The organism is Orenia metallireducens (genome assembly GCF_003001995.1).
Lineage (GTDB): Bacteria > Bacillota > Halanaerobiia > Halobacteroidales > Halobacteroidaceae > Orenia > Orenia metallireducens_B.
This window is the reverse complement of the sequence record NZ_PVNB01000033.1, coordinates 1-42,276: the sequence shown is the minus strand read 5'-3', so window position 1 is coordinate 42,276 and position 42,276 is coordinate 1. Positions and strand designations below refer to the sequence as shown.

Below are 42,276 nucleotides of genomic sequence, written 5' to 3'. Positions count from 1 at the left end.
GAGATAAAACCAGCATTAGAGGAAGCAATCAATAGTCCTCAACCTTACCTACTAGACTTTATTATAGAAGAGGAAGAGAATGTATTTCCGATGGTACCACCAGGTGGTAGCTTAGATAATATGGTCTTAAAGGAGGAGGTATAATGAAGCATACAGTTTCAGTGTTAGTAGCTAATGAGTCTGGAGTCTTAGCTAGAATAGCTAGTTTATTTAGTAGAAGAGGTTTTAATATTGAAAGCTTATCTGTTGGTAAGACAGATAATGATGAGATATCTAGGATAACTTTAGTTGTTGAAGGAAATGATAGGGTCTTAGAGCAGTTGACTAAACAATTAAATAAGTTGATTGTTGTCCATAAGATCAGTGATTTGACTAAAGAATCAGTTGTTAGTAGAGGATTGGCTTTAATTAAGGTCAAAGCTACTGCAACAACTCGATCTGAGATTATGCAGATTGTAGATATCTTTAGGGGAAAGATTGTAGATGTAGCTTCTAATTCAATTATGGTTGAAATCACTGGTAATGAAGATAAGATTACAGCAATTGAAGAGTTATTAAGACCTTTTGGAATTAAAGAGCTAGTTAGAACTGGTAAGATAGCAATGGCGAGAGGGAAAAAATAGAGTACAGTGTACAGTTGATGGTGGTTTACACGGAAAGTCTTGCTCTTTAGACTTGTAGAGACAGTTAAATTTCAAAGTCTTTAAAGATATATGGTGTTTAAATTTTAGCTGTTTACTGTATACTAAGAAATTTTAATTTAGCAATATATATTCATAATATAAAAATATATATAGGTTGTCAGTTTACTTTGTGTAGTTCTCTTATTGTTATAACTGTACACTGTACACTGTCAACTGTAAACTAAAAAATCGAGGAGATGAGTAAAATGGTAAAAATGTATTATAATGAAGATGCTGATTTAAAGGTTTTAGAAGGAAAGAAGATTGCGGTTGTAGGTTATGGTAGTCAAGGTCATGCACAAGCTCAAAATATGAGAGATGCAGGATTAGATGTTATCGTAGCTGAATTAGAAGGAACTTCAAATTATGAGCAAGCAGTTAAAGATGGTTTTGAGCCTAAGAGTGCTGCTGAAGCTGCTAAAGAAGCAGATGTAATCCAAATCTTACTTCCAGATGAAGTACAGAAGAAGGTATATTATAGTGATGTTGAACCAAATTTAGAAGCAGGTAATGCTTTAGTATTCTCACATGGATTTAATATTCATTATGGACAAATCGTTCCACCTGCTGATATAGATGTATATATGGTAGCTCCTAAAGGACCAGGACACTTAGTAAGAAGAGTTTATACTGAAGGTTTTGGTGTACCAGCATTGATTGCTATCTATCAAGATGCTACTGGTAATGCTAAGGACTTTGCATTGGCTCATGCTAAGGGTGTAGGTGGTACTAGAGCAGGTGTAATCGAAACTACTTTTAAAGAAGAGACTGAAACAGATTTATTCGGTGAGCAAGCAGTATTATGTGGTGGAACTACTGAGCTAGTTAGAGCTGGTTTTGAAACTCTAGTAGATGCTGGTTACCAACCAGAGATTGCTTACTTTGAATGTTTACATGAGCTTAAGCTAATCGTTGATTTAATGTATGAAGGTGGTATTGCTACAATGAGAGATTCTATCTCTGATACTGCTGAATATGGAGATTTAGTCGCTGGAAAGCAGGTTATCAATGATAAATCAAGAGAGGCTATGAAGAAATTACTTACTGATATTCAAGAGGGAGAATTTGCTAAGCAATGGCTACTTGAGAATCAAGTTGGTCGTCCAGGATATAATAGAAAGAAAGCTATCGATGAGGATCATTTAATTGAGAAGGTTGGAGCAGAGTTAAGATCTAAAATGAATTATCTTGACTAAGAGCAAATAATAGCTACTTGTTGCTAGCTATTAGCTATTGGCTAGAAATTGAACAGCCAGAAGCTAGTAGCTAGTAGCTATAAGCTAAAATAGTGAGGTGAGTTTTATGGCTATTAAAATCTTTGATACTACTTTGCGTGATGGTGAGCAGTCACCTGGAGTCAGTTTGAGTGTTAAGGAGAAGTTGGAGATTGCTAAGCAGCTTGCAAAGCTAGAAGTAGATGTGATTGAAGCTGGATTCCCTATTGCTTCAGAAGGAGACTTTAAGGGAGTTCAGAAGATAGCCCAAGAAGTTAAGGGTCCAGTAATTGCTGGGTTGGCTAGAGCTACTAAACAAGATATTGATAGGGCAGGGGAAGCACTTAAAGATGCAAAAAAACCAAGAATTCATACATTTATTGCTACTTCACCTGTTCATATGAAGTATAAATTGAAAAAATCACCCCAAGAGGTGTTAGAGAGTGCTGTTGAAGCTGTAAAGTATGCTAAGACTTATACTAATGATGTAGAGTTTTCAGCAGAGGATGCTTTTAGAAGTGATAAGGACTTTTTATGCGAAGTCTTTGAAGCAGTGATTGCTGCTGGAGCAACTACAATTAACGTTCCTGATACAGTAGGTTATGCTACTCCTTTAGAATTTGGTGGACTTATAAAATATATTAAAGATAATGTGCCTAATATTAATCAGGCTGTGATTAGTGTTCATTGCCATAATGATTTAGGTTTGGCAGTTGCTAACTCACTAGCAGCCATTGAGAATGGAGCTAAGCAGGTTGAATGTGCTGTAAATGGAATCGGTGAAAGAGCAGGTAATACTGCATTAGAAGAGATTGCTTTAGCACTGAATACTCGTTATGATTATTTTGCTAAACAGAGTAATTTAAACTTAAAAGAGATTGCTCGTACCAGTAGATTGGTCAGCCATTTAACTGGTATGGAGATTCAACCTAATAAAGCTATTGTTGGTAAGAATGCCTTTGCCCATGAGTCAGGTATTCACCAAGATGGTGTAATCAAAGAGAGAACCACTTATGAGATCATGGATGCAACAACTATTGGATTAGAGGAGAATAAAATTGTTCTTGGAAAGCATTCAGGGCGCCATGCCTTTCGACAGAAGTTAGAAGAATTGGGCTATGAATTGAGTCAGGAAGAATTAAATTCTGCCTTCAAAAGATTCAAAAATTTAGCAGATAAGAAGAAAGAGATTACTGGTTTTGATTTAGAAGCTATTATGGAAGATGAAATCAGCCAAGTTGATGAAGTATATCAGATAAACCTCTTACAGGTAACAAGTAGCCCAGGTTTAGCAACAGCTACTGTGCAGATGGAGAAGGATACAAAGAAGATCAATGAGAGTGCTTGTTCTGAAGGTGGACCTATCGATGCTATTTATGAGGCGATGAATCGAATAACAGGTCTAAAGTGTAAGCTGGCTGATTATCAGATAGATTCAGTAACTAGTGGCAAGGATGCTTTAGGTGAGGTAATTGTTAAGTTAGAGCATCAAGATAAGATTTATGTTGGTAGAGGTATTAGTACAGATATAATTGAAGCTAGTGCTAGAGCTTATAATAATGCGATGAATAGGATATTAAATACAGTAACGAGTGACAAGTGATGGGTAACGAGTAGTAAAAAAGTTAGGTTTTGAACTTAACTCGTTACTCATTACTCTTTACTAAAATTGAGGAGGCGAGAAGTTATGGGAATGACAATGGTAGAGAAGATATTAGCAGCTCATGCTGGTAAAGATAAAGTAAGACCAGGAGAATTGGTAAATGCAAAATTAGATTTGGTTTTAGGAAATGATGTAACTACTCCAGTAGCAGTAAAGGAGTTCAAGAAGATAGGTATCGAGAATGTTTTTGATAAAGAGAGAATAGCGATTGTACCGGATCATTTTGTTCCTAATAAAGATATCAATTCAGCAGAACAGGTTAAGATGATTAGAGAGTTTGCTGAGGAAAAAGAGATTAAGAACTTCTTTGAATTAGGAGAGATGGGAATTGAACACTGTTTATTACCTGAAAAAGGTTTAGTTGTTCCTGGAGATATTGTTATTGGTGCAGATTCACATACATGTACTTATGGTGCTTTAGGTGCTTTAGCTACAGGAATTGGAAGTACTGATATGGCAGCAGGTATGGCTACAGGTGAAGCATGGTTTAAGGTTCCAGAGACTATCAAGTTTGTTTATAAAGGTGAACTACAAAAGTGGGTTAGCGGTAAGGATTTGATTCTTTATACAATTGGTGATATTGGTGTAGATGGTGCTTTATATAAAGCTATGGAATTTACAGGGCCAGTAATTGAAAACTTGTCTATGGATAATAGATTTACTATGTCCAATATGGCTATCGAAGCTGGTGGAAAGTGTGGATTGATCGAAGCAGACGAGATTACTTTAGAGTATGTTAAAGGTAGAGCTCAACGTGAGTGGACAGTATATAAGAGTGATGAAGATGCAGAGTATTCTCAAGTCATCGAGTATGATGTTACAAATATTGAACCTCAAGTAGCATTCCCTCATTTGCCTGAGAATACAAGAGGAATCAGTGAAGTAGGAGATATTAAGATTGACCAGTCTGTTATCGGTTCTTGTACTAATGGAAGAATTGAAGATTTAAGAGTTGCTGCAGAGATCTTAAAAGGTAAGAAGAAGGCTAAACATGTAAGATTAATCATCTTCCCTGGTACTCAAGAGATTTATAAGCAAGCAATGAAAGAAGGGTTAATTGAAATCTTTATTGATGCTGGTGCAGCGGTAAGTACTCCGACTTGTGGACCTTGTCTAGGAGGACATATGGGTATCTTAGCTAAAGGTGAAAGATCAATTGCTACAACTAATCGTAACTTTGTTGGTCGTATGGGTCATCCAGAAAGTGAAGTTTACTTATCAAATCCAGCAGTAGCAGCAGCTTCTGCAATTGCAGGTAAGATTGTTAGTCCAGAAGAAGTTCTTTAAAAAGCAGTGAGTAGTGACGAGTGATGAGTAACGAGACACAGACACTCGCACTGACAAAATAAAAATTTATTGAAGTATCAGAGGAGGAAAGTAGAATTATGGAGATTAAAGGTAAAGTATGGAAGTATGGTAATGACGTAGATACAGATGTAATTATTCCAGCTAGATATTTAAATACATCAGATCCTAAGAAATTGGCTGAACATTGTATGGAGGATATTGATGATACTTTTGCTGCTAATGTAGAGCAAGGTGATATCATTGTAGCTGAGGATAATTTTGGTTGTGGAAGCTCCCGTGAGCATGCTCCAATCTCAATTAAAGCAGCAGGAGTATCAGCAGTAATTGCTAACTCTTTTGCTCGTATCTTCTTTAGAAATGCAATCAACATTGGTCTTCCTATCTTAGAATGTCCAGAAGCAGTGGTTGGAATTGATAAGGGAGATGAAGTAGAGATAGATGTGGATTCTGGAGTAATCAAGAATATAACTAAAGGAACTGAGTTTCAAGCTGAACCATTCCCAGCATTTATGCAAGAGATTATTGATGCAGGTGGATTAGTAAATTACGTAAAAGCAAAGGCAAATTAATAATTTGTAGGGGTTGGTCGCGACCAGCCCGTACATTTGTATTCAGATATAAGAAAGTTTAAAAAGTATAGAGAAGGAGAGCAGATAATGAGTAAAAAGAGGATAGCTGTAATCGGTGGAGATGGAATTGGACCAGAGGTAACTAAGCAGGGTGTTAAGGTGTTGGAAAAATTAAGTCAAATTACAGATTTAGATTTTGAGTTTGAAAATTTCAATATAGGTGCTGACCATTATTTAGAGACTGGTGAGTTAGTAACTGATGAGGTTAAGGCTGACTTAACAAGTTTTGATGCTATCTATTTAGGAGCTGTAGGAGACCCTAGAGTTAAGCCTGGTGTTTTAGAGCATGGAATCTTATTGGACTTACGTTTCTCTTTAGATCAATATATCAACCTTCGTCCAATTAAATTATTAGATTCTAAATTTACTCCATTAAAGGGTAAAGGACCTAAAGATATCGATATGATGATCGTTCGTGAGAACACAGAAGGTCTTTATGCTGGAGTAGGCGGCTTCTTTAAGAAAGGAACTAAGGACGAAGTAGCTACTCAAGAGATGATTAATACTTATAAAGGTGTAGAGCGAGTTATCCGTTATGCTTATGAGTATGCCCAAAAGCGCAATAAAGAGAATAAATTGACTTTATGTGATAAGAGTAATGTATTAACTTATTCTCACGACTTATGGCAGAGAGTATTCAAAGAGGTTGGAGAGAAATATCCTAAGGTAAATCAACACCATATGTTAGTTGATGCTATGACTATGAAGATGGTTAGAAATCCAGAAATCTTTGATGTAGTAGTTACTTGCAACATGTTTGGAGATATTATCACTGACTTAGGTGCAGAGATTCAAGGTGGAATGGGAATGGCTGTATCAGGTAATATCAATCCAGAGGGTGTATCTATGTTTGAGCCAGTTCACGGTTCTGCTCCAGATATTGCAGGTCAAAACAAGGCTAATCCATTAGCAGCATTATTAGCAGCAGCAATGATGGTTGAGGTTCTAGGAAATCCTAAAGAGGCTCAAATGATTCAAAAAGCAATCGACTTATCATTAGCAGAGAACCAAACTACTGTTGATATGGGTGGAAAATTAACTACTGACGGAGTAGGGGATTACATCTGTAGTGTTTTAGGATAGGAGGTGTATATTAATGGTAAAGATTTATGATACTACCTTGCGTGACGGAAGTCAAAGAGAGGGTATCTCCTATTCTACAGAAGATAAATTAAATATTACTAAGAAATTAGATGAATTAGGTATCGATTATATAGAAGGTGGTTGGCCTGGTTCCAACCCTAAAGATATTGAGTATTTCAATAAAGTACAGGAGTTAAAGCTTGAGAATGCTAAGATATCTGCTTTTGGTAGTACCCGCAGAGCCAATATTAAAGCAGAGGAAGATAAGAATTTAAATGCTATCTTGGCTTCTGGAGTCAAAGTTGCTACAATCTTTGGAAAGACATGGGACTTACATGTTACTCAAGCTCTGAAGACCACTTTAGAAGAGAATCTTAATATGATTGAGAGCTCTGTGGCTTATTTGAAGAGTAAAGGTTTAGAGGTCAACTTTGATGCTGAGCACTTTTTTGATGGTTATGAGGTTAATCCTGAATATGCTATTAAGGTCTTATTGGCTGCTCAAAAGGGTGGAGCAGACACTCTAGTTTTATGTGATACTAATGGTGGTACAATGCCTTTTAAGATTAAAAAGATCATAGCTAAGGTTAAAGAAGAGATTAGTGTGCCATTAGGAGTTCATGCTCATAATGATGCTGAATTGGCAGTGGCTAACTCTTTGATTGCTTATGAGGCAGGTGCAGTACAGATTCAGGGAACGATTAATGGTTATGGAGAAAGGTGCGGCAATGCCAATTTATCTTCAATTATGCCGAATTTGAAATTAAAGTATAATGAAGAGTTTATAACTGATGAACAATTAGCCAAGATTACAGAGGTTTCTCGTTATGTTAGTGAAGTAGCTAATTTAAACCCTCCTAGCCATAAACCTTATGTTGGTGATAGTGCTTTTGCCCATAAGGGAGGAATCCATGTCAGTGCTATCTTAAGAGATTCTAAGACCTATGAACATATTCGACCAGAGTTAGTAGGAAATAAGCAGCGAGTTCTTGTTTCTGAACTATCTGGTAAGAGCAATCTAGTCTATAAAGCCCAAGAGCTTGGTATTAATATCGAAGAAGAGAGTACAGATTTAAGGGCTGTTTTAGATAAGATTAAAGATTTAGAGCACCAAGGCTATCATTTTGAAGGTGCTGAAGCCTCTTTTGAACTATTAGTAGAGAAGGCGACAGGAAGATATACAAAGCTCTTTGAATTAGAAGGGGTTAGAATTATTACCGAAAAATCTGAGGATAAAAGCCCTTTATCAGAGGCTACTATTAAGGTAAAGGTTAATGGTGAGAGAGTCCATACAGCAGCAGAGGGTGATGGACCAGTTAATGCTCTTGATGGTGCTTTGCGTAAGGCTCTCATTAGTTTCTATCCTGAGCTTAAAGATATCCACTTAATAGACTACAAGGTTAGAGTCTTAGAAGGTAATGAAGGAACTTCCGCTAAGGTTAGGGTATTGATTGAATCTACCGATGGTCACCAGACTTGGGGTACTGTCGGTGCTTCAACCAATATTATCGAAGCCAGTTGGCAGGCTTTAGTGGACAGTATAGAGTATGGGATTAAATTAAAGAAAGTCGATTAGAGCTGAGATTATAATTTAGTAGAAGACTATCACACACGAAAGGTTTACATTTTTGGTAAACCTGTAGGGATATGGGATTAAAAGCAAATATTATTATAACTAAAAATAAAATTATAAAAAAGCTAGATATATTTTAAAATATATCTAGCTTTTTTATAATTTTATTACATTTATCAATAATTTTAATTAATATTTTGAATAATTTGTAAATTGAGCTTTATATAATCAAAAAATACAACTTCATGCAGGAAAATGAATGCGTAGTATATAATACTTATAATGATATATATTTACAAATTAAATCATTTTAATTCAAAAAGGGGGTAAAAATGAAGATATGGCATAAGGTCGTGTTTGGTATTGTTTTGGTTTTATTACTTAGCCTACTACCAGGGTGTTCATCAGGTAGTGATGGTGGAATAACGAAAGAAGAATACACTCTAACTATTAGCGTAGAAGGTGCTGGTTCAGTCGTTCCATCTGCAGGTACTCATACATATCATAAGGGGGAAACAGTGACTCTAACTGCCGAGACTGAGGAAGGGTATATAGTAGAGTGGAAAGGGGCCAGCCCTATTGAAAACAATTCATTTAAAGCTAAAGTTCTAATGGACAAGGATAGGGGAGTAACAGTTATCTTTAATAAATCACATCAGGAGGTTGTAAATAGTGAAAGTGAATTATTAGAGGCAATTAATGATGAGAGTGTTAATACTATTATTTTAGGTAGTGATATTAAGGTCTCATCAGATATTACTCTTACTAGAATAGCTGATTTAAATCTTAATTCTAAAACATTAACTGCTAATCTTTCAATTGGCACTAGTGAAGCTCCAATTGAGGGTTTTGGAAGATTAGTTATTAGTGAAGGAACTATTGATGGTGATTTAACCGTAAATGCTCCAGAGGCTGAAATAGATAATAAAGCTGCTATTACAGGAAGAACGATAATTGAAGATGTATCATCTAACTCATTTTACAATTCTGGTATTCTAAGTGATGTAAGTATTGAAGATAAAACAGGGTGTTCCTTTAATAATAGACCTGGGAGTAAAGTATCTTCAATTACTATAGAAGCTGATGCTATTAATATTATTATAGAAAATGATGGTAGTACACTTGAAGATATTACAGTTAAGGCAGAAGGAACGAAGGTAAAGAATAAGAATAACACCATAATTAAAGGAAAAGTAATTATAGAAGGGGGCGATACTGAATTAGAGAATGAAGATAGTCAAATTAATGAAGTAAATGTAGATGCTAAAAATATAAAAGTAAGAAATAACCAAAATACCGAAGTTACTAAAGTTAATGTGGGTGAGAGTGCTAAAGATACCAGTATAGAGAATAGTGGAAGTATAGAAGAGGTAGTAGTAAATGATAAAGTTAAAGATTCAACAACTGTAATTAATGAAGGGAATGGAGATGTAACAGGTAGTTGTGATGTAGAAGAGCTAAAGATAATAGGAAGATTAGAGGTAGAAAGATTGATTGGTGAATCTACTCCATTACCTACTTTAGAGAATGAAGGTAAGCAAATAGACTGGATTGAGGCTTATCAGCTAAACTCTGATGGAAGTCGAGAAAAGATTGCTGGTTGGGAAGTACCTGAAAGCAAAAAGGTGAGTAGAGATCAAGTTGGTACTGTAGTTTATATAGGTCAAATATCATTAAATGAAAACGTTACTAAGACCCTTGAGTTTAAACTTATAACTTTAGAAGGGGTGAGTATTCCTGGTTTAGAACTGGAAGACGGACCAGCAAAAGTAAGTAATATAACTGCTACAGTTAGTAGTAGAGATGTAGAGTTGGTTTGGACTGAGGTTGAAGATGTAGTATACTACTTTGTTTATAGGAGTAATGGGACAAGCTATAAGACTGCTAAACGCGTAAATGTTGTTGATGAAAGATCATATCAAGATAAGAGCTTAGAAAAGGGTACTTATTACTATTGGATTGAGGCTTATAATAGTAATGGTTTGGCAAGTGAAATTTCTGATAGGGTAGAAGTAAATATTAATTAAGATAAGAAAGGGTGAGTTAATGACTAATATAATTAGAAATCAAAAATTAATAGTAATATCGTTGGTACTTTTAGTAAGTTTAGGATTACTTACTGGATGTAGTAGTAGTGGTGATACCCCTAAGGTTGGAGAAGAAGCTATGGTAGAAATAGGTCTTAGTTCAGCAAGTTTAACTCAAAATATTGGTGAAGAGATTAATGTTAGTAAATATGTGATTAAGGTAAAACAAGATGAGAAGGTAATAGATACACAAGAATTGACTTCTCTTGATGATAAAGCTAGTTTCAAGCTAAGCCCAGGTGATTATACTGTAGTAGGTGAAGCTATTGAAGTAATTGGGGAACAAGAATATGTAGCTTATAAAGGAAGTGAAGATTTAAGTTTAGGTGCAGGAGAAGTAGTTAAGAACAAGAAGATTCTGCTCAGTTTAGCTACTGGAGAAGTAGAGGTAAAGGTTAGTACTGAGTTTGGATGGAATCCTGCAGATGTAGATACTGAAATTGTATTAGAATATCCACGTAGAAGTGAAAGGCATGCTGAAAAGATTGAGTGGACAGATGGAGAAGGAACTATTAAACTGGAAGATGTTTCTGCTCGAAGATGGGATGTCATATTTAATATAGGTGATAAGAGTATTAAACAAGAAGGGGTATATGTATTACCTGATCGTGTTAATGAGTTTAGTTTTCTTTTAAAGGATACAGATACTGGGATTGACATTGAACTACAGAATGGTCCTGGAAAAGTAGAGAATTTAGAAGCGATATTAGATAATGGAACTGTAAATTTAACTTGGGATTCCTTAGGTGAAGCGGATTTCTATTTGGTTTATAAAAGTGATGAACCCAATTATGCTACTGCTAAAAGAATTGCGGATGTAGATGAAAACTCATATACAGATAGATTATTAATTAGTGGAACTTATTATTATTGGGTAGAGGCTTATGATAGAGATACTGTAGGTGGAGAAACTTCTGAATATGCAGAGATTGCAATAGATGAATCTGATATTAGTGCTATAAGTGTAATCAATGCTCAGTTAGATAAAATGGAGACAGCTTATCTTAATGAAGATTCTTCTTTATTGAGGGAAATTATTAGTGATTATACAACAGTGGGACCATTGACTGCAAATAAAGATACCTTCTTACGTAATAGAGAAAAAGAATGGAAATATGTAGATTGGGATACATTTAATTGGAATAATACAAGAGTTGTAGTGAATGATGATAATAAAGCAAAAGTAGAAGCTGATAATTTCTCTGCTAGTGGGATAGATTCTACTGGAGAAGTGGTAAAAATGGTTGGGATGGCAAGTGCTAAGTTAGAATTGATAAATGGGAATTGGTACATTAGTGAGCTAGACCTACCTGATAATATTAATGATACAGAAATAATAGGTAACATAGTATATGCAGATGACTATGGGAAGTTGAATTTATTAAATAATGATGGAACTAAAGTATTAGAAGATAATCCAGATATGTTCTTTGATAGATTTTATTATTTAGGAGAAAATAAGGTTTCTTATAGGGGAGTAAATTGGAAAACCAAAGATAATAGTGTAAATATAATTAATATTGCTGATTTTGCTAAAAGTAAGGTAGTTAATTTAAATGGGAATTATATGGATTATGCTATCTCTCCTAATCTTGATAATATTAGCTATTATGTTGCAGAAGAGAATACAGATGGTTCTATTAAGACGACAATGTATTTAAATGATATATCTGGAGATAGTCCAATAAAATTAAAAGAGTCTAATACTCCATATGAATCTCTAACTTGGGGATCAGATGGAAAGATATATTATCAAATAAAAACCAGTACTAATGATGCTGGAGGTAATGAAAGTATTTCTAGTAGTAGAATTTATATGGCAAACGCTGATGGTAGCAACCAACAACCTTTAACTAATGAGAATCAAGTTGCTTTCTGGCCAGGTATATCGCTAGATGGTGAAAAATTAGCTTACGTTGAACAGGTGGAGGGAAGGAGAAAACTGAAGCTACGGGATATGAATGATAAACAGTCAATTGAATTATGTGATGCAGATGCTAAAGAAATTTCTTGGTGGTGGACATCAGATAGTCAGACACTATTTTATGCTTACGTTTCAGAGGGAATGGGTTATATGTACTCCGTTGATAGAGATGGACAAAATAATAATAAATTATTAGAAACTCCTGCTAATAATTTGGGTGAATATAGAAATTCTCTTAAATTATCACCAGATGAAAGCAAAGTATCATGTAATTTTATTAATGCTGATGGAGTAAGTCAACTTTATGTATATGATTTTGATCAAAATACAGTTAAAAAGATTTTTGAAGGTATGAATAGTTATGTCTGGTATGCAGACAATGATAAGCTTTTGGCTACTAAGCAAGGGGTTATCTATCTTGTAGATGTAGAAGGAAATATTAGTGAATTGCTAGATAGTAAATCCTCTTATATCAGTGAGGTACTTTGGATAGATTAAGAATATTAGAGAGCAGGCATTTTATTATGTCTGTTCTTTTTTTATAATTATCATTTAAGGTGATATGATTATTATTAGATTTAATTATTTGATGAGTCTCTCGATCTAAATAAAGTATTTAGATAGATTATTTTTGAGTTTTTAGATAAATGTTGATCTAAAGGTTTTTTACCTTTAATTATAGAGAAAATTATTGTAAAATTATAGTAGTGATACTTTAAATGATTTCTAGCTATAATATTTAGTAGTATGGCTTATGGATCTTAATCTATTAAATAGGAGTGAAATAAATGCTGGAAGAGGTAGTTAAATTCGATTGGAAGCTGTTTGTTTATAGAGTCTATCAAAAAGCAAGGACAGTAGATATATTCGTTAATGCTATGAGTTTGGTTTACACAACTTTATTATCACTTGTTCCATTATTAATCTTCTCTTTTTATATAATGACCTTATTTAATATCTTTGGTGGAATGGATAGGATAATCAATGCTTTAAAAGAGATTATTTTAGAGAATTTAGCTACTGGGACTGGTGAAATTGTAATTAGATATTTAGAAGATTATGTTACTAATGTAGATATTACTCAGCTAGGAGTTATCAGTTTCTTCTCTTTGGTAATAGTAATAGTCTTTATGTTAGCTAGAATTGAAATGACCTTCAATAAGATCTGGGGAGTAGAGGAGCATCGCGACATCTTTAAGCGGTTTGTTGCCTTTTGGACTTTTGTTACTCTGGGAACTTTTTTAATCACACTTTCTTTGAGTCTGACCATCTCTGTTATCAGTTCTTATCTTAGTTCTGATTTGATTGAGGTCTCTACTGGTAATACATATATCTTTCGATTTATTTCAATTGTTTCATATTTTTTAATCTTTATTGTAGGCTATTATTTAATTCCTAATACAGATGTAGAGCCTTTAGCTGCTATTGTGGGTGGTTCGATCAGTGGCTTCTTATTCAATTTAGCTAAAAATCTCTATAAGCTTTATACCAAGCATGCGGTTGGCTATAATCAGATTTATGGTTCCTTATCAGTGATTCCTCTCTTCTTATTTTGGTTATATATAATTTGGATGATTACATTATTAGGGGCAGTTATCTGTTATGTCTTTCAAAATAGATCTAATCTGCACCACTTTAATGCTCTACAAGATATCACAATTGGTATTCAAAATATAATCCCCATTGCAATCTTAGTCGTAATTTGTAAGGAGTTTATGGATAGGAAGTCAACGGGGATAACCTTTGCAGGTCTGGCTAATAAGATCAATATTCCTGTAGAAATAATTGAAGATAACATCAAAGGCCTAATGGCAGAGAATTTAATTACTATTACTAAGGAGAATAGATATATTCCAATAACTACTCTGCAAAGGATATCCTTATGGGAGATATGTGAACAGCTACTCTTTAAACAAGAGGTATCTATTAAAGAGATATTTGCCGATGAAGAGGTTTGTGGGGTATATGCTGCTGTAAAGGATGAATTAAGAAAGCATTTAGATAGTTTAACAATTACTGATTTATTAGATGAAGAATGTTAAGTTCAAGGATAAGTCTAAGTTTGAGTAAAATCTTTTAGACCTATACTTAAACTCAGATTTAAATAAAATAAAAGTAGGTGAATAAAATGAAGTTGATTAGATTTAAAGCAGAAGATGAGATTAAATATGGTATTTTAGAGGAAAATAAGGTAAAAGAGATTAAAGGGGATATCTTTGAAGATTATCAAGTAGTTGATAAAAGTTATCAACTACTTGATCTGGAACTATTAGCTCCTTGTGAGCCTAGCAAAATAATATGTGTAGGTTTAAATTATAAGGATCATGCTGAAGAAATGGGAGAAGAGCTACCTGAAGAGCCAGTTATCTTCATGAAACCAGCAACTGCTGTAAGCAATCCTAATCAAAAGGTTAAATATCCTAAAATGAGTAAACAAGTTGACTATGAAGCAGAATTGGCTATTGTTATTAAAGATGAGATTAAAGATTTAAGGCCAGCAGAGGTTGAAGAACATATTTTAGGATATACTTGCTTTAATGATATTACCGCCAGAGATCTACAAAGTAGAGATGGTCAGTGGATTAGAGCCAAGTCCTTTGATGGATTTGCTCCTTTAGGACCAGTAATAGCTACTGAGTTAGCTGCAAATAACCTAGGGATTCAGTTGATTCATAATGGAGAGATTAAACAAGATTCTAATACCAATCAAATGATATTTTCCCTTAAGGAATTAGTTAGCTTTATCTCTCAAGTAATGACTTTAAAACCAGGTGATGTAATAGCTACTGGGACTCCTCCAGGGGTAGGAAGTGTAGAGATAGGTGATAAATTAGAAGTAAAGATTGAAGGAATAGGAAGCTTAATCAATGAAATTAGTGAATAAAGAAGAGCAAAGTTATTATTTGATCTAATAGCAAATAATAGTTAAAAGACTAATGATTATTAAAATGGATATGCTAGTAATGGGGGAGGTAAAAGGTGGATTTTGATATTATAATCCTTCTTGATGTTATAGTTACAATTTTAGTTTCTTATAAATTCTTTACTTTAATTAAAGAAACACGGGCTATTCAGCTTTTAAATGGTATATTAGTATTATTTTTGATTCGATTTGCCAGTAAATTTTTGGGTCTTAAAATCTTTAATTCCTTGTTAGACCAGATAAAGACATTGGTTTTAATTGCTATTCCTGTTGTCTTTCAGCCTGAGTTACGTAGGGCTTTGGAGCAGATTGGTAGAGGAAAGGTTCTTAATTACTTAACAAGAAAAGATAAATTCAAGACCTATATTGATAAATTAGTAGCAACGGTAATGAGGCTAAGTCGTGATAAGATAGGGGCATTAATTGTATTAAAAAGAAGTACAGGATTACGTGATATAATCGATACAGGGGTTGAATTAGATGCTAAATTGTCCCCAGAATTGTTGGTTAATATCTTTATGCCTAAAAGCCCTTTGCATGATGGTGCTGTAATCATAGACAAAGACAGGGTAATAGCAGCAAATTGTCTTCTGCCCTTGACTAAAAATCAGAGGTTAAGGCAGAGTCTAGGTACAAGGCATAGAGCTGCTATAGGAATAACTGAGGAGACTGATGCTTTTGTGATAATAGTTTCAGAAGAGACAGGAATGGTCTCTACCACTTATGAAGGAAAGATTAAATATGGTTTAGATGAATTTGCATTGAAAGAGAAGCTATTCACAAAATTTGAAGAGTTAGATATTAGTTAATAATTATGAATCTAAATTCAGTGGTACTAAAATTATATATTATGAATTATCTTGATTGGTTGCTAAGATATTTATGAAACAGTCCTGCAATTAAATTTAATTGTAGGACTGTATTATATTATCCACTGAAATTATAGAATAAAGTCTTGAGATTATAGTAATTAATATTCAATTTTGATAAAATTAAAGGAGGAGATACTTTTTTAATAGAAATTATATGATAATTATTAGAGAGAAGAGGAGGGAAATACATAATGAATAGTTATGATGAGCAGATTAGTCAAAGTCTTGAGGCAATAGATCAGCTTCATCAGGGATATAATGATTTAGCAAAAGCCTTAGAGATAATCAATAAAAGCTCTAACAAAACTTATGGCCTATCTTTGAGGTTTGTTCCTAAAAAAGGGATATACTTTATAGAAGAGGGGTGGCTTAAACCTTTAGATTCACTACCTTCGATAGATGATATTATTGAGTTGAAGTTTATTGATAAGGTGGAAGAAAAGATTAAGCTAAAGATAACCTATAAAAGTGGAGAAGTCTTTATTATTGACTAGACAACTTTTAGATTGATAAATAATCAAAATTTGAAAAGCCCAGTCTATTTGGACTGGTTTTTTTATTTTTAGTGATCATTAAATAAATAATAAGTAATCTTTTGGTTTAGTCTATATTTATAAATTATTAAATAATAAGCAAGTTGAAGTTATAGATTAAAATTAAATTTATATCTATCTAATCAATTTTAAGCAAGATGATATTAAAGGTTGTCATTAGCAAATGTGGACATCCTTTTAAATATTAATAGCTTAACTGAACTTAATATAAGCTATTAATTTCTATCATTAGTCTGCTTATATTTTAATACTTACTTAAGATTAGGTATATCAAGGCAGATAATAATCTTATAATAAATTTGTGTTGAGTAAATTAAAACTACTAACTATATAAACCTAGTGAATTTTAATCAATTTATGTCATTAATCTATCTTTCTATATTAAATAATGTCACTAGCATATATGGACATAATGTTAAATTGAATTCCTTGTCTCTAATATACCATGGTGGTATGATGTAAGTAAGTTGAACAAGCTAATAAGATAATAAGTGAATAAGAAAATAACAATATAAGATCAAAAGAATTTGAGTATTGTTTGACAGGAAATCTATAAATTTAACTTGGGGAGGAATATTAAATGAGACAAAGAATTCAAAAATTCGGACGTTTTCTTAGTGGAATGGTAATGCCAAATATAGGTGCATTTATTGCTTGGGGATTTATTACTGCTTTATTTATTCCAACAGGTTGGTTACCAAATGAAAATCTAAGTTCTATGGTTGGACCAATGATTACTTATTTATTACCTTTATTGATTGGTTATACTGGAGGTAAGATGGTTGCTGATGCTAGAGGTGGAGTAGTAGGTGCAGTTGCAACGATGGGAGTTATCGTAGGTGCAGATATACCTATGTTCTTAGGTGCAATGGTTATGGGACCTCTTGGTGGTTTAGTAATTAAGAAATTTGATGGGATGATAGATGGAAAAGTTAAATCTGGTTTTGAAATGTTAGTTAATAACTTTTCTGCTGGTATTATTGGAATGGCATTAGCTATAATAGCTTATTTAGGAATTGGACCGGTAGTTTTATCTTTAAATAAGGTACTAGCAACTGGAGTACAGACAATAGTTAATGCTGGATTATTGCCTTTGGCTTCATTATTTATTGAACCAGCTAAGATACTATTCCTAAATAATGCAATTAACCATGGGGTATTAAGTCCACTTGGTGTGAATGAAGTTAAAGAATTAGGTCAATCTATCTTCTTCTTATTAGAAACAAATCCTGGACCTGGTCTTGGTATTCTATTAGCTTATATGCTTGCTGGAAAAGGAAATGCTAAACAGTCTGCACCTGGAGCAGCAATCATTCATTTCTTTGGAGGAATTCATGAAATTTACTTCCCTTATGTTTTAATGAAACCTTCTTTACTTCTAGCAGTAATTGCTGGTGGAGCAACTGGAGTATTTACCTTTGTTATAACTGGTGCTGGGTTAGTTGCTAGTCCATCTCCAGGAAGTATAATTGCATTATTAGCGATGACTCCTAAAGGTAACTTCTTTGGAGTGATAGCAGGTGTTATTTCAGCAACAGCAGTATCCTTCTTGGTTGCTTCTGCTCTTTTAAAGGCATCAGCAAATAATGTCAATGATGACTTAGAAAGTGCTACTAAACAGATGAAAGAAATGAAAGGAAAGAAAGTAGCTATTCCTGCTAGCAATATTGGTACAGTAAATAAGATTATTGTGGCTTGTGATGCAGGTATGGGATCTAGTGCAATGGCAGCTTCACAGGTTAGAAATAAGGTTCAAAAGGCAGGGCTAGATATAAAAGTAGATAACTCTGCAGTAGATGAAATTCCTCAAGATGTCGATATTGTAATTGTTCATAAGGAGTTATTGGATAGAGCTAAAAAATCTGCTCCTGGCAAAGAGTATATTCCAATTGAGACCTTCTTAAATAATCCAGTTTATGATGAACTTGTAGAGAGATTAAAAGCTGAAAAATCAGAAGTAGTCTAATAAATTTATGGAAGAATTGAAGGGGATTATATATTTAAAGTAATGAGTTAGTGCCAGCTCATTACTTTACCCTCTTTTTTCTCTATAAGTATAAAAAGGGGAGATGCTATGAGGTTAAATAATCTATCTTCTAGACAGAAAAGAATTATTGCTATTTTAATAGAGGCATCTAATGTTGTTACTATCAAAGAACTAGCAGATGAAATAGGTGTTAGTAAAAGAACTATTAATAGAGAGCTATCGAGTTTAAGAGAGGCTTTAAAAGAGTTTGATTTGACTTTACAATCAAAACCAGGGGTTGGACTATTTATAGAAGGCAAGGAAGAGCTTTTAGAAAGAGCTCAGAAGGGTTTAAAAGAGGTATCAGAAAAGAAGGACTTAACTCCACAAGAAAGATACATTTATATTATTGAGGAATTTCTGTTATCAGATCGTTTTCAAAAATTAACTGCTCTTGCTTATAAGCTAGCAGTAACTGAAGCAACTATTAGTTATGACTTAAATAAAGTTGCTAAGTGGTTTGAGAAAAGAGGACTCTCTTTGGTTAGAAAACAGGGGGTAGGTGTTTATTTAAAGGGTTCAGAAGCATCCTTTAGAAGAGCTGTAATCGATTTTTTATATGATAACATGGAAAAAGAAGATATTTTAACCTTAATTCGTAATAACCTAAATAATAAGCGGGCTAATAAAGAGACGATAGCGGCAAGGGTTAGAGAAAAGATATTAGACTTTATGAATATGAATACGCTTTCTGAGTTAGAAAAAGCAGTTGATGAAATTTTAAAAGAAACTAAATTTAATATGGTAAACACTTCATATATAGGATTGATAATTCATCTATCTTTAGCTATTAATAGGCTAGAAGCTGGAGAGAAGATATATATTAATAAAGATAAATTAGATAGATTAAAGTTGAGCAAGGAGTATGAGATTGCAAAGAATTTATCTGCTAAATTAGAAGAAGTATTTGATTTGATAATTCCAATAGAAGAAACTGCCTATATAGCTATGCATTTAAAGGGTGCTAAATTAATGAATAAACTTGAATTTAATGGAGACCCCTTAGCTGTTGAAAAGCTTGAGGTTATCAAATTGGCTCGTATATTAGTCAAAGAAGTAGAGCAGGAATTAAGAGTAACAATTTCAGATGATGTCACTTTAATATCAGGATTAGTAACTCATCTAGAACCTGCAATTTCTAGAATTAAAATGGGAATGGAAATTAGAAATCCTATCTTAACTGATTTAAAGAAGGAATATAGTGATATCTTCTCTGCTACTAAGAAAGCAGCCAATAAGCTAGCAGAGATAATAGAAGCAAATATACCTGATTCAGAGATTGGATTTCTTACAATGCATATTGCTGCCGCAGTAGAAAATGCAAATAGATATAAAGCTAAAGTCTTACTGGTATGCTCTAGTGGAATTGGTAGCTCTAAAATTTTAGCTACTAGATTGAAAAAAACGATTGAAAATTTAGAGATAATTGATGAAGTATCTGCCTTCTCTTTAGAAGATAATAGAATAGATGAAGAAGATATCGACCTTATAATCTCAACTATTCCTATCGATAATTATCAGGATAAATTAGTTGTAGTATCTCCTATCTTATTGCCAGAAGAGGTTCAAAGAATTAAAAGAAAGATAAGAGAGGTTGAGATGGTTAACTTAGAAAGAGATACAGAAAGAGAAGTAAAGAAAGAAGATAGAATAGAAGATGAATTAGAGGTTATGGCCAAGATATCTAATGATATTATCAGTATTTTAAAGAATGTAAAGGTTAAAAAGATAGCTATTAAAGACTATGACCAGATTATTAGAGAGGTGAGTAAGGAAGATTTTATCCCTCTAAATAGCGATTCTAAAGTAGTATATGATGCTTTAAAAGCTCGTGAAAAGAAGGGCTCAACGATAATTCCAGAGATGAAACTTACTTTATTACATGCTAGAACAGATGGGATTGAAAAACCTTTTATAGGACTGGTCATGCTAGATGAAGCAGTTTCATTATCGGGACCTAATAATTTAGAGCAAGAGATCGATAGGATTATTGTGTTGTTAGCCCCAAAGGAGCTTATTGCTGAAGAGATTCAATTAATCAGTAGCTTTAGTGCCTCAATAATTGAAAATAAAGACTTTCATAATGTAATTAGGGAAGGGAATAAGGAAGAATTGATAGATTATTTAAGAAAAGTGATGGAAGATTATTATAGAACCCTATTTAAATAAGTTAATAAGGAGGAGATAATTATGTTTGGGTTATTTAAGAAAAAGAATGATAATAATGTAAAAGAAGAGAGTGCAATCTTAAGTAAAGAGGCTATTGTTTTAGGAGCAGAGAGTGTTGATAAAGATAAAGCAATAGAGATGGCAGGTCAACTGTTAGTAGATGGAGGATATGTAAGCTCAGATTATATAACAGGAATGAAAGAGAGAGAGGAGAAGGTAACGACTTATATAGGTAATGGGGTAGCTATACCTCATGGTACAAGTGAAGCTAAAGATCATATAGCCAAGTCAGGTATCTCTTTTATTCAATTTCCAGAGGGTGTTGATTTTGGTGCTGGAGAGTTATGCTATTTAGTTATTGGGATTGCAGGCAAGGGAGATGACCATATACAGATTCTTCAGAATTTAGCAACTATCTGTCAAGAGGAAGAAGAAGTACAAAAATTAATCGATACTGATGATAAAGACTTTATTCTTAATACACTTGTTTAGGGAGGGATAATCATGAAAAAGGCAGTACATTTTGGGGCTGGAAATATAGGGAGAGGTTTTATTGGTCTATTACTGGGCTTATCAGACTATGAAGTAGTTTTTGTTGATGTAAATGAGGAGATTCTAGCTGCACTGAATAAGAATAACAGATATAAGGTATTAGAAGTAGGTGGAGCAGAAGAGAAAGAGTATACAGTAAATAATGTTAGAGGGATTAATGGCAAGGAGATTTCAACAGTTGCTAAAGAGATAGCAGATGCAGATATAGTTACAGCAGCAGTAGGACCAAATAATCTAAAGTTTATTGCGCCTGCAATTGCAGAAGGTCTTAAGATAAGATTAGAGAAGGCTAGACCTACAGAGCTTAATATTATAGCTTGTGAGAATGCTGTAAAGGCTTCAACAGAATTAAAGGATTATGTGTATCAGAATTTGGATGAGAATTTACAAGAAAAAGCAGACTTATATATCGGATTTCCAGATTCAGCAGTCGATAGAATAGTACCTCCACAAGAGATCACTGAATCTTTAGAAGTTAAAGTAGAACCTTTTAAGGAATGGATTGTTGACCAGACCCAATTCAAAGGTGAAATACCAGAGATTGAAGGAATGAATTTAACTGACAATTTAGTAGCTTTTGTTGAGCGTAAAATCTTTACTCTCAATACAGGGCACTGTGGAACAGCTTATATGGGATATTATAAAGGTTATCAATATATTCACGAGGCGATTAAAGATGAAGAAATCTACAAGACAATCAAAGAAGCTTTAATGGAATCTGGTAGTAGCTTAATTGAGTTTTATGGTTTTGATGAAGATACTCATAAAAGTTATATTAATAAAATCTTAAAGAGATTTGAAAATCCAGCTTTAATGGACTCTGTAACAAGAGTAGGGCGTGATCCTTTAAGAAAATTAGGTGCAAAGGATAGACTAGTTAAGCCTGCCTCAAGAGCAGTTGAAATGGGTAAATTCCCTACTAACTTAGCAAAGTGTATTGCCTTAGGATTTTTATTTGATGTAGATGGCGATGAAGCGGCTCAAAAGATTCAAGATAAGATTGAAAAAGAAGGAATTGAGCGTACTTTAGAAGCGGTTACAGGTCTTGCTCCTGAAGGTGATTTAGGTCAAGAAGTATTAAAGCAATATAAAGAGTTACTGGATAATTTATAAACTATCTTTAGAGATAGTAAATTTTTAAGTAGGTGATGGTTAACCCATCCCTATTTTTAATTTATTTTTGTTTATATAATAGATAAGTTGGGAATAATTTATATAAACTTAACAGTTTTTATACTCACAATCTCTTCATTACAAGGTATAATAAAGAAAAATTTTAAAATTTGAAACTATTAATATTGATTTAGTTGAAATTAATTATTCTATAACATATAATAAAAAAGGACTAGCTGATTAAGCTGGTCACATTTGATGAGTTAAAGAATATAATAAGCTAGAAGGAGGTGAAAAAGTGGGAGAGTTGTTTGGAACTGATGGTGTTCGTGGTGAAGCAAATATCTTTTTAACAGCTGAGATGGCTTTTAAGATTGGTAAAGCAGGTGCTTACTATTTATCACAAAAGAAGACAAATCCTAAGATATTGATTGGAAAAGATACTAGAATTTCTGGTGATATGTTAGAAGCGGCATTGATAGCTGGAATAACTTCTTTAGGTATAGATGTAGTCAAGGTTGGAGTAGTGCCTACACCAGTTGTGGCATATCTTACTAAACATAAGGATGTTACAGCAGGTATTATGATCTCTGCTTCCCATAATCCTGTTCAAGATAATGGAATTAAATTCTTTAATGGTAATGGATTCAAGTTATCTGATCAGCAAGAAGATGATATTGAAGAGATCATCTTAAATTCTTTAGATAAACTGCCAGTACCAGCAGGAGATAAGGTAGGTAAGGTTGAGTTTATCCATCATAGCTTAGATGAATATATAGATTATATTAAGAAAACTGTTGATGGTGATTTTTCTGGACTGAAAGTAGTAGTAGATGCTGCTAATGGAGCTGCTTATGAGTTAGCACCTAGATTATTAGCAGAGTTGGGTGCAGAGGTTATTGCTCTTAATAATAAGCCAACAGGATTAAATATTAATGTGGATTGTGGTTCTACTCATCCTGAAATCCTTCAGCAGGCTGTCTTAGATAACAAGGCTGATTTAGGAATTGCCCATGATGGTGATGCTGATAGAGTAATTGCTGTTGATGACAAAGGTGAACTGGTTGATGGAGATTATATTTTAGCAATCTGTGGTCGTCAGCTAATAAAAGAAGGCAAATTAGCAGATAATACAATAGTAGCTACAAAATATAGTAACTTAGGCTTACAACAAGCTATGAATGAGGTAGATGCCAAAGTTTCAGTTGTAGGAAATGGTGACCGTTATGTTTTAGCTGAAATGTTAGATAAGAGTTATATCTTAGGTGGAGAGAAGTCAGGGCATATTATCTTCTTAGATTATAACACTACTGGTGATGGTGTGTTAACTGCTTTACAATTAATTAATGTAGTTAAGAAAAGAGGCAAGACTCTATCTCAACTACGCCAAGAGATGACTGAATTCCCTCAGTTATTAGTCAATGTAAAAGTGACTAATAAAGATTGGGAAGATAGTTCTGCAATTAATGAGGCTATTGCAGAGGTAGAAGCAGCTTTGGCTGGTGAAGGTAGAATCTTTGTTAGAGCTTCTGGAACTGAACCTGTAGTTAGAGTAATGGTTGAAGGTAAAGATGAGGCTCAAATAGAAGAGCTAGTCAATAAGGTAGCTAGTGTTGTAGAGGCAGAGTTGAATTAGTTTAAGTTTGAGTTTAAGATCAAAGAGGTACTTTCCTTATCCTTAGGCTTGAACTTAACCTTAATCTTATAATTATAGCGCCCGAACTTACAATTAGAACTTAATAAAGAGTAAATAATAAAGAATATCGGATGTTCTTTATTAACTATTATTTATTCTTTGGTCAATTGTAAGTTGACGAGGAGAGGGATTATCGAACTTTCGGCGGATACCCTCAGGCTAGAGCTATTAGCCTAAAACTAAATTCTTAAAAGTTAGGAGCAATCCTAATTACAAAGGAATTTAAGAATAGCTAGTTTGAACTTTGAAATTTAAATATACTGGAGGTAATCTATATGTGTGGAATTGTCGGTTATATTGGAAAGCAAGAGGCTACTCCTATCTTGGTAGAAGGATTAAAGAAGTTGGAGTATCGTGGCTATGATTCAGCAGGTATTGCGTTATATAATGAGGGAAATACTGATATCTTTAAAATAGTCGGTAAATTAGATAACTTAAAAGGTTTAACTGATAAAGAAGAGCCTAAGGGGAGTATTGGAATCGGTCATACCCGTTGGGCAACTCATGGTAAACCATCTACTCCTAATTCTCATCCCCATACTAGTGCTAACGGAAAGTTCACAGTAGTTCATAATGGAATCATTGAGAATTATATGAAGTTGAAGGAAGAATTAAAGGGTAAAGGTTATGAATTTAAGTCAGAAACTGATACTGAGGTAATCCCTAATTTAATTCAGGAAAATTATGATGGTGATCTAGAAGAAGCAGTTAGAAAGACAATTGCCAGATTAGAAGGTGCTTATGCCTTAGTAATCTTATCTTCTGAGGAGCCTGATAAATTAATTACTGTACGAGAAGATAGTCCTTTAATTATAGGTTTAGGAGAAGAAGAGTACTTTATTGGTTCTGATATTCCAGCTATTTTAAAGCACACTGATGAAGTTTATATCTTAGATGATGGTGAAATGGCTGTAATTACTCGTGCTGGAGTAGAGTTATCTACTGTAACAGGTGATCAAGTAGATAAAGATGTATTTAAGGTTGATTGGGATCCTGGTATGGCAGAGAAATCAGGGTTTGACCACTTTATGTTAAAAGAGATTCATGAGCAGCCAGAGACTTTAAGAAGATGTACTGCTGGTAGGCTAACAGAGACAGATATAGAGTTAGCTAATTTCAACTTAACAGCTCAAGACATTAACTCCTATAATAAGATTTATATTGTAGCTTGTGGAACTGCCTATAATTCTGGGTTGGTTGGAAAGTATGCCATTGAGAAACTAGCAAAGATTCCAGTAGAGATTGATGTTGCTTCTGAGTTTAGATATAGAGATCCATTAGTAGATGAAAGCACTCTAGTAATTGTTGTTAGTCAATCAGGCGAGACAGCAGATACTTTAGCAGCTTTAAGAGAAGCTCAAGATAAAGGTGCTAAGGTAGTGGCTATTTGTAATGTCGTTGGTAGTACAATTGCCCGTGAAGCCGATGATGTTATTTATCTGCAAGCTGGACCAGAGATTGCAGTTGCTTCTACTAAAGCTTACATTGGAATGCTAATGTCCTTTTATATGTTAGCTATCTATTTTGCTAGAGCTAAGAAGACATTAAGTGATATAGATAGTAAGAGGTTAATTGATGGACTTAAGGCTCTACCTAATCAGGTACAGGACATTATCAATAATAGTGAAGAAGATATTAAAGAATTATCTAAAGGATATGCAGACCATGAGCATGCCTTCTTTATTGGAAGAAGTATCGATTATGCTGTAGCTGTAGAAGGTCAATTAAAATTAAAAGAGGTTTCTTATCTCCATTCAGAAGCCTATCCAGCTGGTGAGTTAAAGCATGGAACCTTAGCTTTAATTGAAGAAGGGATTCCAGTAATCGCTTTAGCGACTCAGAAGTCGGTAATTGATAAGACTTTAAGTAATATTAAAGAGGTTAAAGCTAGAGGTGGAGTTGTAACGGGAATTATTATTGAAGGTGAAGAGGAAATTGAAGATTTAGATTATAGAATTGAAATACCTAAGGCAGATGAGTTATTGACTGCTATCCTGTCAGTAGTACCAACTCAGCTATTAGCGTATTATGTAGCTGTAGAGCGCGGTTGTGATGTTGACCAACCACGTAACTTAGCTAAGAGTGTAACGGTAGAATAAATATAAAACCCTTGAAGAATTATATAATTCTTCAAGGGTTTTATATTTATTAGTTAATGTGTTTTGTTTGCAAACTATAAAGATAACATGTGAAATTTTTGCTTATCTATTTATTGAATGATTTTAAAGAAACAAGTTGGTTCATAGTTAAAAAATCAATCCATTTATTTAACCTTTATATCGACTGTTTCATCATCAACCTGATAACCATCAGTTACTACAAATTTTATTTCATAATCTCCTGTTTGATTATATCTTGGAACCCAGCTGAATTCTTGATTAACTGGATCAAAGGTAGCGCCATCAGGAAGGTTAAGGGCATAATAGTCTATATCATTGTCTTCCTCATCTTCTGCATAGATTTTAAAGCTGATTTTTTCACCTGGATGAATTTTTTTATCTTTTATATCTTTAAGATCAGGACCTTCATTTTCTCCTTCAGTTGGGTCATAGTCATCATCAACTTCTAGATCTAATTTATCAGCAATATCATCCCAACGGACTAGTTTATGATTTGAATAATCTGTTCCATCATTGCTATGGTCATGTGCAATAAATAGGCCTTTTGGGAATAAATCACCTAAATCAACGTTTGTCACATCACAGCCATCAGTTTCAGTAGTCTTATCAATTTCATCGGTTGCTTCTATTGAGAAGGTACCTATATATTCATTATTTTTTCTGTTGTATATTTGGTAAGTGCTATTTCCTTGACTAGAGCAGATAAGATAGCCTTTTTCCTTATCATTACAATAATACAGTGTAACACCTTCAACATCAGCGGTTAGATGTCCTCCAGCTGATGAATCTGTAGAATCAACCATAGTTCGCTTATCACCATCTTTAGGTTCAGCTCCATATCGCCAAAGGCCTACTTCTTCTTCTCCAATATAGAAGGCTCCAAGTTCATCATCTGCAACACAACCCTCCACCTGACTTCCTACATTAAATTCACGTACCATATTTCCATTTATGTAGCCACTTTCTCCATTAAGTTCCCATTGCTGAACTGTGCCATCTTTCCAGTTAACAAAGAAGTAAAATTTATCTGTCTTAGAACTATGATACATAGCACCACCATATGGTTTGCGTTTGTATAAAGGAATATCACCTAAAGACTTTAATTGTCTAGTAACAGGATTTACTGTATAGAAACTAAGGCATTGATTATTCTCATTAACCACACCAATTAGGGCAATTACTCTATTTCCCAGAGTAAAATTATATCTAATATCAAGATTATTCATGTCACTTTCAACTTCAGTGTATTGCCTTTCAGTTCCGTCTAGATTCCATACATAAAGCCCTCCGTGTTTGTCATCACCAATTATTAAACTAAGTTCTTCATCCTCTGGGTGAATCCATATGCAAGTATCATCTGCTGTATCGCCAAAATTATGAGCAGATTCTGTTTCTAAAGTAGGATAGACTGTGACAACATTATCATTAGCATTTACCTTTGAAACAAATATACTTACTGTCATTAACAAAGCCACAACAACAATATAACCTTTCATTTTTTTCAATACACTACTCTTCATAAAAACATCTCCTTTTTTATTTTTATAATAACATATATTTCAATATTAACATGTGTTTTCAAAATATACCAATATATTTTTGATTTTTAAATATGGTATAGATGCTAAAATTATAATATTTAATTGAACTAATTCCAATCTGTAATAATTTGGTTATATAAAGTTTCTCTTAATGGATTCATTGGTTAACTAATCTAAATAAATATTTTGATTTTGCTAAAATAAATTTCAATAAAAAAGAGGAAAATTATAAAAATTAATAGAAATTAACATTAAACTATAAATTAATAGAAAGGATTGATAGAATGAAAAGATATTTAGTTATCATTGGTCTAATATTAATTATAATAAGTATAGCCAAAGTGGAAGCTAAAGGTCTGATAAATATCGAGAAGAGACTAGAGTTTAAAGAGGGGCAGTGGTTAAACTCTTATCCTGTAGAGTGGGATTATCAGGCTGAACTAGAATATCTAAATAATAAGAAGAATAAAGGGTTAGCAACAGTTCTTGCCACTATTCCATCCTTAGGTCACTACTATGCAGGCGATTGGGATAGAGGGAGAAAGTTTTTATATGCAGAGGTGATTGAGGTTATAATAATGATGTTAAGCTTTGATGATGACTTTGATTATAAAGATCCATCTAGAAAAGAGATTATTGGAATGATCTCTTCAATGGCATTTGTGGGAACGAAATCATGGGAGTTGTTAGATGCTTATCGAAGTGTTGAAATTAGCAATGCGAAGCTCAAAGATAATATCTCTTTAAGGCTACAGAGAGGAGAATTAAAGGCAACTGCTGAATATAAATTTTAAAAGTTATCAATAATCCCTTGAATTTAAATTCAGGAGATTATTTTTTTTAGGATATCAAATAATAACTGTGGTTCTATATAAACAAAGATAATTGACTACAATCTAATCTAAATATCAATTAAATTTTGATCAGAGCAAGGAGAAATAGGAAATTTGTAGAAGTTATTTATAGAAGAAGATAATAGATAAGGAGCTAGATGATGAAGGGGATAGGGATTGATATTATCGAGATTGAACGGATTAAAGATGCTATTTTAAGTAAAACTAGATTTAAGAATAGATTCTTTACAGAGGGTGAGATCGCTTATTGTGAGTTACATAAATCTCCTTGGGCTCATTATGCTGGTCGCTTTGCAGCTAAGGAAGCTATAGTTAAGGCTTTAGGGACAGGCTTTAGAGGCTTTAAATGGCAGGATATAGAGATAGTTAAAGATGAATTAGGAAAGCCTAAAGTTGTATTGCACAATCAAGCCAATAAACTTGCTCAAGAAGAGGGAATAACAGAGGTTATGATTAGTATCTCTCACAGTAGAGATTATGCAGTTGCAAATGCAGTAGCGATATGACTTCTAATGTACAATGAGTAATTTACAATTGACAATTAAAATCATAACAGATCAAATTCATAAGATACTTAATATTTTGATTAAATTCATTTTAAGAACTTAATCTTTTAACTGTATATTGTAAATTATCAATTGCTTTTAATTGGGGGTGAATTCAAATGAAGGTAGTAACAGGGGCTGAGATGAAAGAGATCGATAGATATACTATTGAAGAGGTTGGTATCTCTGGTCTAGTTCTGATGGAGAATGCAGGTAGAGAGGTTGCTCAAGCTGCTGTAGAACTGTTAGATGATTTAAAGGGTAGCATGGTAATCGTCTTAGCAGGTAGAGGAAACAATGGTGGAGATGGTTTTGTTGTCAGTAGATTATTGATAGAGCAGGGGTTTGAAGTCAAGACTATTCTGTTAGGCAAGAAAGAAGACATAAGTGGAGATGCTAAGGTAAATTTAGAGATTTTAGGTAAGTTAGAGGCTAAAGTCTGGGAGATAAGTAGTAAAGAAGAGGTGCTAGAGCTAAAGCTGCTATTAGATAAGGCGGATTTAATAGTAGATGCTCTCTTGGGTACAGGAATTAAAGGAGAGTTGAGAGGGTTATATCCTGAGGTGATTACTTTGGTCAATAACTCACCTACTGCTGTAATTGCAGTGGATATTCCTTCAGGTATAGAAGCAGATACAGGAAGAGTGGTAGATACAGCTATTGAAGCTGATGAAACTATCACCTTTGCTCTACCAAAGATAGGGAATATACTCTATCCAGGAGCAGATTTTGTGGGGGATTTAAAGGTAGTGGATATCGGAATTCCTCAGATGGTGATTACTAAGCAAGAGTTTAAGATAGACTTAATCACCTCTAAGTTGGTCAATTATCTCCTGCCTATTAGAGCAGCCGATAGTCATAAGGGAAGCTATGGGAAATTATTATTGGTAGCTGGGTCAACTGGTATGACTGGGGCGGCAACCTTGGCTACTCAGGCAAGCTTAAAAATAGGTGCTGGTCTAGTGACTCTAGGAGTTCCAAGGAGTTTAAATCCTATCCTAGAGATTAAGCTGACAGAAGCGATGACCTATCCTTTAGGTGAGAGTAAAGAAGGGATTTTATCAAGGGAGTCTGTAATTGAGATTAAAAAGCTACTAAATGATAGAGATGTATTGGCAATTGGACCTGGCTTGACTGCTAATGATGAGATTGGTTATATTGTTAATCATCTTCTGGAAAAGACAGACAAGCCTGTGGTGGTTGATGCTGATGGGTTAAATGTTATTTATGATTTAAACATTTTAAAAGGGAGAACTGCTCCTACAGTTTTAACCCCTCATCCAGGGGAGCTGTCTAGACTGATTAATCAGCCTATAGAAGCAATCAGAGTTAATTCTATTGAGATAGCTAAGGATTTTGCCAGGGAATATAATGTTATCTTGGTTTTGAAGGGAGCTAGAACTATTATAGCTACTCCTCAGGGAGAGATTTATGTGAATTCTACTGGTAATTCTGGTATGGCTACTGGTGGTAGTGGAGATGTCTTGACAGGTTTAATCTCTGGGTTACTTGCTCAAGGTATTGATGGAAGATCTGCTACTATTATAGGTGTATATCTGCATGGTTTGGCTGCTGACTTGGCAGCAGAGGAGTTAACAGAGTATTCTTTATTGCCAAGTGATATTATAGATTATTTACCACAAGCTTTAAGAACAGTAATGAGTGACGAGTAATTGGTAAAGAGTAAAGAGCTTAAGAAATTAAGTTACTAAAAGCTGTGTAGGTTTTATTTGTAATTTTGGCTTTAGTACTCTTAAGTTTTTTACTCGTTACTTGTCACTTGTTACACGTCACTGATTACTAAATTCAAGGAGGGGTTATAATGCTAGCTAAAGATATCATGACTAAAGAAGTGGTTTCAGTAAAACCTGAACAGACTGTAAAAGAGGTAGCTAAAATATTAACAGATAATAAAATCAGTGGAGTACCAGTAGTTGAAGATGGTAAGCTAATAGGGATTGTTAGTGAGGGTGATTTAATAACTCGAGATAAGAAGCTACAATTTCCTAACTATGTTTATTTCTTGGATAGTGTCTTCTATTTAGATAGTTTAGAGAAGTTTGAGAAGGACTTTAAGAAGATGGTTGGAGTTGAAGTTAAGGATATCATGACAGAAGATGTCATAACTGTTAGCCCTGATACTGAGGTAGAGGAGATAGCTACTATCTTAACTGAAGATGGGGTCAATCGTGTTCCTGTAGTTGAAGATGGTAAATTGGTTGGTATTGTTAGCCGTGGAGATATTGTTAAATGTATTAGTGAAGGGTTACTAGATTAAGTTTAAGTCTGAGTTTAAGTATAAAAAATTAAATAGATGTAGAGTATATTTTGATAGATTTTTGACGATTATAAACTTTTTTGCTATACTCATTAATGTAAATACACCCATATGGGTGTATTTTCTTATGAAGGGAGTGTAGAGTTTATAATATGCTTAATTTAGTTATTAGAGATTTGGTTAGAGGTACGGGACCTGGTGATATAGTAGGGGCTTTTATTAATGAGGCCAAAATAGAGTCTAGTCAGATTGGGAAGATTGATTTTCAAGATAATATTGCTTTGGTAGAGATAAATGATAGTATTGCTGAAAAAGTAGCAAAGGTGATGGATAATAATAAGATAGCAGGTAAAGAAGTTAGGGTTGAGATCGATAATGATTTTAAAGAGAGATTAGAATATATAGATGATTATGTCAATAATTATAGATATTTAGTACAATTAGAACGCAAAGAAGAGATGAGAATTCAAGAGCTAGAGATCAAGAATTTAACTGGAAAGCAAAGGGAGAATAAGGGACGAGCTATCTTACATTTAAGGGGTAGAGATCAAGGACAAGGATTTGCTGGAAAGTCCTTAGTTAAGTTTATTAGACAGAGAAGGGGAGAGGTATTGCCTGATACTCAGATTGGTGTGGGAGATTTAGTAATGATTAGTAAAGCAAATCCTTTGGCTAAAGATAATCCTACAGGAACGGTAGTAGAGATGACTAATTATTCTATTACTGTAGTTTTTGACAAGAGACCACCCAAATTTATTTACAGTAAGGGTTTGAGATTAGATTTGTATGTAAATGATATTACCTTTCAAAGAATGTTAGCGGCTTTGGGTAGGTTAAAATCTGCTCAAGGTAGGCTGGCAGAGTTGAGGGATAAGATATTAGGATTAAAAGATATAGAATTTGGGGAAGATATATCTATTAATCTTAAAAATAAACTCTTAAACTCATCACAACAAGAAGCAGTAAAGGCTGCTTTAGCAGCCAAAGATTTATTTTTAGTCCATGGACCTCCAGGAACGGGAAAGACGGTAACTGCCATTGAGATTTTGGAGCAGAGTATTGAGCAAGATAAGAGTATCTTGGGCACAGCAGATTCCAATACAGCTGTAGATAATCTGGTAGAGCGATTGGTCAAAAGGGGTAGAAAGGTATTAAGGATTGGACATCCTGCTAGGGTGACACCACTTTTAAGGGAGCATACCCTTGATTATTTAATTAACGAACATCCTAAATATCAACAGGCTAAGCAAATTAGAGAAGAAGCCTATCAGCTTCTAGAAGACCAGAAGAAGTATACCCATCCTAGCGGTAGATGGAGAAGAGGGATGAGCAATAGTCAAATTAAGTCTTTGGCAGAAGATGGTCGTGGTAGTAGAGGAATTCCTGCTAAGAGGGTTAAAGAGATGGGTGAATGGTTAAAACTACAGGATAAGATTGACAGTTTATTCACAAGAGTTGATAGCTTAGAAGAGGAAGCAGTTAAAGAGTTAATTGATGACGCTGAGGTAGTCTGTACAACTAACTCTACAGCAGGCTCTGAAGTTCTAGCAGCAGAGACCTTTGATTTATTATTAGTAGATGAAGCTACCCAAGCTACAGAGCCTTCTACCTTGATTCCCTTAGTTAAAGTAGATAAGGCTATCTTAGTTGGTGATCATAAGCAGCTACCTCCAACTATATTAAATCAAAAGGCTGAAAGTTCAGGTCTAGCAAGATCCTTATTTGAAAGGTTATTAGATGTTCATGGCTCTGAGATTAAGAGTATGCTAAATACCCAGTATAGAATGAATGAGCAGATAATGAACTTTGCTAGCCAGAAGTTCTATAATGGTAATTTACTAGTGGCTTCTGAGGTCAAAGATATCAGTCTTAAAGATTTAAATATCAATAGCTTTGCAGGAAATTCTCCAGCCGAGCAGGCTTTTAATCGTCAAGAAGGGATCATATTCTTCGATACTCAAGGGATGGAAGCCCCTGAACGCTCTAAACAGGATTCTAAGTCTATCTATAATAGAATCGAAGCAGAATTGAGTGTAGAGATTATCAAACATGGTATCAGTGCTGGGCTTAATTCTAATCAAATTGCTTTAATTTCTCCTTATAAAGCCCAAGTTGCTTTGATTAAGAGGTTACTTAAAGGTGAAGAGATTGAGATAAATACTGTAGATGGCTTTCAAGGTAGAGAGAAGGAGGTGATTATCTTATCATTAGTCAGAAGTAATCGCCAAGGTAATATTGGCTTCTTAAAGGATCTTAGAAGGTTAAATGTCTCTATTACTAGAGCAAAAAGAAGGTTGATTGTTATTGGCGATGCTGCTACTATAGCCAATAATTCAACTTATAGTAATTTAATAGAATATGTTAAATCTAATGGATATTACTACAAATTATAAAGGGTATTTGGAATAAATTACATGTCTGCACTAACTAATAAATTTTCCACTCTATTGACATCTGGCATATAAAAATATATAATTACTTTAGTGGCTTTTTGTATAGTTATAACTTATTATGAGGTGATAAAATACTATGGGTCAAAGCCAATTCCTAAAAAGAAGAGTTTATAGTAAGGTAGAAGATAGAGAAAAATTAAAAGAGAGATTGAAAAGAGGCTATTGCCAAATGGCAGAGATAAACTTGAAATTGGCCCAAGAGGGATTACCAGCAGATAGAGAGGCTTATCAATATTTTTAGAATATATAGAGACGTTAACAACGTCTCTTTTTATTCATTAAAATGTATAAATTACGGAAAAATGTAAAAACTAGGGTATAGATTATTTTTTTATCCCTGTTCAATCATAAACTTATACACGTTATAAAACTATTAAACATATATTAATGTAAGTTTGAGCTACAACTTGGAGGTGTTCTTTTTGACTACTAATTTAAAGAAGGTTATGATCAGTCTGCCAAATAATTTATTACAAGAAATCGATGGCTTCATTAAAGAGGATAATCAAGATCGTAGTCAATTTATTAGTGATGCTATGGAAGTCTATGTTAATCAACTGCGTAGCAGTAAATTTCGAGATGAGATGAAACAGGGATATTTAGAGATGGCCAAAATAAATCTTTGTATAGCAACAGAATGCTTTATGGTTGAGAATAACACCTTTTTTAATTATGAGGCTAGATTAGCGGAGTGTGATTAAATTGACAATTAAACGAGGTGATGTTTACTATGCAGATTTGAACCCTGTTGTTGGTTCAGAGCAAGGGGGGATTAGACCTGTATTGGTAATACAAAATGATATCGGAAACAAGTATAGTCCTACAGTAATTATTGCAGCAATTACTTCTAAAATCGATAAAGCAAAACTTCCTACTCATGTAGAGATTGATTCAACAACCTCTAGTTTAGATAGGGATTCAGTTATTTTACTTGAACAGATTAGGACTATAGATAAGAAACGTTTAAAAAGACATGTAACTCATCTCGGTGATAAGATAGTAGAGGAAGTAAATAAGGCATTAGAGATTAGCATTGGTCTAGTTGAATTATAAATTTAACCCTGTAGCTAAGTAATTTAAATTACTTAGCTAAAATTATTTTTTGTTATCTTTATCTTCCTTGATTAATATATATGTAGTAGCCAATGGCTAGTAGCTATTAGCTAATTTGAATTAAGGAAGTGAGATTATGGATGAGATTATCAAGTTTATTGAAGGTATAGAAGAGCAATTGATTACAATCAGAAGGGATATTCATCAATATCCTGAAATGGGTTTTGAAGAGTATAGAACCTCTCAAAAGATATTTGATTTTTTAAAGAAGCTAGATTTAGAGGTTAAGAGAATAGCTACCACGGGAGTAGTTGCTTTATTAGATTGTGGAGAAGGACCAGTGATTGCTTTAAGGGCTGATATTGATGCTTTACCGATTGAAGAGAAGACTAAGGTTAGTTATAAGTCCAAGGTTACAGGGGTAATGCATGCCTGTGGACATGATGGACATACTGCAATACTCTTGGGTGTAGCCAAGGTATTGAGCAAGTTTAGAGATAGGTTAAAGGGAAAGGTGAAATTTATCTTTCAACCAGCAGAAGAAGGACCAGGAGGGGCTTTACCTTTAATTGAGGCAGGAGTTTTAGAAGAACCACAGGTTGATAACATCTTTGGACTACATGTAGAGGAGTCACTTCCTACTGGGACTATAGGGGTACAACCTAAGGTAGGGTCGGCAGCAGCAGATGAGATTGATCTACTAATTAAAGGAAAGGGCGGACATGCAGCAGCACCACACCAAGGGGTAGATGCAATTATAACTGCCAGTCAAGTAGTAACAGCCTTACAGACTGTTGTTAGTAGGCAGATTAATCCACAAAAATCAGCAGTAATTAGTTTAGGAACTATTAATGGTGGATATAAGAGAAATGTCATTGCTGATGAAGTTGAGATAACAGGAACAGTACGGACAACTGACCCTGACTTAAGGAAGATGATGCCTGAAATGATAGAACAGATTATTAGAGGTATTACTTTAAGTCAGAGGTCTGATTATAATCTTGATTATAGATTTGGTTATCCAGTTCTAATCAATTCGACAGAATTAGTACATGAACTCAAAGATGCTATAGGAGCAATCCCCTATGTTGATGAGATTAAGTATATCTCCCAATCTTCTATGGGGGCAGAGGATTTTGCTTATTACTTACAGCAAGTACCTGGTATTTTCTTTAGATTGGGGGCAGCAGACCCTAGTGAAGATTATTATCCTGGTCATCATCCTAAATTTAATTTTGATGAAAGAGCATTAAAGATAGGAGTGGCACTTTTTGTCTATATTACTTTAAATAGAATAGAGGAGTAATGCTACTATTTATAGAATATATCAAGTAAGATAAATTACTTTGCTTATTATAACTTTGTGATTTTAAGCTGTAATTTAATGATTTCTTTATATTGATAATTTCAGTATCAGGTGCTTAGATAGTTAGGGAGGTAGATTAAACTTAACTTTCTAAAACAAATAAGTTTTTAGAATATATTTATTGTCTGCTTAAACTTATTCTTAGATTGAGTCTAAGTTGCTAAAGGAGATTAGCGTTTATAATGAAAAAAACATAGTAGATATAGTTAAATATTGTTGATAAAGATGATTAATACAGCAATTTAGTAGCTAGTGGCAGGTCAATAGTAAAATTACTTACTATTGACTTGTCACTAGTTGTTTCTCACTGTCTTAACATAGTAATTTGGAAGGAGGAGATTATGAAGTTGAAGAGATATTTGTTGGCTTTTATTTTAATGATAATGGTAGTTCTGTCTACTCCAATTAAAGCAGAAGAGATATCTGCTAAAGATTTATTAGCAGATGTAGTCTCTCAGTTAGAGCAAGTAAAAGACTTTAAAGGGACAATTGTATCTAAATTATATGTAGGTGAAGAAGTAATAGGTTATCGAACCCAAGTGATGAAATCTGAAACTAGGTCAATGAGTCATAATTTAAGTGATTATAGTCAATTAGCAGCAGAAGAGAATAGGTTATTAAACTCTATTCCATGGATTTATTTACCTCCAGATTATAATACTTTAAAGAACTCCCTACCTTTAAAGGGGCAATTAGACTACCAAGAACCTTTATCTGACTTAAGAGATTTATATAATATAGAGTTATTAGGTGAATCTATTGATGGTAAGCGAGAAGTTTATATTATCCAGTTGGAGAATATGCTCACTCTGCAAAGAGTATTTATTGATAAGGAGTATAAGACTATCTCTAAGGTCGAAATCTTTAATGGAGCTAATATTAGGTTAGCAACTATTACTTATGAAGATATTACTCTATTTGATTCTAGCATCTGGCTACCAGTAAAGATGGTGGTCAATGATGGTGGAGGAAAGCTATTAATGGAAGTTATCTATCAGAATTGGGATGTTAATATTGGTTTGACCGAATTTGATTTTGCTAAAGGCTTTGATACAGATTATCAGACTAAAATCAAACAGCTTAAAGAGAAGTTAGAAGAGCAACGGAATAATGATAAGCTATATTGGTTATTAAGTGATTTATATGTCAAGGATGGCAATTTGACAGAAGCTGTCAATAGTCTACAGAATGCTATTAGAATAAAAGATAGTATAGAGTATAGAAAGAAGCTTGTAGAGATATATCAGATGCAAGGAAGATATAGAGAGGCCTTAGGTGAGATTAGAGTAGCATTACAATCAGTTTATAATGATGCAGAGCTAAATTATCTATTGGGAGAGGTACAGCTACAGTTAGGTAGAATCAACAATGCTCGTTATTCTTTAGAGAAAGCAATTGATTTAGAACCTAAGAACACTCTTTATCTAGAAAAGCTTTTTTGGGTTTATAGTAATTTAGCCGATGAATATGGTAAGTATATGTTAGATCGTGCTGAAGGTGTAGCAGAGAAATTAGTAAAATTAGAACCTAAGAATAAGAACTATAGAACCTATTTAGCTGATATCTACCTGGAAAAAGGTGAAGAATTTAAAGCTTATCAGTCTTATTCTAAATCAGTTGAGTTAGCACCTGAGGATACTTGGGTTTATATTAAATTAGCTCAATTTTATGATAAGGTAGGTAAAAGTAACAAGGCAGAAGAATTATATGAATATATCGTTTGTTTAGATGATTCCTTAGAAAATCAAAGGCGTTTAGCTGACTTTTATTTTAAGATAGGAAAATATGAGCTGGCTTTAGAGGAGTATCAGGCATTACAAAATAGAAGTGCAGGTAATTTAAATTTAAGATTTAAGGTAGCAGAAAGCTATTTAGCTATTGGTGATAATGAAAAAGGGCTAAGCATATTTACTAAGATTTTAGAAGAGAATAACTTTGGAGAGTTCTATTTGCAGATTGGAGAGATAGTTAAGAAGTATAACCTTGATGCAGCAATTGATATTTACCATTCTGCATTACAACAAGAGGGATTATTAACAGAAGAAGAGGTAGGTGAGATTCACAGACGTTTAGGGTATATCTATTTTGAAGAAGAAGGTCAGAAGGAATTAAATAAGTTAGACCAGCTATTGGAGATTGATTCTCAAGCAAAAATTTATCAACTGTTGGGTAAGTATAAGTTTTCAGCTGGTGATTTAGATCAGGCTATCTCTTATTTTAAACTAGCACTTAATCGGCAGGATAATCTAGAGAATCATTATAATTTAGCTATAGCCTATTTAATAGTTAATCACATTGATTTGGCTAAAGCAGAAGCAGAGCAGATAATAACCGCTGGAGAAGAGGCACTAGGAAGAGAGCTATTGGAATTGATTGATAGGATAGGTGATTTGGAGCAAGACTACAAAGATATCTATGTACCAGGAAGGATTAACCGAATCAAAGGTGATAGGTTACGTCAGCAAGGTAGATTAACTGAAGCCTTAGTGAAGTATAGAGAATCTATCTATGAGAATTATGATTATAAGCTGTCATACTTTTATGTAGGTCTTATCAGTGGAATTAGAGAGGATAATCTACAACTGGAGATGGCTAAATCTGTCTTAGAAGGTGAAGAACTCAGACTATTACAGGATTTATTAGTTCATATAGAAGAGATTAATCAATTTTAGATTTTTAACTACTAGCTATTAATAGCTAGTAGTTAATTTTTTTTTGATAAATTTATATTAATTCTACTTGTAGTTAAGGCTTAAATGATGATATTATCTAAGTGGTACTTTAGTATAATTAAATAAGCTAGCTTTTATTAGGATAGACTAGAGAAAAGTGAAGGAAAAAAAACATATGTGGAGAATGAAGTTATTATAAAGTTACTATCTATTAAAGAAATAGAGGAGATTTTAGATAGTTTTGAAGATTTACTGGATAACAATATAATGAGTTAATTATAATATAATAAATAAAGAGGTGGAATTTAATAATGATTAAAATCAATACTAGCAATCCCGAGGAGACTTTCAAGGTAGGAGAAGAATTAGGAAAGAAATTAGCACCTGGAGATATTGTTTGCTTACAAGGAGACTTAGGAGCTGGTAAGACCAGTTTAGCCAAAGGAATTTGTGCAGGATTAGGGGTTAAAGCTGATATTACTAGTCCAACTTATACTATTGTTAATGAATACAGAGGCAAGTATAAGGTCAATCATATGGATCTTTATCGTATTCGCCAAGAGGATGAGTTATTTGATTTAGGCTTTGAAGAGTACTTATATGGGGATGGTGTGACTATTATTGAATGGCCTGATAAATCAGGGGCATTGATGCCTGACCAATATCTAGATATTAATTTGAGGGGAGAAGGAACTGATAGAGAGATTCGGATTATTCCCCAAGCAAATAAATTCATTGGATTAATGGCGGAGTTGAAAAAAGATGTTGACCTTAGCAATTGATAGTTCTACAAATGCAGGAAGCGTGGCTTTGATTTCTGAAGATGGTTTGATAGGTGAGGAGTTATTGAATTTAACTAATACTCACTCTCAGCGATTGATGCCCCAACTGGTTAGCTTACTAGAGAACTCTAGTTATGAACCTCAAGACTTAGAAGGAATTGGTGTAGGGTTAGGACCAGGTTCTTTTACTGGAATCAGAATTGGTCTAACTACAGCTAAGACTATGGCTCAGGCATTGCAGATACCTATGATAGGTGTATCTACTTTAGAGGCTATAGCTTATAATCTAAAATATACTTCTGCTTATCTATGTCCAATGATAGATGGCCGCAGGGATAGGGTCTTTACTGCCTTATATAAAGGCAAGGGCGAGGAGAACTTAGAAGCAGAAAGTCAAGAGTCTTTAATTGCGATTGATGATCTACTAAAAGAGCTGGCTGATATAGATGAAGTTATTTACTTTATTGGAGAGGTAGCTACCAAATATAAGGATAAGATTATTAAAGAGATTAAGCAGCCTAAATTTGTAAGTTCTAGTTTTAATTTACCTAAGGCTTCAATTATAGGTGAGCTATCCTTAAAGAAACTTCTTGAAGGTAAGGAAGATAATTTATTTGCTTTGACGCCTAATTATCTTAAGCGTTCACAAGCAGAGATTCAATGGGAGAAGAAGCATAATAATTGAGAGGATGTAGTTGGAGTTGAATAATATAGAGACTAGACCAATGCTACTTGCTGATATCCAAGAGGTATTGGTGATTGAAGAAGAGTCCTTTGGTAGTCCATGGTCTAAAAATGCTTTTATTAGTGAGTTGAAGAATCAATATGCTTATTATCTAGTGGCTAGTATAGGTGATAAGGTAGTGGGTTATATAGGAGCATGGCTAATCTTTGATGAGGCTCATATTACTACTTTAGCTGTTGCTAAAGAGTATAGAAGGCAAGGAATAGCCACCTTGATATTAGAGGAGCTATTTAAGGATGTTAGGGAGAATCAGATTAATAAAGCCACTCTGGAGGTCAGGGTTTCTAATCAGAGAGCCCGTAAATTATATCTTCAAGAAGGCTTTGTAGAGGTGGGGGTACGTAAGAATTATTATAGTGATAATAAAGAAGATGCGGTGATTATGTGGAAACAGCTTTAAAAGCAATGTACAATTTACAGTTTACAATTAACAATTAAAAGATAAAATTTATTAATTCTTTAATTGTACATTGTACATTGATAATTGTAAACTGAATTATTTGGGAGTTGAAGAAGTAATGAAGGAAGAATTTTTAATATTAGCAATTGAGAGTTCTTGTGATGAAACATCGGCAGCAGTAATTAAAGATGGTAAAGAGGTATTATCAAATGTGGTAGCCTCTCAGATCGATTTACATCGGAAGTTTGGTGGAGTTGTCCCTGAAATAGCTTCTCGCAAACATGTAGAGCTGATTAATCCAGTAATTGAGGATGCTTTAGAAGAAGCAGGAGTAGATTATGAGGACTTGTCTTTAGTAGCGGTTACTTATGGACCAGGCTTGGTTGGAGGGTTATTGGTTGGGATTGCAGCAGCTAAAGCCATAGCTTATGCCTATAATCTACCTTTAGTTGGGATCAATCATATTGAAGGGCATATTTATTCTAATTTCATCTCCCACCCAGAGATAGAACCACCACTAGTCTGTTTAACAGTATCAGGAGGACATACCGATTTATTATATTTTGAAGAGCTAGGTGCTTATCAGATTTTGGGTAGAACTAAAGATGATGCTGCTGGAGAGGCCTTTGACAAGGTAGCTCGAGTAATGGAGATTGGTTATCCAGGGGGACCAGCTATTGATAAATTGGCTAAAGAGGGAGATAGTCAAGCAATTGATTTACCCCGTCCATTAATTTATGATGATAATTATGACTTCAGCTTTAGTGGTTTAAAGACAGCTGTTTTAAACTACATAAATCAGAAGAAGCAGAAGGGAGAAGAGATTCCCAAGGCTGATTTAGCAGCAAGCTTCCAGCAGGCGGTAGTAGATGTCTTAACTGCTAAAGTAGTTAAGGCTGCTCAAGATAAGAAAGTTAAGAGGGTTTTATTATCAGGTGGTGTTTCTGCTAACAGCCATTTAAGAAGAGAGCTAGAAGAGAAGTTAGATGAACTAGAGATTAAGCTATACTATCCTCAGCCAAGGTTATGTACCGATAATGCAGCAATGATTGGAACAGCTGGCTATTTTAAATACCAATTGACTGGGGAGATAGCACCATATTCATTAAATGCAAATCCTAATCTTAAGTTAGGTTAAGAAAATCCTCCTGAGTTTCAGGGGGATTTTCTTACATGATTTATATTAATAATATTTATATTTTAGATTATTACACTATGATGCTAGTATAAAATCATGGACACACTTTAGTGAACATATTACAATATAACTAAGAAAGGGTGTGTCCATATGAGTTATACAGAGGATTTTAAACAAACGATAGTTGAACTTTATCAATCAGGTAATAAATCTAAATCAGAGCTTGCTCGCGAATATGGTGTTTCTAGAACTTCTATAAA

The 42,276-nt window shown here is 33.9% G+C and carries 35 protein-coding genes; 34 read left to right on the top strand and 1 reads right to left on the bottom strand.

All coding sequences use genetic code 11. The features are described 5' to 3' along the window. Positions 1–143 precede the first annotated feature (143 nt). The 19 genes from ilvN to glmS all read left to right on the top strand — a co-directional run bounded on the left by ilvN (position 144) and on the right by glmS (position 26,168). Positions 144–623, top strand: coding sequence for an acetolactate synthase small subunit (gene ilvN, locus BX659_RS16385; RefSeq protein WP_097018127.1), 480 nt, complete (start codon positions 144–146; stop codon positions 621–623). A gap of 266 nt (positions 624–889) precedes the next feature. Beyond that, positions 890–1,879, top strand: coding sequence for a ketol-acid reductoisomerase (gene ilvC / locus BX659_RS16380; protein ID WP_097018126.1), 990 nt, complete (start codon positions 890–892; stop codon positions 1,877–1,879). A 106-nt stretch (positions 1,880–1,985) separates the two neighbouring features. Next, positions 1,986–3,500, top strand: coding sequence for a 2-isopropylmalate synthase (locus BX659_RS16375; RefSeq protein ID WP_097018125.1), 1,515 nt, complete (start codon positions 1,986–1,988; stop codon positions 3,498–3,500). A gap of 84 nt (positions 3,501–3,584) precedes the next feature. Then, positions 3,585–4,847 (top strand): 3-isopropylmalate dehydratase large subunit, encoded by a 1,263-nt coding sequence (leuC, locus tag BX659_RS16370; RefSeq protein WP_097018124.1) that lies wholly within the window; start codon positions 3,585–3,587, stop codon positions 4,845–4,847. Between the two features lie 98 nt (positions 4,848–4,945). Further along, complete coding sequence (gene leuD / locus BX659_RS16365; protein ID WP_097018123.1) at positions 4,946–5,437, top strand: 3-isopropylmalate dehydratase small subunit; 492 nt, start codon at positions 4,946–4,948, stop codon at positions 5,435–5,437. 87 nt (positions 5,438–5,524) lie between these two features. Continuing rightward, the gene (locus BX659_RS16360) at positions 5,525–6,580 is read left to right on the top strand and encodes a 3-isopropylmalate dehydrogenase (RefSeq protein WP_097018122.1); all 1,056 of its coding nucleotides are present in this window, start codon (positions 5,525–5,527) and stop codon (positions 6,578–6,580) included. Between the two features lie 13 nt (positions 6,581–6,593). Continuing rightward, entirely contained in the window at positions 6,594–8,156 is a 1,563-nt protein-coding gene (gene cimA, locus BX659_RS16355) for a citramalate synthase (protein ID WP_097018121.1), read from the top strand. A 329-nt stretch (positions 8,157–8,485) separates the two neighbouring features. After that, on the top strand, positions 8,486–10,180 hold the full coding sequence (locus BX659_RS16350; protein ID WP_097018120.1) for an InlB B-repeat-containing protein: 1,695 nt from the start codon (positions 8,486–8,488) through the stop codon (positions 10,178–10,180). 19 nt (positions 10,181–10,199) lie between these two features. Continuing rightward, complete coding sequence (locus BX659_RS16345; protein ID WP_097018119.1) at positions 10,200–12,662, top strand: hypothetical protein; 2,463 nt, start codon at positions 10,200–10,202, stop codon at positions 12,660–12,662. 290 nt (positions 12,663–12,952) lie between these two features. Then, positions 12,953–14,206 (top strand): YihY/virulence factor BrkB family protein, encoded by a 1,254-nt coding sequence (locus BX659_RS16340; RefSeq protein WP_097018118.1) that lies wholly within the window; start codon positions 12,953–12,955, stop codon positions 14,204–14,206. An 86-nt stretch (positions 14,207–14,292) separates the two neighbouring features. Beyond that, positions 14,293–15,048: a fumarylacetoacetate hydrolase family protein gene (locus BX659_RS16335; RefSeq protein WP_097018117.1), complete on the top strand. Its 756-nt coding sequence runs from the start codon at positions 14,293–14,295 to the stop codon at positions 15,046–15,048. A gap of 95 nt (positions 15,049–15,143) precedes the next feature. Then, positions 15,144–15,896: a diadenylate cyclase CdaA gene (cdaA, locus tag BX659_RS16330; protein ID WP_097018116.1), complete on the top strand. Its 753-nt coding sequence runs from the start codon at positions 15,144–15,146 to the stop codon at positions 15,894–15,896. 254 nt (positions 15,897–16,150) lie between these two features. Continuing rightward, on the top strand, positions 16,151–16,453 hold the full coding sequence (locus BX659_RS16325) for a hypothetical protein (protein WP_097018115.1): 303 nt from the start codon (positions 16,151–16,153) through the stop codon (positions 16,451–16,453). Between the two features lie 640 nt (positions 16,454–17,093). After that, positions 17,094–18,479: a PTS mannitol transporter subunit IICB gene (locus BX659_RS16320; protein ID WP_097018114.1), complete on the top strand. Its 1,386-nt coding sequence runs from the start codon at positions 17,094–17,096 to the stop codon at positions 18,477–18,479. 108 nt (positions 18,480–18,587) lie between these two features. Beyond that, positions 18,588–20,708 (top strand): BglG family transcription antiterminator, encoded by a 2,121-nt coding sequence (locus tag BX659_RS16315; protein WP_097018113.1) that lies wholly within the window; start codon positions 18,588–18,590, stop codon positions 20,706–20,708. A 21-nt stretch (positions 20,709–20,729) separates the two neighbouring features. After that, positions 20,730–21,200: a PTS sugar transporter subunit IIA gene (locus tag BX659_RS16310; RefSeq protein WP_097018112.1), complete on the top strand. Its 471-nt coding sequence runs from the start codon at positions 20,730–20,732 to the stop codon at positions 21,198–21,200. A 12-nt stretch (positions 21,201–21,212) separates the two neighbouring features. Continuing rightward, the gene (locus BX659_RS16305; RefSeq protein ID WP_097018111.1) at positions 21,213–22,373 is read left to right on the top strand and encodes a mannitol-1-phosphate 5-dehydrogenase; all 1,161 of its coding nucleotides are present in this window, start codon (positions 21,213–21,215) and stop codon (positions 22,371–22,373) included. Between the two features lie 298 nt (positions 22,374–22,671). After that, the gene (gene glmM / locus BX659_RS16300; protein WP_097018110.1) at positions 22,672–24,009 is read left to right on the top strand and encodes a phosphoglucosamine mutase; all 1,338 of its coding nucleotides are present in this window, start codon (positions 22,672–22,674) and stop codon (positions 24,007–24,009) included. A 335-nt stretch (positions 24,010–24,344) separates the two neighbouring features. After that, positions 24,345–26,168, top strand: a complete 1,824-nt coding sequence (glmS, locus tag BX659_RS16295; RefSeq protein ID WP_097018109.1) for a glutamine--fructose-6-phosphate transaminase (isomerizing) — start codon at positions 24,345–24,347, stop codon at positions 26,166–26,168. A 164-nt stretch (positions 26,169–26,332) separates the two neighbouring features. Here the strand turns inward: glmS and BX659_RS16290 are convergent, their stop codons facing one another. Next, positions 26,333–27,709, bottom strand: a complete 1,377-nt coding sequence (locus BX659_RS16290; protein ID WP_097018108.1) for a phytase — start codon at positions 27,707–27,709, stop codon at positions 26,333–26,335. A gap of 305 nt (positions 27,710–28,014) precedes the next feature. On the opposite strand from BX659_RS16290, the gene BX659_RS16285 reads away from it, so the two are divergent. From BX659_RS16285 to BX659_RS19740, 15 genes are all read left to right on the top strand, one after another. Continuing rightward, the gene (locus BX659_RS16285; RefSeq protein ID WP_097018107.1) at positions 28,015–28,524 is read left to right on the top strand and encodes a hypothetical protein; all 510 of its coding nucleotides are present in this window, start codon (positions 28,015–28,017) and stop codon (positions 28,522–28,524) included. A gap of 197 nt (positions 28,525–28,721) precedes the next feature. Next, on the top strand, positions 28,722–29,090 hold the full coding sequence (acpS, locus tag BX659_RS16280) for a holo-ACP synthase (protein ID WP_172431910.1): 369 nt from the start codon (positions 28,722–28,724) through the stop codon (positions 29,088–29,090). A 158-nt stretch (positions 29,091–29,248) separates the two neighbouring features. Further along, complete coding sequence (locus BX659_RS16275) at positions 29,249–30,802, top strand: NAD(P)H-hydrate dehydratase (RefSeq protein ID WP_097018105.1); 1,554 nt, start codon at positions 29,249–29,251, stop codon at positions 30,800–30,802. Positions 30,803–30,951: 149 nt separating this feature from the next. Beyond that, entirely contained in the window at positions 30,952–31,407 is a 456-nt protein-coding gene (locus tag BX659_RS16270) for a CBS domain-containing protein (RefSeq protein ID WP_097018104.1), read from the top strand. Positions 31,408–31,559: 152 nt separating this feature from the next. Next, entirely contained in the window at positions 31,560–33,800 is a 2,241-nt protein-coding gene (locus tag BX659_RS16265) for an IGHMBP2 family helicase (RefSeq protein ID WP_097018103.1), read from the top strand. A gap of 136 nt (positions 33,801–33,936) precedes the next feature. After that, positions 33,937–34,101: a hypothetical protein gene (locus tag BX659_RS19125; protein WP_172431909.1), complete on the top strand. Its 165-nt coding sequence runs from the start codon at positions 33,937–33,939 to the stop codon at positions 34,099–34,101. Positions 34,102–34,282: 181 nt separating this feature from the next. Next, on the top strand, positions 34,283–34,561 hold the full coding sequence (locus BX659_RS16260) for a CopG family ribbon-helix-helix protein (RefSeq protein ID WP_253250738.1): 279 nt from the start codon (positions 34,283–34,285) through the stop codon (positions 34,559–34,561). 1 nt (position 34,562) lies between these two features. Next, complete coding sequence (locus BX659_RS16255; protein ID WP_097018102.1) at positions 34,563–34,913, top strand: type II toxin-antitoxin system PemK/MazF family toxin; 351 nt, start codon at positions 34,563–34,565, stop codon at positions 34,911–34,913. A 136-nt stretch (positions 34,914–35,049) separates the two neighbouring features. Then, entirely contained in the window at positions 35,050–36,219 is a 1,170-nt protein-coding gene (locus tag BX659_RS16250; RefSeq protein WP_097018101.1) for a M20 metallopeptidase family protein, read from the top strand. A 401-nt stretch (positions 36,220–36,620) separates the two neighbouring features. Then, positions 36,621–38,951: a tetratricopeptide repeat protein gene (locus BX659_RS16245; protein WP_097018100.1), complete on the top strand. Its 2,331-nt coding sequence runs from the start codon at positions 36,621–36,623 to the stop codon at positions 38,949–38,951. A gap of 311 nt (positions 38,952–39,262) precedes the next feature. Further along, positions 39,263–39,733: a tRNA (adenosine(37)-N6)-threonylcarbamoyltransferase complex ATPase subunit type 1 TsaE gene (gene tsaE, locus BX659_RS16240; protein WP_097018099.1), complete on the top strand. Its 471-nt coding sequence runs from the start codon at positions 39,263–39,265 to the stop codon at positions 39,731–39,733. Further along, positions 39,714–40,418 carry a tRNA (adenosine(37)-N6)-threonylcarbamoyltransferase complex dimerization subunit type 1 TsaB gene (gene tsaB / locus BX659_RS16235; RefSeq protein WP_097018098.1) on the top strand — a complete coding sequence of 235 codons (705 nt, stop codon included), beginning with the start codon at positions 39,714–39,716 and terminating at the stop codon, positions 40,416–40,418. Before tsaE ends, tsaB begins: the two co-directional genes overlap by 20 nt. Positions 40,419–40,458: 40 nt before the next feature. After that, the gene (rimI, locus tag BX659_RS16230; protein WP_097018196.1) at positions 40,459–40,878 is read left to right on the top strand and encodes a ribosomal protein S18-alanine N-acetyltransferase; all 420 of its coding nucleotides are present in this window, start codon (positions 40,459–40,461) and stop codon (positions 40,876–40,878) included. 118 nt (positions 40,879–40,996) lie between these two features. Further along, on the top strand, positions 40,997–42,016 hold the full coding sequence (tsaD, locus tag BX659_RS16225) for a tRNA (adenosine(37)-N6)-threonylcarbamoyltransferase complex transferase subunit TsaD (protein ID WP_097018097.1): 1,020 nt from the start codon (positions 40,997–40,999) through the stop codon (positions 42,014–42,016). Positions 42,017–42,166: 150 nt separating this feature from the next. Next, on the top strand, positions 42,167–42,276 hold a 110-nt coding region (locus tag BX659_RS19740), incomplete at its 3' end, for a helix-turn-helix domain-containing protein (RefSeq protein ID WP_143786673.1).

Coding starts and splice junctions, on each gene's coding strand:
- BX659_RS16270 (WP_097018104.1), top strand. CDS start 30,952: ATGCTAGCTAAAGATATCATGACTAAAGAAGTGGTTTCAGTAAAACCT.
- tsaD (WP_097018097.1), top strand. CDS start 40,997: ATGAAGGAAGAATTTTTAATATTAGCAATTGAGAGTTCTTGTGATGAA.
- tsaB (WP_097018098.1), top strand. CDS start 39,714: ATGTTGACCTTAGCAATTGATAGTTCTACAAATGCAGGAAGCGTGGCT.
- BX659_RS16350 (WP_097018120.1), top strand. CDS start 8,486: ATGAAGATATGGCATAAGGTCGTGTTTGGTATTGTTTTGGTTTTATTA.
- BX659_RS16305 (WP_097018111.1), top strand. CDS start 21,213: ATGAAAAAGGCAGTACATTTTGGGGCTGGAAATATAGGGAGAGGTTTT.
- BX659_RS19125 (WP_172431909.1), top strand. CDS start 33,937: ATGGGTCAAAGCCAATTCCTAAAAAGAAGAGTTTATAGTAAGGTAGAA.
- BX659_RS16250 (WP_097018101.1), top strand. CDS start 35,050: ATGGATGAGATTATCAAGTTTATTGAAGGTATAGAAGAGCAATTGATT.
- glmS (WP_097018109.1), top strand. CDS start 24,345: ATGTGTGGAATTGTCGGTTATATTGGAAAGCAAGAGGCTACTCCTATC.
- BX659_RS16325 (WP_097018115.1), top strand. CDS start 16,151: ATGAATAGTTATGATGAGCAGATTAGTCAAAGTCTTGAGGCAATAGAT.
- BX659_RS16345 (WP_097018119.1), top strand. CDS start 10,200: ATGACTAATATAATTAGAAATCAAAAATTAATAGTAATATCGTTGGTA.
- BX659_RS16275 (WP_097018105.1), top strand. CDS start 29,249: ATGAAGGTAGTAACAGGGGCTGAGATGAAAGAGATCGATAGATATACT.
- BX659_RS16315 (WP_097018113.1), top strand. CDS start 18,588: ATGAGGTTAAATAATCTATCTTCTAGACAGAAAAGAATTATTGCTATT.
- tsaE (WP_097018099.1), top strand. CDS start 39,263: ATGATTAAAATCAATACTAGCAATCCCGAGGAGACTTTCAAGGTAGGA.
- ilvN (WP_097018127.1), top strand. CDS start 144: ATGAAGCATACAGTTTCAGTGTTAGTAGCTAATGAGTCTGGAGTCTTA.
- BX659_RS16335 (WP_097018117.1), top strand. CDS start 14,293: ATGAAGTTGATTAGATTTAAAGCAGAAGATGAGATTAAATATGGTATT.
- ilvC (WP_097018126.1), top strand. CDS start 890: ATGGTAAAAATGTATTATAATGAAGATGCTGATTTAAAGGTTTTAGAA.
- BX659_RS16285 (WP_097018107.1), top strand. CDS start 28,015: ATGAAAAGATATTTAGTTATCATTGGTCTAATATTAATTATAATAAGT.
- BX659_RS16290 (WP_097018108.1), bottom strand. CDS start 27,709: ATGAAGAGTAGTGTATTGAAAAAAATGAAAGGTTATATTGTTGTTGTG.
- BX659_RS16265 (WP_097018103.1), top strand. CDS start 31,560: ATGCTTAATTTAGTTATTAGAGATTTGGTTAGAGGTACGGGACCTGGT.
- BX659_RS16360 (WP_097018122.1), top strand. CDS start 5,525: ATGAGTAAAAAGAGGATAGCTGTAATCGGTGGAGATGGAATTGGACCA.
- BX659_RS16375 (WP_097018125.1), top strand. CDS start 1,986: ATGGCTATTAAAATCTTTGATACTACTTTGCGTGATGGTGAGCAGTCA.
- leuC (WP_097018124.1), top strand. CDS start 3,585: ATGGGAATGACAATGGTAGAGAAGATATTAGCAGCTCATGCTGGTAAA.
- leuD (WP_097018123.1), top strand. CDS start 4,946: ATGGAGATTAAAGGTAAAGTATGGAAGTATGGTAATGACGTAGATACA.
- BX659_RS16340 (WP_097018118.1), top strand. CDS start 12,953: ATGCTGGAAGAGGTAGTTAAATTCGATTGGAAGCTGTTTGTTTATAGA.
- BX659_RS16310 (WP_097018112.1), top strand. CDS start 20,730: ATGTTTGGGTTATTTAAGAAAAAGAATGATAATAATGTAAAAGAAGAG.
- acpS (WP_172431910.1), top strand. CDS start 28,722: ATGATGAAGGGGATAGGGATTGATATTATCGAGATTGAACGGATTAAA.
- BX659_RS16245 (WP_097018100.1), top strand. CDS start 36,621: ATGAAGTTGAAGAGATATTTGTTGGCTTTTATTTTAATGATAATGGTA.
- BX659_RS16320 (WP_097018114.1), top strand. CDS start 17,094: ATGAGACAAAGAATTCAAAAATTCGGACGTTTTCTTAGTGGAATGGTA.
- cimA (WP_097018121.1), top strand. CDS start 6,594: ATGGTAAAGATTTATGATACTACCTTGCGTGACGGAAGTCAAAGAGAG.
- rimI (WP_097018196.1), top strand. CDS start 40,459: ATGCTACTTGCTGATATCCAAGAGGTATTGGTGATTGAAGAAGAGTCC.